This is a genomic window from Pantoea cypripedii (assembly GCF_011395035.1).
Taxonomy (GTDB): domain Bacteria; phylum Pseudomonadota; class Gammaproteobacteria; order Enterobacterales; family Enterobacteriaceae; genus Pantoea; species Pantoea cypripedii_A.
The window spans coordinates 3225476-3281729 of the sequence record NZ_CP024768.1 but is presented as its reverse complement, the minus strand read 5'-3'; the positions used below and the strand labels follow the sequence as shown (position 1 = coordinate 3281729).

Here is a 56254-nt window from a genome sequence, read left to right as displayed (position 1 = left end):
GTTAGCAAAGAGCGCTCTCGATATGGCTTCTTCTGCTACCTGCACGTTGGTAAAGGTGGTGGAATACTGCAAACGTTTATTTGCTTCAAAGCGGGCCAATAGCTCTGCATCGCTTTTGCCAACATGTGTGGAAAGCGTGTGCCCGCCGGGTTTAAAACCCGTCATTGACTCATGCTCACTGAGTTTGATGCGGCCAGCCCTTACTGCTGCTACCCGGCTTGCGCCGATGCCAAGTGCAAATCCTAATGGAACAGCGATATCGACAGTCAGGCCGATTTTCATCGCCGTATCGTCATCTGCTCCAAAGGATTTGGCAATTGCTGTTGCTGCCTCGTAAGTTGCCGTGCGGGTGTCTCTGCCCACAATGAGCTGGTTTGCAGCAGCGTGAATGCTATCGAGACTGTGTGCGCCGACAACTACACATCCTGCTTTTGTTAATCCGGTAGGTTCAGGTGCGATACACAGAGCGGTGGCGCCTGCCAGCTCAAGTGAACCCATGACAAGCCCCAGCCCTCCGAGAAGGCGGTTACTCATCGTTTCCGCCTCTGTCACTGTCTTATCAGAGAGCGCGGCAGCAAGCTGAACAGGGGACATCGCGATCTTTATGCCATCATCCATAATGCAACCTCATGTGTTTAAAAGATAAACAGGTCGATTCTAACCTTTTTTCTGACATGACCAATCATTTCAGAGCCAGAAATGATTTTAGTAAAAAGTGTTCACACTGTTCACTTTTGATTTTAATCATTTTAAATCAGTTGGTTATGCAGTGAGGGGTTAAGGGCTGCGTGTACACTTGTGTTCATATGGAGTGATCACTCCGGGCTGAAACGTAAAAAAACCGGCCTGAGCCGGTTCGTTTGCTGCGGGGGTTACTGACTGCACGCGGGCAGCCAGTCGGCCTCACTGTCCTCATGCAGCGTGAGGTTGGTCTGGACGCCGTTATTCGTCCTGCGTTTCAGCAGGATGCGCTCATACTCCTTCAGCGTCTGCGGCACCGCCTGGCCGAACGCCGTCAGGCTCAGCGGGTGCTGATGGCCGCGCGACTCCATAAACGACAGGTAGGCATGATAGAGGTAGCGTTTCGGATTCAGCGGTCGGATATTGGCGTTACCCATAAACAGGCCGGTCGCGGTACTTATCGGCATCAGGTAGGCACAGAAATCGACCAGCGGGTCAGCCTGGCGTTTAATCTCCAGCGCCTCACCGGATGTCTGCTGCGCCTGTAACAGCGCGCGGGCCTCCTCCGGCTGACTGAAGCGCTGCATCAGGTGGCGCACGATAACGGCCAGCTCGGTGCTGATTTTGTCCAGCAACTGCGGGTCACGCTCCTTTGCCGGTATCACTTCCGGGAACGTCAGGATTACCCGGCGGCGCGACACGCCGCCGCTGCGGTCGCTGAAGCGCATCGGGTTGTTGTTCACCGCCAGAATCACCGCCGGGATGTGTGCCGAGTAGGCGTCACGGTATTTCGGGTCGATTGCCACCGCATCGCCGCCGGTAATCGCCTTGATGCCCGCGCCGTCGCCGCTCCATTTCTCCTGGTCAGGCAGGATAATCAGCGAGAAGCCCACCACGCTGGCGCGCTCGCGTGAGGATTCCAGCGTGTCGATGGTGGCGGATGTGGTGTTGTCTTTTCCGGCCAGCATCGTGGCAATGGAGGCCATCACGCTTTTTCCGCTGCCGCCGGGGCCGGTGACCTCAAGAAACATCTGCCAGTCATAGCGGTTTGCCAGCACCATAAATAACGCCGCGAGGATACGCTCCTGCTTGTCGTGACTGTGTCCGGCGGCCCGCGTCAACCAGCGCCAGAATGCCGGGGCGTGGTCTGCGAGGTTTTCACCCGGACGCGGCGCGGTGTAGTCCACGCTGTTCACCGTGCGCAGCCAGTGCTCACGGCGGTGCGGGCTGAACGTGCCGGTGGCGGTATCAAACACGCCGTTACGGAAGCCAATCAGGCGGCGGGACGGTTCCCCCATCTGCGGCACCATCAGCTTGAGCGTGTCGAGCACGCTGCCGATACCGGCGGCCGAGAACGGCGCGCGCACCTTCTGAAACAGCGCGGCGATTTCCCGGCGCAGCGTCTTTGCCTCCATCACCTGCCATGCGCCGCTCTCATAGCGGCAGATTTCCTCCCCGACCGGCGGCACGGCCAGCGCCTGCCCGTAGTGGGCGACCAGCAGCTCCGCCTTCTGGCTGGCGCTCATGGCCTTCAGGTCGGCCTCGCTGACGGATTCAAACGGGCTGAGCGGCTGCGGCTGCGAGAAGGCGGTGAGCTGCGCCTGGGTGGCGATGTCGCCCTGCGCCTGCCACACGTCGTTCCAGTCACCCGTCACCGGCGGCAGGGCGGTTTTGCCGCCACAGGCTCTGGCCGCTTCCTCTGCCTTTAACTGGCCGGTGCCGTTGTCGTCATGGTCGGCGGCAATCAGCATCATCGCATCAGGATGTGACTCACGCAGCCGCTTCGCCAGCGCGGGCAGGTTGTTGGCGCTCAGCGCCACGTAAACCGCCTGCCCGGTCAGCCGGTGCACGGTCAGGCCGGTGGCGTAACCCTCTGTGAGCCACAGCGTTTTGCCGTCCGGCTCACCAGCCAGCCAGTACGTGCCTTTCACCTGTCCGCCGGGCAGGGTGCGCTTGTCACCTGCGGCGCTGATGAGTTGCACGTTAACGGGCGTGCCGTCTTCACCGGTCAGGGGGATGAGCACATCCCCGGCGGCAAAGCGGATGCCGCCACAGCGCAGCGCATCAGCAAGCGTCAGCGACTGCGTGCCGTGCAGCCCTTTCGATGAAAGGTAGGCGTTGTCCGTGCGGCTGACGGCGGCAGCGATAAGCGCCTGCGCCCGTGCGGCGGCGTCTGCCTGCGCGCGGGTTCTGTCTGCGGCGTCATCAGTCATAACCGGGGCCGATTCCGGCAGCCTGCCGAGCATCCCGGCCACCTTCACGGCGGCCTCTTTAGCAGTGACGTCAAGCGCCTTTTCCACCAGATTCAGGCCGTCACCGGCCCCGCACTGGTTACACAGCCAGGTTCCGCGCCCGCCCTGATTGTCAAAGCGGAAGCGGTCTTTACCGCCACAGACCGGGCAGGCTCCGTGCCGCCCCCCGGCGTGCACGCTGATGCCGAGGGCGGGCAGCAACTGCGGCCACAGTCCGGTGGCCGCCTTTACGGTGTCAGAGACGATATGTTTCATGTGCGCGTCCTCCTCAGTGCAGCGTGGTGCGGCAGGCGGCCGCAAGCTGGCTGCGGAACAGCTCATCCATCATGGTGACGCCGAGCTTCGTCAGGCGCGGCGGCGCGGTGAGCAGGTCAGGCTCGACCATATCGCCCAGCATGGTGCAGGCCATCTCCATGCCCGCATCGGGGCCGTGACGGCGCACATAGAAGCCCTCCAGCTCAAGGGCAATGGTCATCTGCAACTCATCGAGCGTGGCGGACACGGTGATGCCGAGGCTTTTGCAGGCATTCAGATAGCCCTGCGCCAGCGCGCGGCGGTAAACGGCGGTGCGTACCTCAACGGGCAGGCAGGAGTGATTAACGGTCATCATGGCGGGCCTCCGTGGCTAACATGCGGGATTCACAGGTTTCAACGACTTTACCGAGCTGGTCGGTGAGCAGGGCGACGACCGAGGCCAGCGCCGCGCCGTCCGGCACGCAGCCGCGCGCGCTCAGGCAGTTCACCGAGTCGAACATATCGAGCACGGTCACGCCGACCGTGTGCGCGTGCAGCAGGCGCAGGTAGTCAGCGTGGGGAATGGGGTAGGTGTCATGGTTATTCAGGTGTTGAGAAAGGGTGTTCATGCCGCCACCGCCCTGACCGGCAGTCGACCGGCAAAGGACAGGACGTAATCGCGGGCGAGGCTGGCGCGGGCGCTGCGCTCATCGCCTGCCACGGCACGCAGCATACAGGGACGTGCGGCGGCATCGGTGCGGCGCACGGCGGCAAAAATAAAGGTGAATTCAGGGTGAGCGGCAGTAAGGGCCGTTGTCATGAGGACAATCTCCATAGTTAGCTGGTTACAGCTACCACCGGAGTTTCCACGCTCACTGGTGGTAGCCCAGACGGGGGTGGAAATACCGGTAACTATGGGAACCGGCCAGCCCGAAGGCTGCCCCGCCTGAGCCACCATTACTCGGATATCACTGAGGTTTAGGAACCGCAGCGTAAATGAGAGGTGCGCATAGGCACAGACACAAAAAAAGACGCAAGGCGCGTCTGGTGTCGCCATAGTTTTACACGGGTTTCCACGCCCGGCTGCCGATTTTGCGACAGCACAAAAACTGTATAACGACCGCTTGCCAGAGAAAAGCCTTTTTTCACACATCGGGGCGTTTTCCTCAGCAATCGGTCAGGACGTGATCGGATTGCGGCGGATTTGATCGGAATTCCCCGTCCTCTTTCTTTACTTTCTGCTTTTCAGGCTTCGCTTTCTGACTCAGCACGGAGATATGGCCGTGCATCCCGCCGGTAAAAGCCGGGGCCGTGGCGGGTTTGCCGCTGACCGCTGCCGTCAGGCTTTCCGCGACAAAGGCGGCTTCTTCGCGGGTGAGGGGAAAGGTTTTTGTGCCGAAATTCAGCGTAATCATGCTGCACCTCTGGCGCGCTGCGCGATGCGGGCCTGCATCCAGCTGTCAATCTCTGACGCCAGCCAGGCGACGTTTTTACCGCCGAGGGAAATCTGCGACGGGAACTGCTCCCGGCTGATTAAGTCGTAAATGGTCGAGCGTGACAGGCCGCAGGTGCTGATGACTTCCGGCAGGCGCATGAAGCGGTCGCGCGGGAAAACGGCATCGCGGAATACGGGAGCGGCGGGGGCCGGTACGGATGAAACTGCGTGCATGGTGTTACCTCATTATGAGTCCGGCCGGAGCTGTCCGGTTACGGTGGTGTCTACAGGTAACCCCCTATTTTGTCGATATTTTTAAGCGTGGCAATAGCCCTGCTTAGTACAAAAAATACCCATTCATGAGATTTAATGCAGTGTGTTGCACTGAGTTGCATCCTGTTCTCTTTATATTATTTTAAGTAATCATTCTTTGATTATTAATAGATAAAAACAATGAATAAAGGCTCGCCAGAAAAAGGCTGGATTTCTGAGAAGTGAACACTGGTGAATACTCAGTGAAGACTTCAGTTTAAAGTGTTCACTGCTTTACTTGCTGTATTTATTATCTTTTTTATCTCAGTGAATACCAGTGAACAGTTATATAAGAAATATAATCTGTTAAGAGGTCATCCCGCACCGGCTCTGCCTTTGTCTGCTCATCGACAGGCGGAAAGCAATGAAATGCGCTGTCCTGTGGTACACGACAGAATGGCCTCATCCTTTACAGACGATGAGAGACCACCATGACCACCCCGGAACAGAAACCTGCCTCACTGGTGCGCTTTGAGAAAGCCCGCGCTGAACATACGGAAAGAATGAAGCGGTATAACGGCATCTGCGCCGATATCGCCCGCTGTGAGAAAGAGCAGCAGGCGGCCATTGAGGCCGGGAAAGAGGCCGAGAGCAACTGGCGCACGCGCTTCCGTAACCTGCGCGGCAATCTCACTGACGAGCTGCGCGCCGAACATTCTCAGCGCATCGCCAGCCGCGAGCTTGCTGATGAGTTCGGCGGGCTGCTCAAAGAGCTGGCGCTGGATAAGCAGGAGGCGATGCTGAAATGCTGCGGCAGCGCTTCAGAGTACGTGAACTCACATCGCGAGGCGTTTACCGGATTTTCGGATGCTCACTGGCAGTCAGCCCTGCGTAACGTGAGTCCGTCACTGCTGTGGGCCATTAAGCTGCGTCTCCGTCGTGAAGAACTTTCCCCGACGTTTGCCGGTGATGACCGGGACCGGATTAAGGACGTGGCCGGTCTGGTCGGTGAAGCGCTGACCCGGGCAGCGGCGGCTCTGCCGGACAGCGTACTGAAAGAGGCGCCTCTGCTGGAGAATATCGGCCTGCATCGTCCGGCGCTGACAGGGATTGATATGAAGCTGTATAACAACGCCATTTACCGGATGAAGTTTGTAACAACATTGCAGCAGCAACGTGCGGCATTGCAGGAGGGCAGCCAGAAATGATGCACTGTCCCTACTGTAAAAGTGCGGCACACACCAAATCGAGCCGTTACATGTCCGAACAGGTGAAAGAGCGTTATCACCAGTGCACTAACCTGGACTGTTCCTGCACCTTCAAGACAAATGAAAGCATCACAAAGGTCATCACCGCACCGCCACAGCCGGAAAAAGAACCGGCAGCGCCACCGGAACCGGTAAAGGAACGCCAGACGCTGGGCCGTTACGGTTCTGCATTCCGCCAGGTTCATTAACCCCAGCACAGCCGCTGCCCGACCAGCGGCTTTTTTATGTCTGTCATTTGTCTTTCTGAAGCCCTTTTTCTGGCCAGCCGCTTTGTAAAGAGCAGTGCATGCATAGCGTGCATGAATCTGCATGCAAAATCATGCACTGCTTTCCCCCGTTCAGGTCATACCGGGCGCGGCCCGGTCCGCATCATGCGTCTGCATGAAAAGCGATGCATAAAGCGGGCAGGCGTGGCGGGGATAGCATTGCGCGCTGCCGATATTTAATCAACGATTTACCGCTTACGTGATTGTCTTCTGAGAGACTCAACTGCATTAGTAATAGAATCTTCTTTTGCTTCAATGGTTCCCCATTCGTTCCAAAAGGCTCTAGTTGCGCTATCAGGCTTAAGTTTAGGTTCGTTCAATTTTATTCTCGAAGGTAATAGAACTGAGTCACCTAAAACTATTGCTTCGCCTGTATCAAGAATTGGTAGTATTGATGTTAATGAACTCAATGAATCTGGCATGAGACGACTAACTACCTGTTGATCTCTGTAATTACTTAGTCTGAGAGATATAATATTATTGCATTGACTTAATATGGTACGACTAACATCAGATGGCCTTTGACTTACAACTAATAAAGATACCCCATATTTCCTTCCTTCTTTTGCTATTTTCTCGAAGATTGAAAGTGATATTTTTGTTTCGGCATCACTAGTATCAGTAGTCGGTAGGTAGATATGTGCTTCATCACATACAAATGCTATCGGTGTACGTTCGCTGTCTTCTCTCCAGAATTGAACGTTATATAAAAATCTAGTCAATACACCTATAACTATAGGCATGATGTCGGAAGGAACCTCCGAAAAATCAATGATTTTGATGCCGTGAGTGGTTGAGTCAGATTTCAGGATATTGCAAGCATAATTAGCCAGCCAATCATATTGATCATGCTCTGGTTTACTGGAGAAAAGAAAACAATTTCGTTTGTCATCTATTTTTGTTTTTAGTCTGCTTATAAAGCGAGTTAGCTTTCCATTCCAGTCGCCTTTTATTTCTTTAGTGCCAGCGCCTGCTTTCGTTCCCTCATCATCAGAGATTAATCTTTCGACTAAATCCTCAATAGAGTATGGTATCGGAGCGTCTACAGTTAAACAGCCTGATAATTGTTCTATTCCGTGTTTTTCAATGTATTCATTTTTTAACTCTCTGACGTGGTGAATAAATCTTGCTGATTGGTTTGGAGCATTACTGTCACTTCGGTCCAGTAATAAAGACAACATCTCCTCTTTATTCAATAGCCAATGAGGTACAAAAATGCAATTGTGATCATCTAAGTTTGCTGGGCTGGCAATTTTGAAGTAATCAGCAATACTAGGATTAGACGACTGATTGTATGGGTCTGATAATGTTTTATATTCACCATGAAGGTCAAAAAGAACAATGTTGTTGTATTTTAATTTTGCAGCTTGCTCTAATAATGACGCAACAGTCCAGCTTTTACCTGAGCCTGTACTTCCGAGCAGGGCTGCATGTCGTTGGAATAGCTTATCACCATTAGCAACTGCTCTTGAGTTTGTGTTACCATAATTCCCGAGTATGAGTTTTATCTCTTCTGGAGTGTCATTGTCTACAGCAGACATCAATTTCTCAAGGCTCTCTTTTTTTATGAGGAATGATTTCTTTTCTACTTTAGGGAAATATTGAGCACCCCTTTTAAATACTTTTCTTTTATCACCGCGTATCTCCCAAAATGTACCGATGAGTGCTACCTGAAGGATGTCATGATCAATTGAATAAGATTGAAGATCATCATTTTCATTGTCCTCGGTGTCCTCTTCACTATCATCTGCTTCCTCTATAAAGTGAGGGACACCGATCGAGCGTTTAACCTTTTCTATAATGCCAACAAGAAATTCGCTAGGAGTGTTACCTTCAATTGCAACTAAATCAAAAACGGTAAGCTCCTGTATAATTTCTGATGATTCTGAGATGATAATTGCACGATCAGTATCAACATTTGCGATTCGACCAATGAGACAGCTTTCATCAGTATCAATAACTAAATCTACCATTATATAAGCACCTCGTTAACAAATTCATTTAAAGACCATATTTTTTTCTCGAACTTGTATTTCTCACCATTAATGCAAACAATGGAATTTTCTTTTTCAGCAATTATATATGTGATACATGGATTTTCATCGCATGTTTTCTGAGCGTTTGGGGTCAATCCATAAGTAATTAATAGTACCGGTATTTTATCTCGAATTTTTGATTTCAAATGGACTTCTAGTTGCTCGTCATTGAATCCATAACCAATTATTAGTAGGGAATTGGCTCTTTTAATATGATGGTTTGCTTTCTCTCTGTGCCAATCAAAAGGTTGCTGGTATCCTGCTCGGAATTTACTCGTCCCAGGTGTGATAATTAGTCTTTCATGGTTATTGTTAAAGCTAGTTCGAATGACTTTGTTATCTGCTTTGAACCAATCCAAACTACCGTGAGGTTTAAATATTCGCACATGTTTTTTAGTTCTTATGATAGCTTCTGGCTTTCCACTCTTGGATCTGCGTGTTTCAATAGTTCTGAATTTATGTAAATCAAGATCTGGAGAGTTGGAACAATAGTAACTGTTAATAAAGCCTGTTGCTACTTCAAATTCGGCGTACTCACAAGCCAATTCAATAAGTCTGTCATAATTTGGGGTGATAATTACCAGCTCATCTTGGTTGAAGGTCAAATGACTCAGTAATGATGTGAGTGCTAATTTTTTTTCACCATTGATAACAGAGCATATTACACTACTTTCATCTTTTAAAATAAGCTCTGCGGTATTACTAACTATGAGTGGGATGAGTTTACTTTCATCTTTAAGAAAGGCCATTGCATCTTCAAGACCCATGCCATCTCTTAACTTTGTACTTATAATTTCCCATTCCTCAACTAGCTCTCCGCCAATTAATTTTGGGATGGTAAGGTTAAGATGATTCGCTAAGGCTCCCATGCCAGATATTCCTTCACCTAAAGAAAGCCCTGAACCAATGAGAACAGTTGGACTGTTGCTGAAAAATTGCTGTAAATAAAGTTTTATAGCATCAATATCCATCGATGATTCCTTTTGTAGCGCAATCTATTTTTTATAAGTAAAAGTGCCCCACCAATTCATCATTTTCTTGCGTTTCTCAAGATAAGTAGAGCGATTATATGCTCTTCTAACTTCATTTTTATCAGTATGAGCAAGAGCTGACTCGATAACATCAGAATTAAAACCGGCCTCGTTTAATGCGGTGCTTGCTATCGAACGAAGACCATGAGCAACCAACTTACCACCATAACCGATCCTCTTTAAAGCAGCATTTGCAGTCTGACTATTCATTGGTTGTTTTGGATCATTTCTGCTCGGAAAAACATGATTCCTGTGAGCGCTTATAGGCTTCATTATCTCCAGAATATCGAGCGCTTGAGCAGAGAGAGGGACAATATGTTCACGTTTGGATTTCATACGTTCTGCTGGGATCTTCCAGAGTTTTGCGTTGAGATCGATCTCTATCCATTGTGCACCAGAAGCCTCAGAAGGACGTACAAGAGTCAGGAGCTGCCATTCAATCAGACAGCGAGTTGAAACTGACAAATTGGACATAAACAAAGTACGCATGAGTTTCGGCACTTCCTCTGGCCGTAGCGTTGGCATGTTTTGCTTTTTGGGTTTTTCAAAAGCCATACCGACGCTAGAAGCAGGATTTGCATCAATCAAACCAGTATTTACAGCAAATATCATGATCTCGTTAATGCGCTGTACCAATCGGCGAACTGTTTCAAGGGCACCTCGAGCCTTGATGGGTTCCAGCGCTTCAACGAGCGTTCTAGCTTTGAGCGTCTGTACAGGAATATTCCCAATAGCGGGAAAAATATCCTTCTCCAATGAACGCCAGATATCCTTCGCATAATCCTCTGTAACGCTTTTGCTCTTTAGCTGAAACCAATTTCCGGCTACCACTGAGAAAACGCTATCCAACTCGATTTGGCGCTGCTCAGAGGCTTCTTCCTGTTGCCGTTGTGGGTCTATGCCTTGTACGAGAAGAGACAAATACTGGTCACGCATTTGTCGTGCAGCAGCAAGCGTGAGAGCAGGGTAGGAGCCAAGACTCAGGTTTGTACGACTGCTACTGTCCGGCCGTTGATAGCGAAAGCGCCATAGCTTCTTCCCGGACGTTTTGATGAGAATGAAAAGCCCATCTCCGTCATGTAGCGTGAAGTCTTTCTCTTGAGGCTTGGCTTTGAGGATTTCGTTATTGGTGAGAGGGCGTGTCATCCGCGCCATGACTGGTTTCCGTCCATAATTGGTACACGTTTTTGGTACACATTATAACGTGTACCAATTCGTGTACCAATTATCTCTGGATTCAGGCGGATCGTGTCGGAAGGTTACAGACACAAAAAAGCCCGCAGGGCTTGTGCCGTGCGGGCTTTCAGGACTTCTACGGATGGCTCTGGAACCATCTTTGAAGAATTTTGGTGGAGCTGGCGGGAGTTGAACCCGCGTCCGAAATTACTACGCCGTTGGCACTACATGCTTAGTCCAATCTTTACATTCGCCTGTCAGCTGCGGATGGACACGCCACTAACAAACTAGCCTGATTGGATTTAACGCTTCAACCCCAGGCAGGGCATCCACGCGATCTCTTTTGGGTTTGACCTCTCTTGATCCCCGTCCTAAGAGCGGAGGCTAGGGAGAGAGGGGACGCTCAGTTTCTTAGGCTGATTAAGCAGCTACGGCGAACAAGTCGTCGTTAGCTACGCGTGCATTTAAGTTTGCTTTTGCAACTATTTTTTTTGCGGTTTTTTATCGAGGCCTACCGCACCTCGGCATGCACCTAAGGGTTCACAATCCCGTCGAATCCAGAATCAGCCCCAGGAACTTTCTATTATAGCTGAAACAACTGCGAAATCCAGCCCTTAACGGTTGGAATTCTTCATAATTCGCGCTTTATCCAGCTTCCATTCGCGCTCTTTGATGTCATCACGCTTGTCGTGCTCTTTCTTACCGCGTGCCACACCAATCTTCAGTTTGGCCCAGGCATTTTTCCAGTAAATCGACAAGGCGACTACCGTGTAACCTTCGCGGTTGACGCGGCCATAGAGCGAATCAAGTTCACGCTGCTTCAGCAGAAGTTTACGGTTGCGGGTTGGGTCGCACACCACATGCGTAGAGGCCACCGCCAGCGGTTGAAAAGTCGAACCAAACAGATAGGCTTCGCCATCGCGCAGCAGAATATAGCTGTCGCTGATGTTGGCTTTACCGGCGCGGAGAGATTTGACTTCCCATCCTTGCAACGACATTCCCGCTTCGAACTCTTCTTCAATGAAGTATTCATGGCGAGCACGTTTGTTGAGGGCAATAGTGGCTGAACCGGGTTTGTTAGCTTTTTTCTTTGTCATAGTGCGGCGTAGTCTACATCACTCAGTCTGTGGACGCATCCCCTGTCCTGCGGGGCGGTAAAAAACAGGCTATTTTAGCACAGCTGGCAAAGCCGTGAATTTTTGTTTAATGGCTGAAAATGGTATTATTCAACGGTTTTGTGATGAACAGGAACCATTATGGCCCAGATAAGTCGTTCAGCGCTGGTCCCCTACAGCGCTGAGCAGATGTACCAGCTCGTGAATGATGTGGATGCTTATCCTGAATTTCTTCCGGGTTGCACCGGCAGTCGGGTGCTGGAAAACAGCGGTAATCAAATGACAGCTGCTGTCGATGTCTCTAAGGCAGGCATCAGTAAGACTTTTACTACACGCAACACCTTGACCAGTAATCAAAGCATCCATATGCAGCTGGTCGATGGTCCGTTCCGCAAGCTGACGGGTGGCTGGCACTTTACCTCGCTGGGTGATGATGCCTGTAAGGTCGAACTGAGTCTGGATTTTGAGTTCACCAATATGCTGGTCGAAATGGCGTTCGGTCGGGTGTTTAAAGAGTTGGCCAACAACATGGTGCAGGCGTTTACCCGGCGGGCCAAAGAGGTTTATCGTGCCTGATATCACGATTGAGGTTGTTTACGCACTGCCGGATAAACAGTACCTGCGCACCGTAACGCTGGAAGAAGGTGCGACAGTGGAAGAGGCGATTAGGGCCTCGGGGCTATTATCTCTGCGCAAAGATATCGATCTCAAAAGTAATAAAGTCGGTGTGTTCAGTCGCCCGGTAAAGCTGGATGATACGTTGCAGGATGGTGATCGCGTGGAAATCTATCGTCCGCTGATTGCCGATCCTAAAGAGATGAGACGCCAGCGAGCGGAACGCGCCGCTGAGAAGAAATAGCGAAACAACAGAAACAAAAAAGGCGCCCAGGCGCCTTTTTTATTGCATCTTACTTAGCCTTCGCGGCCAGTAAGACGCGGTTTGTTGTCGATGTTAGTCAACACGCCATTGCTGTCGAAAGTCAGCGTCAGCGTCTGCTGTTTCACGCTTTCATGGCCTGGTTCTTCGCGGAATACGTAATACCAGACATTGCTGCCGAAGGGATCGCGCATCATTGGGGTACCAAGGGTATACGCGACCTGCTGCTGCGTCATGCCAGTGTGGATTTTAGCCACATCGTTGGCGACCAGGTAGTTCCCCTGATTGATATCAGGACGGTATACAACGCGCTCAAGGGTGGAACATCCGGCGGTCATCATCAACATTACCACTGCCGCGGCAGTCAGCATTTTACAGCGCATCTCTACATTCCTTTTCTGGGGCCAAACGCCTTTTCATCAGGCTGTTTTTTTGCCATCAAATTCTGAACTCTGCCTGCGGCAGGCTTTATTACTCTGGCGACATAAGTGCCGATGATAATAAACCTTTTCGCTATTGGAAACCTCTACAGAGCAAGCATATGACCATCGGGCCGGAAAAAAGTGCGGTATCAGGCTGCTAAAAGTTCTTTTGCGTTCGCCAGCGTGTTGCGCGTCACCTCGCTACCGCCCAGCAGCCGCGCCAGTTCCTGCAGGCGAGCACGTTTATCAAGCGGTTGCATGTGTGTCTCTGTCATTGCGCCATCTGTTTCTTTGCTGACAAAGAAATGTTGATGACCACAACCGGCAACCTGTGGCAGGTGCGTCACGCACATCACCTGGGTTGATTCCCCCAACTGACGCAGCATCTGGCCGACAACAGCAGCTGTCGGGCCACTGATCCCGACATCCACTTCATCAAAGATCATTGCCGGGGTTTCCATTTTCTGTGCGGTAATGACCTGAATTGCCAGCGCGATACGTGACAATTCTCCCCCTGAGGCGACTTTCCCGAGTGGCTGCAATGGCTGGCCTGGGTTGGTCGTCACACGAAAATCGATGCGGCTGGCTCCTTCGGCAGTCAGTTGCTCCGGGTTGAATTCCAGCACAATGGCGAATTCGCCGTGAGGCATTGCCAGCGTGCGCATGCTTTGGGTGATTAAACGGGTCAAATCCTGTGCCGCAAGCTCACGCTGTTGATGCAGCAGCGCGGCACTGGCCAGTGCTTCCTGATGATGAGTAGCGACGGCATCCTGTAACGTTTCCTGGTCGCTTTCCTGCTGAGAGAGCTGTTCGGCCTCATCCAGCAGTTGCTGATACAACACGGGCAGCGCTTCCGGGGCTATATGGTGCTTACGCGCCAGTACGATTTGACGCGACAGGCGTTGTTCCAGTTCGTGCAGACGATTGGGATCCAGATCGAGACGGTCGCAATAGTGACGCAGTTCATCACTGGCTTCGCTTAACTGGATTGCCGCTTCTTCCAGCAAATTAAAGATGCCGCCGACTTTATCATCCAGCGTAACCAGTTCGCTCAGCATCTGGCGTGCGCTATGCAGCAGGCTTTGCATATTGGTGTCTTCGCTGTCGGCAAGAATCTGCAATGCCTGCTGGCTGGTCGAGAGCAACTGACCACTGTTGGCAAGACGCTTATATTCTTCGTCGATTTGCTCAAACTCACCGGGCTGCGGTGCAAACTCGTTCAGCTCTTTCAACTGGTATTGCAACAGCTCGCGGCGTGCCTCTCGTTCCTGGGAGAGTTGCTGATGTTGAGCCAGTGCACGACAGCTTTGATGCCAGCATTGATAGTGGCTGCGCATCTGGGCCAGCAGAGCATCATGTGCGGCGTAAGCATCCAGCAGATGCTTTTGATGTTCGGGTTTGAGCAGGAGTTGATGGGCGTGCTGGCCGTGAATCTGAATCAGCAACTGACCCAGTTCTCGCAGTTGAGAAAGTGGGACCGAAGTGCCGTTGATAAAACCGCGTGATCGGCCATCGGCACTGATCACGCGGCGCAACAAGCATTCATTGCCGTCATCGAGTTGATTTTCCGCCAGCCAGCGCTGGGCAGAAGGTGACGCTTTGAGCTGAAAACGTGCACAAATATCCGCACGGTTCGCTCCCTGACGCACCATATCTGCTTCGGCACGACCACCGAGGCACAAGCCGAGCGCATCGATGGCGATGGATTTCCCTGCGCCGGTTTCACCCGTGATTGCTGTCATGCCACGGTGAAAATCGATTTCCAGTTCACGAACGATAGCAAAATTACTGATGGTCAGTTGTGCCAGCATACATTCACCTGTATAGAAAAACAGATATGGTTTTTCATACAGTATAAACTGGTTTTTTATCCAGTAAAGTGGTTCAGAACAATTTTTTTGACCAGCCCAGTTTTGAACTTAACGTATTAAAGTAATTGTAATTTTTAGGATGGATCAGATTGAGGTGATTGGCGCTGCGGCGAATCAACACATCTTCACCCTCCTGGATCGGTAACGCAATCTGGCTATCGCAGCTGATCTCCAGATCGCTACGCCGCGAGGAGAAACGCAGGCGAATGGTACTGCTGCTGTTGATCACCAGCGGACGTGCCGACAGGGTATGCGGGAACATCGGTACCAGGGCGATGGCTTCCAGCGAAGGTGTCAGAATCGGGCCTCCGGCGGAGAGTGAATAAGCGGTTGAACCCGTCGGGGTGGAGATAATCAGGCCATCGGAGCGTTGCGAGAAGGCAAATACTTCGTCGATATAGACTTCAAATTCAATCATATGCGCTACTTTGCCTGGATGCAGTACCACTTCATTAATGGCGCTGCCAATGCGCGGTGAGCAATCTTCTTTGCACACCTGCGCTTCCAGTAAAAAGCGGCTTTCGACGAAATAGTCGCCCTGCAGCACATCATCCAGTTGTTGCTGGGCGTTGTCCGGATCGAGATCGGTCAGAAATCCCAGATTTCCGCGGTTGATGCCAATCACTTTGATATCGTAACGGGCCAGCACGCGCGCGGCCCCGAGCATATTGCCGTCGCCACCGACCACGACAGCCAAATCGGCCTGCTGGCCGATTTCCGCCAGTGTGCCGGTTTGCACATTTTTCAGTGCCAGTTCGCGCGCAATTTGCTGCTCAACAATCACCTCATAGCCTTTTGCTGTCAGCCAGCGCCACAGCATTTCATGGGTGGTTAACGCAGTAGGATGACGTGGATGACCAACGATCCCAATGCAGTTAAAGTGTTTGTTCATTTGCGCTCGTGTTCCTCATAAGCCAAAACGGCCAGGCAATGTGATGGGTTCCCTTGAAACCGTCAAACTGATCCCCATAATAAGCGAACCAGCGAGATGAATGTGCAAAACGCGGAGAAATTCATGAGTAGTAAAGAACAGAACACCCCAAACGAGCAAGTCTCAGACGAAATTCAACAGGATCAACAGCACGTGGACGCAGAGACGGCAACTGAGGTGGATCCGCGTGATGAACGCATCGCGCAACTGGAAGCTGAATTAGCTCAGTCGCAGTCCGGTGTGCGTGAAGCACAACTGCGTGCGCAGGCGGAAATCGAAAACATCCGTCGTCGTACTGAAATGGATGTGGAAAAAGCGCACAAATTTGCGCTGGAAAAATTTGCCAACGAGCTGCTGCCAGTCATTGATAGTCTGGAACGCGCGCTGGAAGTGGCGGACAAAGAAAATTCTGAACTGGCATCGATGATTGAAGGCATCGAGCTGACGTTGAAGTCACTGCTGGGTGCGGTGCGTAAATTCGGCGTGGAAGTGGTTGGTGAGACCAATGTGCCTTTCAACCCGGATGTGCATCAGGCGATGTCGATGATGGAATCCGAAGAAGTGGCACCTAACCACGTCATGATGGTGATGCAGCGTGGTTATACGCTCAATGGTCGCTTGTTGCGTCCGGCGATGGTTGCAGTGGCAAAAGCAAAAAGCTAATTTGCTGCTCAATCACAAACGGCCGCGGATGCGGCCGTTTGCGTTTCAGGGCAGCACAGGCATCCAGTCGATAACGGGCTTGCCTGCCTGGCTCAGTAAGGCGTTTGCCTGCGAAAAGTGATGACTGCCAAAAAAACCACGATGGGCGGAAAGCGGTGAAGGGTGCGGAGCTTTCAGAACATGGTGGCGCTGGCGATCGATGATGTTGCCTTTCTTCTGCGCATGAGAACCCCACAGTAGAAAAATCACCCCTTCGCGATGCTGGTTAATGGCGCTGATCACATTGTCAGTGAAGGTTTCCCAGCCAAACCGGGCATGTGAATGTGCCTGGCCTGCTTCTACTGTCAGAACGGTGTTCAGCAACATCACGCCTTGTTTTGCCCAGCTCTCCAGAAAGCCATGCTGCGGGCGCACAAATCCGGGAATATCCTGCTCCAGTTCTTTGTACATATTCAGCAGCGAGGGGGGAATACCCACGCCCGGCAGTACGGAAAAAGCCAGTCCGTGAGCCTGATTGGGGCCGTGATACGGGTCCTGGCCCAATATCACGACCTTGATATCCCCTAACTCGGTCAGACGAAAAGCATTGAACACATCTTTTTGCGGTGGATAGACCGTTTTGCCCGCAGCTCGCTCACTGGCGACCGCCTTCAGGGTCTCAACAAAGTAAGGTTTCTCTTTCTCTTCAGCCAGCACATCGTGCCAGGTCAGCTTCTCGGTCATCATTGACTCCCTGCCAAAAAATTGCGCCTAGCTTAACGCGTCCAGGCGGGGAGCAGAAGGTCAAAATAATTTGATAATTTACAAAAAAATTTAAATGGTAAAACTGTTATAAAACAAGTTTTTAGTTTTTGCTGGCTCCGGGGTGACCGGTCAAAATTGATGCAGGTCAAAACGGCTGTTTTCAGGCGGTGATATACCTGAGCATCAAAGATTTTCGAAAACCGCGCTGTTCAACCGTGGCAGCGCCTGGACCTGGAGGCCATGTATGATTACCGGTATTCAAATTACTAAAACCAACAATCCGCAGCTGCTCAATTCTTTCTGGCTGCTGGACGATGAGAAATCTGAAGCACGTTGCCTGTGTGCAAAAGGTAATTTTGCTGAAGATCAGGTGGTTGCCATCAGCGATCTGGGTGAAATTGCTTACCGTGAAATCCCGGTGGAGCAGAAACCGCAAGTACGTATCGAGGGTGGACAGCATCTGAACGTTAACGTTCTGCGTCGTGAAACGCTGGAAGATGCGGTGAAACACCCGGAAAAATATCCGCAGCTGACCATCCGCGTATCAGGTTATGCAGTGCGTTTTAATGCGCTGACGCCGGAACAGCAGCGTGATGTCATCACCCGTACTTTCACTGAAAGCCTGTAACGTCGGCTTTTTGCATCACTGACGAAAAGACGCACAGCAATCCAGGCTGTGCCGGTGCTCACCGGCGCGGCCTTTTTGTATTTAATCTTTTAGCTTCGAGACACCCGAGTGAAAAGGGGTGTTAAACGAGGATTTTCGGCAGTTAAACATAAAAAAATCGCCTCACAGGAGGCGATTTTTTGGTAAGTGTGTTGATTTATTCCACACTTTGATCCGGTGTGCCGGAACCGCTTGGCTTGCGGCGTTTGCCGATATTTTTAGCATCGCGGTGACGTTTTTTCACACGCGGCTTTTCGGCTTCTTTCTCTTTCTGTTCTTTACGCTTCGCAAGCACCTTTTTCGACGGCTTTCCGGTCACTTTCGCGCTGGGTGCGCGGCTTTCCGGACGCAACTCATCGATGGTACGTGGCTTCAGCGGTTCATTAATGTAACGGCTGATTTTGCCCAGCAGTACGTGGTCATGCGCTTCAACCAGTGACAACGCCGTCCCTTTGCGGCCAGCACGTGCGGTGCGGCCAATGCGGTGCAGATAAGTATCTGCGGTGCGTGGCATATCAAAGTTGAAGACATGGCTGACATCTTCGATGTCGATACCACGGGCGGCGACGTCAGTCGCCACCAGAACATTGACGCGGCCATCGTTCAGACGTTTCAGCGCCTCGTTACGCTTGGCCTGCACCATTTCGCCTTCGAGATAGCTACAGCGAATTCCGGCTTCATGCAGCCAGGTTACCAGCTCATGCAGACGCTCGCGCTTTCGCACAAACACAATCGAGCGGGTGACTTCAGGTTGCTTCAGCAGATGCACCAGCAGTTTGGTCTTGTGCTCAAGGTCGTCAGCACGGTAATACCATTGCTGGATTTTCTTACGCTCGCGCTGGCTGGGGTCAGAATCAACCGACACCGGGTCATTCAGCAGGCGCTCGGCAAAGTCTTTGATGCTGTCGCCTTCCAGTGTGGCGGAGAACAGCAGCGTTTGTTTACGCCAGCGCGTTTCGCCCGCGATGGTTTCGATATCCTGGGCAAAACCCATGTCCAGCATGCGGTCGGCTTCATCGAGAATCAGCGTTTCAACGGCGCGGCAGTCAAAGTTTTCTTCTTTGATGTATTGCAACAGGCGGCCGGTGGTCGCCACCACGATATCCTGGTTTTCGCTGAAGACTTCTGCGTGGTTCATATAGGCAACGCCGCCGGTGATGGTGGCGATATCCAGATGCGTATGTTTTGCCAGTTCACGCGCGTGATCGGCCACCTGCATCGCCAGTTCGCGCGTCGGCGTTAAAATTAAAATGCGCGGCGGGCCTGATTTTTTTCGTGGGAAATCGATCAGGTGCTGCAAAGCCGGCAGCAGATAGGCTGCGGTTTTCCCCGTTCCGGTCGGTGCTGAACCCAGTACGTCACGGCCCTCCAGTGCGGCAGGGATGGCCTCAGCCTGGATGGCTGTCGGGCGCGTGAAGCCTTTTTCCTGCAGGGCATCCAGCAGGCTTTCGTCGAGTTCGAGTTCGGAGAATGTGGTTACGGTCATGGTCTACCTCAGTTTGGGGCGCTGATTATAGACAGAACAAACATAATCTTCATCTGTTTGTGTGCCGATGTTGTTCGGCGAGGAGATGTTTTCCCTGCTGAGCCACGTTACACTGAAGCTCTGCCATTGGGCAGGATTTGTTGAGTGGTTGCAAAGAATGACAGATACGACGCCGCATCCGCGGCCTCAGTTACAAAAGAATGGTTTCACCTTTAAGCAGTTTTTTATTGCCCACGATCGCTGTGCGATGAAAGTGGGCACCGACGGGATTTTGCTGGGTGCGTGGGCACCGGTTGCTGGCGTGCGGCGCGTGCTGGATATCGGTAGCGGTAGCGGACTGATTGCCCTGATGGTTGCCCAGCGTACGCCAGACGAAGTGCATATTGATGCGGTCGAACTGGACGCTGATGCGGCCGGGCAGGCTCAGGAGAATGTGCAGGCGTCGCCCTGGTCATCGAGAGTGACGGTCCATCATGCGGATATCACTGACTGGGCAGAAGCCTGTGAACAACGCTACTCCCTTATCGTCAGTAACCCCCCTTATTTTGCACCAGGCGTGGCCTGTGCGACGCCACAACGTGCCGCCGCACGCGCCACCGATAGCCTGGATCACCAGACTTTACTGCGTTGTGCGGCGCAGTTAATAGAAGAAGAAGGCTTCTTTTGCGTGGTGCTGCCCGAATCACTGGGGCAGGGCATGATTGATCAGGCACAGCAGGATGGCTGGCATCTGCGTTTTCGCTATGACGTTGCCGAGTATGCGCAGCGGCCGCCCCATCGTGTGCTGCTTGGCTTCTCACCCAGTGCAGGGGAACAATTGATGGAGCGGCTGGCGATACGTGATGAGAACACGCAATACTCGGAAGACTGGTGCAGCCTGACGCGTGATTTCTATCTATTCATGTAATGGACGGGTGCCAGCACCGTGGGCAGCGCTTCGGGCAACAGATCGGGATAGTCCGGCGTGTAATGCAGGCCGCGGCTTTCTTTACGTTCCAGCGCACAGCGCACCATCAGCTCCGCAACCTGTACCAGATTGCGCAGTTCCAGCAAATTGTTAGACAGGCGGAAATGCGCGTAATACTCATCAATTTCCTGCTGTAGCAGGTTGATACGGCGCAGTGCCCGCTCCAGCCGCTTGGTGGTGCGCACGATCCCCATGTAATCCCACATAAACAACCGCAGTTCGTGCCAGTTATGCTGAATCACCACGCGCTCATCGGCATCATCGACGCGGCTTTCATCCCAGGCAGGCAGATGCTCGACCTGCTCAATGGCTGGCAGGCGACGGATTAAATCCTCCGCCGCTGACCAGCCATAAACCAGGCACTCCAGCAGGGAGTTTGACGCCATACGATTCGCGCCATGCAGGCCTGTATAGCTGACTTCGCCAATGGCATACAGGCCATCGACATCGGTACGTCCCTGTTGGTCAACCATCACGCCACCGCAGGTGTAATGGGCCGCAGGGACGATCGGAATCGGCTCTTTGGTCAGATCCAGGCCGAAGGTCAGCAGTTTTTCATAAATCATCGGGAAGTGGGCGCGAACAAAGCTGGCCGGCTGATGGCTGATGTCGAGATACATGCAATCCACACCAAGACGCTTCATTTCATGGTCGATAGCGCGTGCCACAATATCACGCGGTGCCAGTTCGGCGCGTTCATCAAAATCAGGCATAAAGCGGGTACCATCCGGGCGCAGTAGCCATGCGCCTTCACCACGCAGCGCTTCAGTCAGCAGGAAGTTTTGTGCCTGAGGATGGAACAGACAGGTGGGGTGGAACTGATTGAACTCCAGATTCGCGACCCGGCAACCCGCGCGCCATGCCATTGCGATGCCGTCACCGGAAGCAACGTCCGGGTTGGTGGTGTATTGATAGACTTTCGCGGCTCCGCCGGTCGCCAGAATCACTGCTCGCGCACGACAGGTTTCTACCTGCTCGCGATTACGGTTCCAGATCCAGGCTCCGACCACACGACGTGGGCCAGGTTGGCCAATTTTATCGGATAAGATCAGGTCTACCGCATTGGTGCGTTCAAGAATACGGATATTGGGATGGCTGAGAGCCTGGCTGACCAGCGTGGTTTCCACAGCACGTCCGGTGGCATCGGCACTATGCAGAATGCGGCGGTGACTGTGGCCGCCTTCACGCGTCAGATGGTAGCGTGCTTCACCATCACCCTGCGGCTCTTTATCGAAGGCGACACCATTATCAATCAGCCATTGTACGCAGTTGCGCGCGTTGCTGGCGATAAAGCTGACTGTAGTGCGGTCGCATAAACCGGCACCCGCAATCAGGGTGTCTTCTACGTGTGATTCAATGCTGTCGGTTTCATCAAATACAGCGGCTATGCCGCCCTGGGCGTAGAACGTAGAGCCTTCATTCACCTGAGCTTTACTCAGCACCGTGACCTGATAATGCGGTGCCAGACGCAGCGCCAGTGACAAGCCAGCAGCGCCACTGCCGACGATAAGTACATCACACTGATAATCGGATAATGAGGTCATAATGTTTAATTTACTAAACAAAAGGTCCCCTGAGCATAAGCCCGGATGCCTGCGGTGTGAAGTATTTTGAACAAGTATCGCAGAGAAATCAGCCGCTGTTGCGTGATAACGACGCGATTTCAGTAGGTTATGTCTGAAAATAGTCTTTACGTGTTTTTTATACCAAACATACTGAAAATTCAGGTAATAAAGGTGAAAATCGTAGCGTCATGGGTTACTCTGCCAGCGATTATCGATGCCGACCAAAGGTCGCCCACGCGGCAAGTCGCTACACTGTAAGACAATCAACAACAAAGGCGTCTTGGTTCCGATACGGAAAATTATCAGGTCGTAATGAACTTCAGGCCAGAATATGACTCTAAGCGCATGCTTGCTCAGAACTAATGAGATGTGCTGGCAGTTCATTTACGCGTATTTAAAGAGTTTGGGGAGACATTACCTCGGATGAGCGAGCAGTTAACGGATCAGGTTCTTGTTGAACGGGTTCAGAAGGGAGATCAAAAGTCCTTTAATTTACTGGTGATACGATACCAGCATAAAGTGGCGAGCCTGGTTTCACGTTATGTCCCATCGGGCGATGTGCCGGATGTGGTACAGGAGTCTTTCATTAAAGCGTATCGCGCACTGGAATCATTCCGTGGCGACAGCGCGTTTTACACATGGCTGTACCGCATTGCGGTGAACACAGCAAAAAACTATCTGGTGGCTCAGGGACGCCGCCCGCCATCCAGTGATGTTGACGCGATCGACGCGGAAAACTTCGAAAGTGCGGGTGCGTTAAAAGAAATTTCGAACCCTGAGAACTTAATGTTGTCTGACGAACTGAAACAGATCGTCTTTCGTACCATTGAGGCGCTTCCTGAGGATTTACGTATGGCCATTACCCTCAGAGAGCTGGACGGATTAAGCTACGAAGAAATTGCCGCCATCATGGATTGCCCGGTCGGTACGGTACGTTCTCGTATCTTCCGTGCGCGAGAGGCTATTGATAATAAAGTTCAACCGCTTATCCAACGTCAGTGATAACGGCTACTGGAAGGGTACCAAAGCATGCAGAAAGAAAAACTTTCCGCTTTAATGGATGGTGAGACTTTAGATAACGAGCTGCTGGCGTCGTTATCCAGGGATGCAAATCTGCAAAAAAGCTGGGAAAGCTACCATCTTATCCGCGACACCCTGCGGGGCGATGTGGGTGAAGTGCTGCATTTTGATATCTCCGCGCGTGTAGCGGCAGCCATCGAAAATGAACCGGTGCGCAAAGTGACGTCGCTGATTCCGGAAGCACAGCCTGAACCGGCGCGCTGGAAGAAAATGCCGTTCTGGCGTAAGTCAGGCTCCTGGACAGCGCAACTGGCGCAGGTCGGCTTAGCTGCCTGTGTATCGCTGGCGGTGATTGTGGGCGTTCAGCACTACAATCAGCCTGCGGGTAGCAGCGCAACTGAATCGTCCGATTCTCCGGTGTTCAATACTCTGCCGATGATGGGCAAAGCTTCCCCGGTAAGCCTGGGGGTTCCTTCTGATGCATTCGATACCAATAGTTCGAATCAGCAGGTGCAGGAACAGCGTCGCCGTATCAACGCTATGCTGCAGGATTATGAGCTGCAACGTCGTCTGCATGCCGACCAGGTTCAGTTTGAAAAGAACGATCCGCAACAGGCACAGGCTAATGTTCCCGGTAATCAGTCGTTAGGAATTCAGCAGCAGTAATGAAGCAGCTTTGGTGTGCCGTTAGCCTGCTGGCAGGCAGCCTGCTTTATACATCTACCGCCCCGGCGCAGACCTCTGCGTCCGGGGCGTTGTTACAGCAGATGGAGCAGGCAAGTCAGTCCCTCAATTACGAATTCGCTTACATCAATGTCTCTCGTCTTGGCATCGAATCCCTGCGCTATCGCCATGCGGTTATCAGTAACCGGATTTTTGCCCAGCTTTTGCAGATGGACGGTCCGCGACGTGAAGTGATTCAGCGTGGTAACGACATCAGCTATTTCGAGCCCGGCCTCGATCCGTTCACGCTGCCCGGCAACCATATCGTCGATGCGCTGCCTCCGTTGATGTTTGCCGACTTTTCACGCCTGAGCAGCGCCTATGACTTCATTCCAGTTGGTCGTTCACGTATTGCCGACCAGTTGTGTGAGGTGGTGCGCATTGTCTCTCGTGATGGCTCACGCTATAGCTATGTAGTGTGGCTGGATGTCGATACCAAACTGCCGTTACGTATCGATCTGCTGGATCGTGATGGTGAAACGCTGGAGCAGTTCCGCGTCATCAGTTTTGCCGTCGATGAAGGCGTGCGTAATCTGATGCAGGGGCTGGAGAAAGCCAATCTTCCGCCAACGTTATCCTTACCCGTTGGCGATAAAGTTCAGCTCAGCTGGCAACCGACATGGTTACCTGCGGGGATGACACTGATTTCTCAAAGCCGTCGGGATATCCCGGCGCTGAACAAAACGGTTGAATCCCGTCTTTACAGCGATGGTTTGTTCAGTTTCGCGATTAACGTAACGCCTGCCGATAAAGATAGCGTTGCGCAGACATTGCGCACTGGGCGTCGTACAGTGCAGACCGAAGTGCGCAATAATAGCGAGATTACCGTGGTGGGTGAGATTCCGCCAACCACAGCAAAACGTATTGCGGACAGCATTGATTCGGGACCAGCAAAATGATGAGAGAATGGGCCACCGTGGTGGCATGGAAAGAAGGCGTCGCGACGTTACATACCGAAGCGAAGACCTCCTGTAACAGTTGCTCGGCACGTAAAGGCTGCGGCAGCCACATGCTGAATAAGCTGGGGCCGAAAAATGCCCATGTAATGCAAATCGAAAGCAAAGAACCGCTACAACCTGGCCAGCGTATTGAGCTGGGTATCCGTGAGAGCAGTTTGCTGGGGTCTGCGTTACTGGTTTACATGACACCACTGTTTGGCCTGTTTCTGGTCGCTGGCTTGTTTCAAATGCTGTTTCATAGCGATCTGGCATCCGCCTGTGGTGCCTTGCTGGGCGGCATAGGGGGCTTTATTGTGGCGAAAGGGGTCTCGACGTTAGTCGGCGAACGTGAGGCTTTTCAGCCGGTGATCCTGAATGTTGCGTTGCCGCCAGATGCCATGCGGGTTGAAACTGAAATCTGATTCTTGCCGGGCCGCGTCAATCGCGGCCTTTTTATGCGCGCTTAGCCGCTTAATTCTGTTGCGATTCCCCGCTGTTCCATTCTTTAACGCAAGGCGTTAACAGTGTAATATGCGTCGTCATTAATGAGGCTGACAGGGTTCCAGGTAAAATACCGTTTCCTGAATGTGTCTGTGCTCAAGTATTCAACTGCTGTTCTACGTGAAGATATTCATATAAATGAAGCACATAAGAAATTTCTCCATCATCGCTCATATCGACCACGGCAAATCGACGCTCTCCGACCGTTTGATCCAAATTTGTGGTGGCCTGAGCGATCGTGAGATGGCAGCGCAGGTTCTGGATTCAATGGATTTGGAACGTGAGCGCGGCATTACCATCAAAGCGCAGAGTGTTACGCTCGATTACAAAGCGCTGAACGGTGAAACTTACCAGCTCAATTTTATCGATACCCCCGGACACGTTGACTTCTCCTATGAAGTATCACGTTCTCTGGCGGCCTGTGAAGGGGCGTTGCTGGTGGTCGATGCAGGTCAGGGCGTTGAAGCACAAACGCTGGCGAACTGCTACACCGCAATGGAAATGGATCTGGAAGTGGTACCGGTACTGAACAAGATCGACCTGCCTGCGGCCGACCCGGAGCGTGTGGCGGAAGAGATTGAAGATATCGTCGGTATCGATGCGACGGATGCCGTGCGCTGTTCAGCGAAAACCGGCGTTGGTGTGCCGGAAGTGCTGGAACGTCTGGTGCGTGACATTCCGCCGCCGCAGGGCGATCCGGATGCTCCGCTGCAGGCGTTGATCATCGACTCATGGTTCGATAACTACCTTGGCGTGGTGTCGCTGATTCGTATCAAGAACGGTACGCTGCGTAAAGGCGACAAAGTAAAAGTGATCAGCACCGGCCAGGTGTATAACGCTGAGCGCCTGGGGATTTTCACGCCGAAGCAAGTCGATCGCACCGAACTGAAATGCGGTGAGGTAGGCTGGCTGGTCTGCGCCATTAAAGACATTCTCGGTGCGCCAGTGGGTGATACCCTGACGCTGCAACGCAACCCTGCGGATAAAGCGCTGCCGGGCTTCAAAAAAGTGAAGCCGCAGGTATACGCCGGTCTGTTCCCGGTCAGCTCTGACGATTACGAAGCCTTCCGCGATGCGCTGGGCAAACTCAGCCTGAACGATGCATCGCTGTTTTACGAGCCGGAAAGCTCCACCGCGCTGGGCTTCGGCTTCCGCTGTGGCTTCCTTGGCCTGCTGCATATGGAGATCATCCAGGAACGTCTGGAGCGTGAATACGATCTCGATCTGATCACCACCGCACCGACCGTGGTGTACGAAGTGGAAACCACAGATGGCGAAGTGGTGTATGTCGACAGCCCGTCGAAGCTACCGCCGCTGAATAATATTGAAGAACTGCGCGAACCGATCGCCGAGTGTCATATGCTGCTGCCACAGGAATATCTGGGCAACGTCATTACGCTGTGCATCGAGAAGCGTGGTGTTCAGACAAATATGGTTTACCACGGCAACCAGGTTGCGCTGACTTACGAAATCCCGATGGCAGAAGTGGTCCTCGACTTCTTTGACCGTCTGAAATCAACGTCACGCGGCTATGCTTCACTGGATTATAACTTCAAACGTTTCCAGGCCTCTGACATGGTGCGTGTCGACGTGCTGATCAACTCAGAACGTGTCGATGCGCTGGCGCTGATTACTCACCGTGATAACTCGCAATATCGTGGCCGTGATCTGGTGGAGAAGATGAAAGAACTGATCCCACGACAGCAGTTCGATATCGCGATTCAGGCAGCAATTGGCAACCACATTATCGCTCGCTCAACAGTCAAGCAGCTGCGTAAAAACGTTCTGGCGAAATGCTATGGCGGTGACGTCAGCCGTAAGAAAAAACTGTTGCAGAAGCAGAAGGACGGTAAGAAGCGAATGAAGCAGGTCGGTAACGTTGAGCTGCCGCAGGAAGCATTCCTTGCCATTCTGCATGTCGGTAAAGACAGCAAATAAGGAACCTCAATGGCTAATATGTTCGCCCTGATTCTGGCGATCGCCACCCTGGTAACCGGTGTTATCTGGTGTATTGATCGTTTTAAATGGGCACCGGCGCGTCGTGTTAAGCAGGCTGCTGCACAGGCGCAAGCCGGCAACACGCTGGATGGAAAAACGCTGGCGAAAGTCTCCGCGCAGCCTGGCTGGGTGGAAACGGCAGCATCGGTTTTTCCGGTGCTGGCGGTGGTGTTTATTGTGCGCTCTTTCGTGTATGAGCCGTTCCAGATCCCATCTGGTTCGATGATGCCAACCCTGCTGATTGGTGACTTCATTCTCGTTGAGAAGTTTGCCTATGGGCTGAAAGATCCGATCACGCAAACCACGCTGATCCCAACCGGTCATCCGCAACGTGGTGATGTCGCGGTATTTAAATACCCGAAAGATCCGAGCATGGATTACATCAAACGCGTTATCGGTTTACCGGGCGACAAAGTGGTCTACGATCCTTATAGCAAAACGTTGACGGTTAATCCGGGCTGTGCGGGGAGCAAATGCGACACCGCGTTGCCGATTACCTACACCAATATCGAACCGAGTAGCTTTATTCAGACTTTCAGCGGCTTCGATGGTAATGAAACCGGTAACGGCTTCTTCCAGGTACCGCCGGGCGAAACCATGCGTGGTGGCCTGCGTCTCGGTACACGTAAAGAGACGCTGGGCAACGTGACGCATGACATCCTGCTGGTTAACGAAGCGCAGAGTCAGGCGAGCATGTACTATCAGCAGCCTGGCGAGCCACAGTCCACCTGGATTGTGCCGCAGGGGCAATACTTCATGATGGGCGATAACCGTGATAACAGCGCCGACAGCCGCTACTGGGGCTTTGTACCCGAGCGTAATCTGGTCGGTAAAGCGGTCGCTATCTGGATGAGCTTTGAGAAACAGGAAGGACAGTGGCCAACCGGCGTGCGACTGAGTCGTATCGGCGGTATTCACTGATAACAGGCCCGCATAGCGGGCAAAACGGTTGGCTCCCTGCGGGGAGCCAGTGCACACGAAACGGAACGTGCTGGAACCTCAGCCCCGTTTCGTATGCAGAGTGACAGACGCACAGAAGAACTGGAATCGCATGAACCCCATCCTCATTAACAAGCTACAGCGCAAACTGGGCTACACTTTTACTCATCCGGAACTACTGCAACAGGCGCTGACTCACCGCAGTGCCAGCAGTAAACATAACGAGCGTCTTGAATTTCTTGGCGATTCAATTCTCAGCTATGTGATTGCTAACGCACTTTATCAACGCTTTCCGCGTGTTGATGAGGGCGATATGAGCCGCATGCGCGCTACGCTGGTACGTGGTAACACGCTGGCTGAAATGGCACGGGAGTTTGATCTCGGCGAGTGTTTACGTCTCGGTCCGGGTGAATTGAAAAGCGGCGGTTTTCGTCGCGAATCGATTCTGGCTGATACCGTGGAAGCACTGATTGGTGGCATTTTCCTCGACAGCACGATTCAAACCGTCGAAAAATTGATTCTCGACTGGTATCAAACGCGACTGGAGCAAATCAGTCCGGGCGATAAGCAAAAAGATCCGAAAACACGCCTGCAGGAATATCTGCAGGGACGCCATCTGCCCTTACCGTCTTACCTGGTGGTGCAGGTGCGTGGTGAAGCCCACGATCAGGAATTTACCATTCACTGTCAGGTGAGTGGCATGGCAGAGCCGGTGGTGGGCGTAGGCTCCAGCCGCCGTAAAGCGGAACAGGCCGCTGCCGAACAAGCGCTGATTAAACTCGGCCTCGAATAGTCACATCGCAGCACCCTGACCGGTGCTGATTAAGTCAGGACTCGAATGAGCGAACACGAAACTTATTGCGGCTTTGTCGCGATTGTTGGCCGACCGAACGTCGGCAAATCCACCTTGCTGAACCAGTTGCTGGGGCAGAAGGTGTCGATCACCTCGCGCAAGCCGCAAACCACGCGTCACCGTATCATGGGCATTCATACTGAAGGGCCATATCAGGCCATCTATGTGGATACCCCCGGGCTGCATATGGAAGAAAAGCGGGCGATTAACCGCCTGATGAACCGTGCTGCCAGCAGTTCTATCGGTGATGTTGAATTGGTCATTTTCGTGGTTGATGGCACGCGCTGGACGCCGGATGACGAAATGGTGCTGAACAAGCTGCGTGATGGCAAAGTGCCGGTGGTGCTGGCGGTTAACAAAGTCGATAACATCCAGGATAAAAGCATCCTGCTGCCACACCTGCAATTCCTCAGCCAGCAGATGAACTTCGCTGAAATCGTGCCGATCTCAGCTGAATTTGGCAAGAACGTGGATACCATTGCGGCGATCGTGCGTAAGCGTCTGCCGCAGGCGGAACATCACTTCCCCGAAGAGTACATCACTGACCGCTCCCAGCGCTTTATGGCTTCCGAAATCATCCGTGAAAAACTGATGCGTTTCCTCGGTGCCGAACTGCCTTATTCCGTTACCGTTGAGATTGAGAAGTTCGAGACTAACGAACGTGGCGGCTATGATATCAGCGGCCTGATTCTGGTTGAGCGCGATGGTCAGAAGAAAATGGTGATTGGCAACAAAGGGGCCAAAATCAAAACCATTGGTATTGAAGCGCGTAAAGATATGGAAGAGATGTTTGAGGCCAAAGTGCACCTCGAACTCTGGGTGAAGGTCAAATCTGGCTGGGCAGACGACGAACGTGCGCTGCGCAGTCTGGGTTATGTAGACGACCTCTAATCGATGGAAGGCTGGCAACGCGCCTTTGTGCTGCATAGTCGCCCCTATAGCGAAACCAGCCTGCTGCTCGATCTCTTTAGCGAAAGCGAAGGGCGCGTGCGCGTCCTTGCCAAAGGCGCGCGGTCGCGCCGTTCGCAACTCAAAGGTGCTTTGCAACCTTTCACACCGCTGCTGGTGCGCTGGGGCGGGCGTGGCGAAGTCAAAACGCTGCGCAGTGCCGAAGCGGTATCGCTGGCGCTGCCGCTCAGCGGTATCACGCTCTACTGTGGCCTGTACGTGAATGAACTCTTGTCGCGCGTGCTGGAGCAGGAAATTCCTTTCTCTGAGTTATTCTTCGATTACCTGAATTGTATCCAGTCACTGGCGGCTGCCAGCGGCACGCCGGAACCGTCGTTGCGTCGCTTTGAGCTGGCGCTGCTGGGTCACCTGGGATACGGGGTCGATTTCCTGCACTGCGCAGGCAGTGGCGAAGAAGTGGATGACGGCATGACCTACAGCTATCGCGAAGAGAAAGGTTTCATTGCCAGCCTGGTAGTGAACCAGCGCAGCTTTACCGGTCGCCAGTTGCGGGCGCTATGGGCGCGGGACTTTCCTGATGCAGATAGCCTGCGTGCTGCCAAGCGTTTTACCCGCATGGCGCTGAAGCCTTACCTGGGCGGCAAACCGCTCAAAAGTCAGGAACTCTTTCGTCAGTTTGTGCCGAAAAAGAAGCCGGATGCGGCGAGCGAATGATGCCAGTCCAGGTGTCGCGCGGTACACTCTCAACACACTAAACACATTTAAGGATTGTCATGGCTGAGTTGCTGTTAGGGGTCAACATTGACCACATCGCCACCGTACGTAACGCGCGTGGCACCAATTATCCCGATCCGGTGCAGGCGGCATTTATCTCCGAACAGGCAGGGGCGGATGGTATCACCGTGCACCTGCGTGAAGACCGTCGTCATATTACTGACCGTGATGTGCGTATTCTGCGAGACACCATTCAGACACGTATGAACCTGGAAATGGCGGTGACTGATGAGATGGTTGGCATTGCCTGCGATATCAAACCGCATTTCTGCTGCCTGGTGCCGGAAAAGCGTCAGGAAGTGACCACCGAAGGCGGTCTCGACGTGGCGGGCCAGCAGGACAAAATCAATGCTGCGGTAAGGCAACTGAGCGAGGCGGGCATTCTGGTCTCGTTATTTATTGATGCCGACCACCGTCAGATTGAGGCGGCAGTCGCCAGCGGTGCGCCTTACATTGAAATCCACACCGGTTCCTATGCGGAAGCGCCTGAAGGGCTGGCACGTGATGCCGAGCTGGAACGCATTCGTATCGCCGCCACCTTTGCCGCCAGCCTCGGCCTGAAGGTGAATGCGGGCCACGGACTGACCTACCACAACGTACTGCCGATTGCGGCTTTACCGGAAATGCATGAACTGAATATCGGCCATGCAATTATTGGTCGCGCAGTGATGAGTGGTCTGGCTGACGCGGTGAAAGAGATGAAACAGCTGATGCGGGAAGCGCGCCGTTAATGGCCATACTCGGGCTGGGCACCGATATCGTTGAGATTGAGCGCATCGCGGGTGTTATTGAGCGCTCCGGGGATCGTTTGGCGCAGCGGGTGCTGAGCGAAGCCGAGTGGCAGCAATACCAGACGCACCAGCAGCCGGTGCGTTTTCTGGCTAAGCGTTTTGCGGTGAAAGAAGCGGCGGCAAAAGCCTTTGGCACCGGTATTCGCGGCGGTCTGGCATTTAATCAGTTTGAAGTTTACAACGACGCGCTGGGTAAACCAGGCTTACGTTTCTTCCAGCATGCGGCGGACATTGCCCGGCAGCTTGGCGTACAGCATGTTCATGTCACACTGGCCGATGAACGTCACTACGCCTGTGCCACGGTGATCATTGAAAGCTAGTGATGCAGCACCACAAATTTCTCCCACAGCGCCTCGCGACTTTCGGGGTGCTGTGGGTCAGGAATGATGGTGTTATCGATGGGGCATACACTCAGGCAGGTTGGCACATCATAATGGCCGACACATTCGGTGCAACGAGCGCTGTCAATCTGGTAGATGGCGTCACCGAGGCTGATCGCCTGGTTCGGGCACTCCGGTTCGCACATGTCGCAGTTGATACAGCGCTGGGTAATCAGTAAAGCCATGGTCGCAAGCTATCTGGTGAAAAGGATTCAGTCAAGGCGCGCACCTTAGCATACTCCGGCCTGCACCCCAATCTGAGCGGTTGGTTTTTCTCCGCATCATTTGCGCTAGCGCAAGATAGCATCCTGCGACCTTTCCCGTTACACCAGCTTTCTCACCAGCGCTTCACTGTGGCGAATGTGGCTGGAGGCGCGCTCAGGGTCATTCTGCACCAGCGCCATAAACAGCAGGTCCGTCAGGGCCAACTGAGCACTGGTAGAGGAGATCGCGGCACTGCGGGTGCTTTGTTCCTCGGCGACAGTGTAGAGACAATGCGTGGCGCACTGCTGCAACGTATTGGGGGTGAACCCGGTAAACGCCAGCACGTCGGCTCCGGTCTGCGCAGCCTCCTGGGCGGCAAGATTGATTTCGCGTCGTTCACCGGTATAGGAAATGGCCAGCAGCACATCGCCCGCTGTCATGGCCTGTACGCTGGCAAGCAACGCGTGCATATCCTGCTCGGCGACGGCGTTGATGCCGATCTTCATCAGTTTCCACGAAAAATCTTTTGCCACCAGGCCCGATGCGCCAATGCCGACCAGCAGGATACGGTTGGCATTTTTCAGCAACTGTAACGTTTCCAGCAGCATCTCTTCGCTATTGATATCCAGCGTGGCGCGGATGGCCGAAATCTTCTCAGCCAGCAGTTTTTCACCCACGACTTTTAGCGGGTCATCGCTAAGAATATGGTTATGAACGGTAATGGCATCACGGTCGGCCAATGATTCGCTCAGTGCTAACTTCAAGGCCGGGAACCCTCTATAGCCCAGTTTCTGGGCGAACTTGACCACGCTGGACTGACTGACACCTGATTCTTCCGCCAGTTTTTGCGAGCTCAAATGCCGTGCCCGGTCCGGTTGTGACAACAAAAAATCCGCCAGACGTCGCTCGTTGAGCGCCAGACGCGGATAAAGCTGACGAATCCGCAGCAATGAACTCATTTCCGATCCTTAATTCAGAACGTAATGCCTGTTTAGCCTGATAAATGTGGCAAGGAATGTCACATAGCAGCCTGCCGACAATAAGAATAAACTATTCAGCGGGCATTGTAGTCATTGGAATTAAAAATGACCGCGTTCACCTGGCTACACTCAAGAGCATGCATGATAAAGCAGAATGGAAGGAGAGAGGTTTGACAAAGGGTACGCAACGACGCGTGGTGTTTTTTGATCTCGACGGCACGCTACACCAGCAGGACATGTTCGGCACCTTTATGCGTTATCTGCTGAAACACCAGCCGCTGAATTTACTGCTGGTGGTGCCATTGTTGCCGGTGATTGGCGCGGGATTACTGTTTAAAGGGCGCGCCGCGCGCTGGCCGATGAGTTTGTTGCTGTGGGCCATCACCTTCGGTCACAGTGAAAAACGCCTGTTGCAGCGCGAAGCCGAATTTGCTCGCTGGTTCCGCCAGCGCGTCACCGCTTTCCCGGTGGTACAGCAGCGACTGACGGATTATCTCAGTAGCGATGATGCCGATGTCTGGTTAATCACCGGCTCGCCGCAATCGCTGGTGGAGCAGGTGTATTTCGATTCGGCCTTTCTGCCGCGCGTACAACTCATTGCCAGCCAGATGAAGCCTGGACGGGGTGGGCGTCTTCTGGCCATGCGGTGTCTGGGGCATGAAAAAGTGGCGCAGCTGGAGGAGAAAATCGGCACGCCGCTGCAATTGTACAGTGGCTACAGTGACAGCAAGCAGGATAACCCGCTGCTCTTCTTCTGCCAGCATCGCTGGCGCGTCACCCCACGTGGTGAGCTGCAGCAGCTGGAATAACCTCGCTATTTCGCTATAATGCGCCGCCCTTAATTGCCCGCAGGAGTTACCCGGTGAACCCACAGACTGATGAATACTGGATGCGTCACGCTTTACGCCTCGCACGTTTGGCGTGGGATCAGGGGGAAGTGCCGGTCGGTGCGGTACTGGTGCAGGGGGACAGGGTGATTGGCGAAGGCTGGAACCGGCCAATTGGTCAGCATGATCCCACCGCTCATGCTGAAATCATGGCGCTGCGTCAGGGGGGGAAAGTGCTGGAAAATTATCGCCTGCTGGACACCACGTTATACGTCACGCTCGAACCCTGTGTGATGTGTGCCGGAGCGATGGTGCATAGCCGGATTACCCGACTGGTGTATGGCGCGAAAGATGAAAAGACCGGTGCCGTTGGTTCGCTGCTGGATGTGATTGGTCATCCCGGCATGAACCACCAAATCCAGCTGACATCCGGTGTGCTGGCGGAAGAATGCGCCGCGATGCTGAGTGATTTTTTCCGTATGCGACGTGAGCAGAAAAAAGCGCTGCGTCAGGCACAGCGCGACGCGGGTTAATTCATCGCAATTTTCGGTTCGACAGCGGGGTAACCGGCTCCCAGTTCCGCTTCCATGGCTGACTGCTGCGCCAGCCGTTTGTCCTGCTCCTGTAAATATCCCACCAAACTAATCTGATACTTACGGATATTTTCCACGTAGTTATACGCCTCATGGCCACGCGCAAAGCCATAAGTGGTTTGCGCGTAGTAGCGTTTTTGACTGAGCATCGGTAAACGCAGCTTCACATCGGCCCAGCTATCGGGATTGCCACCTTGTTTGGCTGTCAGCTTACGTGCGTCCAGCATGTGGGCATAGCCCATGTTATAGGCGGCCAGTGCAAACCAGATACGTTCATCTTCCGGGATGGTCTCTGGCACTTTTTCCACCATGCGTTGCAGGTATTCGCTGCCACCGCGAATACTTTGTTCAGGATCGAGACGATCGGCAACGTCAAGGCTATCGGCAGTGTTACGCGTCAGCATCATCATACCGCGCACGCCAGTGGGTGAAGTTGCCTGCGGATTCCAGTGCGACTCCTGATAAGAGATCGCCGCCAGCAGACGCCAGTCGATGCTGGCGGCATACTTCTCGAATAACGGCTTGATATCCGGCAGGGTATTGTCGATGGCGCGCAGGAAGGTACGGGTATCGACGTAATCAAATGTGCCGACATGGCCGAGATACTTCTCCTCCAGCCGCGCCATGGTGCCTTCTTCACTCATCTGGCTATAGAAGTCGAGCATCGCCGCATTCAGGCTGTCATCTTCTTCATTGCGCGGCAGATACCAGGTGACGGGTTCTTCATCGGTGATATCAAAGGCCACCGCCAGCTGCGGGTGGATGCGTTGCAGCAGGCCAATGGTGACAGAATCCCCCACGGTGTAGTCCAGCTTGCCGTCCGCCACCGCTTCCAGCAGTGCTTTTTGCCCCTGGTCGGTCGCGATAGACCAGTCGAGATCAGGATAGTTTCCGGTTTTTGCGGAACGTAAAGTTGACAGGTACGCAGAACCGGACTGCACAATCAGGCGGCCTTTCAGATCACCGAGGTTTTTGGGCCGCGGCTTATCAATGCGATACACCAGCTGTTGCGATACCGAGTAATAACTCGGCCCGGTCTGATAACGGGCAATGCGATCGTTGTTGTAGATCAGGCCCGCCGCCAGCAAATCTGCCTTACCATCATCAAGATCGTCAAACAGGTCACCGAGGTTCGGACGCACCGTTACCTGGAGTTTGACGCCAAGATAATCGGCGAAGCGCTTTGCCAGCTCGTAATCCATACCGGCTGGTGCATTGTTGATGGTGTAGTACGTCAGCGGGGAGTTTACGGTACTGATGCGCAGTACTCCCCGTGATTTGATCTGCGATATCGCGTCTTTGCCACCCCCATACCAGGGGATCGACGGCCACAGTGCCAGCGCAAGTAGCACGGTGATCAGACCGATAAGCAGATAGTTTAATTTCAGGCGTTTCAAATAGTTGTCTCTCGCTGGCTCTAAGGCCTCTGTCTTTAAAAGGCAGTATTGATCTTGTATGAACTCCCAGAGCGAAGGGCATTTTGCGCAACAAAGCGAGCCGGAGCAACTTATATAGCAAGATTTGCGCAAAATTCAGGCAAATCCTGATGCCTATAAATTCTGCGCAAACGGTTTCGTAACCGGTGCTGTTTCTCTATAATACGCCCCGTTTTCCCTGTTGCGCCCAATGAAGCGTCGCCCGGCGCTTCGAAGACGAGAGATCTTTAATGATGGAAATTCTGCGTGGTTCGCCCGCCCTGTCGGCATTTCGTGTAAACAAACTGCTGACCCGCTTTCAGGACGCTCATCTGCCGGTGAGTGATATTTACGCCGAGTACGTCCATTTTGCCGATGTCAGCGCGCCATTGAGTGCGGACGAAAAAGCCCGCCTGCAACGCTTGCTGAAATACGGTCCGTCTCTCGCCGAACATGCGCCACAAGGGCGTCTGTTGCTGGTGACGCCGCGTCCAGGTACCATTTCACCCTGGTCTTCCAAAGCGACCGACATCGCCCACAACTGCGACCTGCCGCAGGTGCGTCGTCTGGAACGTGGTATGGCGTTCTATGTCCAGGCACCGCAACTGACCGAAGCGCAGTGGCAAACCCTTGCCAGCCTGCTGCATGACCGCATGATGGAAACGGTATTCGCCGATCTTAATGATGCGCAGCAACTTTTTTCTCATCATGAGCCGCAGCCGCTGAAAAGCGTTGATGTGCTGGGCGGGGGCCGTCAGGCGCTGGAACAGGCTAACACCACGCTGGGTCTGGCATTGGCCGATGACGAAATCGACTACCTGCTGAACGCCTTCACTGGGCTTGGTCGCAACCCGAACGACATTGAACTCTATATGTTCGCCCAGGCGAACTCTGAGCATTGCCGTCACAAAATTTTCAACGCCGACTGGATTATCGACGGTGAAAAACAGCCGAAGTCGCTGTTTAAAATGATCAAAAACACCTTCGAACAAACGCCCGACCATGTGCTGTCTGCCTATAAAGACAACGCGGCGGTGATGGAAGGTTCTGAAGTTGGCCGTTACTACGCCGATGCCGAAAAAGGCGAATATGATTTCCATCAGGAAGCTGCGCATATCCTGATGAAAGTCGAAACCCATAACCACCCAACGGCAATTTCTCCGTGGCCAGGTGCTGCGACCGGTTCCGGTGGTGAAATCCGTGACGAAGGCGCAACCGGACGGGGTGCCAAACCTAAAGCGGGTCTGGTGGGCTTCTCGGTTTCCAACCTGCGTATTCCAGGCTTTGAACAGCCATGGGAAGAAGACTTCGGTAAGCCGGACCGTATCGTAACGGCGCTGGACATCATGACCGAAGGCCCGCTGGGTGGCGCGGCGTTCAATAACGAATTTGGTCGTCCGGCACTGAACGGCTACTTCCGTACTTATGAAGAACGCGTAAACAGTCACAACGGTGAAGAACTGCGTGGCTATCACAAACCGATCATGCTGGCGGGCGGCATCGGTAACATCCGTGCCGATCACGTGCAGAAAGGCGAAATTGTGGTGGGTGCCAAGCTGATCGTGCTGGGTGGCCCGGCAATGAACATCGGCCTCGGTGGCGGTGCAGCCTCATCCATGGCTTCGGGCCAGTCTGATGCTGACCTCGATTTTGCCTCAGTACAGCGTGACAACCCGGAAATGGAACGTCGTTGCCAGGAAGTGATCGATCGCTGCTGGCAGCTGGGCGAAGCTAACCCGATTCTGTTTATTCATGACGTGGGCGCGGGCGGCCTGTCTAACGCGATGCCGGAGCTGGTCAGCGACGGTGGCCGTGGTGGTCGCTTCAATCTGCGTGACGTGCTGAGCGATGAGCCAGGCATGAGCCCGCTGGAAGTGTGGTGTAACGAATCGCAGGAACGTTATGTGCTGGCGGTTGCGCCGGACAAACTGGCGCTGTTCGATGAACTGTGTCAGCGTGAGCGCGCACCTTATGCGGTGATTGGTGAAGCCACCGAAGAACAGCATCTGAGCCTGGCGGATAGCCATTTCGACAACAAACCGATCGACATGCCGCTGGATGTGCTGCTGGGCAAAACGCCGAAGATGACGCGTGATGTGGTCAGTCAGCAGGCGAAAGGTGAGATGTTGCAGCGCGACGGCATCACCCTTGCTGACGCGGTAAACCGTGTACTGCATCTGCCGACGGTGGCAGAGAAAACCTTCCTCGTCACCATCGGTGACCGTACCGTAACCGGCATGGTGGCACGTGACCAGATGGTCGGACCGTGGCAGATTCCGGTTGCCAACTGTGCAGTGACGACCGCCAGCCTCGATAGCTACTACGGCGAAGCCTTCTCACTGGGCGAACGCGCGCCAGTAGCATTGCTCGACTTCGCCGCGTCAGGCCGCCTGGCGGTGGGTGAAGCCCTGACCAACCTGGCAGCAACGGCCATTGGCCCACTGACACGCGTGAAGCTGTCCGCGAACTGGATGGCGGCAGCCGGTCACCCGGGTGAAGATGCCGGTCTGTATGAAGCCGTGAAAGCGGTTGGCGAAGAACTTTGCCCGGCACTGGGTATTACCATCCCGGTGGGTAAAGACTCCATGTCGATGAAAACCCGCTGGCAGCAGGGGAATGAGCAGCGCGAAATGACATCACCGTTATCGCTGGTCATCACCGCCTTTGCCCGCGTGGAAGACGTGCGCCGTACCGTGACGCCAGAATTGCAGGCTGACAAAGACAACCTGCTGCTGCTGGTGGATCTGGGCAATGGCGCAAATACGCTTGGTGCAACGGCGCTGTCCCAGGTCTATCGCCAACTGGGTGACAAACCGGCGGACGTGCGTGACGCGGGTCAGCTGGCTGGTTTCTTTAACGCTATCCAGGCGCTGGTGGCTGAGCAGAAACTGCTGGCCTACCATGACCGTTCCGATGGCGGCCTGCTGGTCACGCTGGCTGAGATGGCGTTTACCGGACATTGCGGTATCGAAGCCGACATCGCGGCGCTGGGTAGTGATGCACTGGCGGCGCTGTTTACCGAAGAGCTGGGCGCAGTGATGCAAATCAACGCTGCTGACCGTGATGCGGTGCTGAAGACTTTCGCTGATCATGGCCTGATGACCAATGTCCATGTGATTGGTCAGGCGCAGCCAGGCGATCGCTTTGTGATTCGTTCTGGCGAGCATGCGGTGTACAGCGAAAGCCGTACCACGCTGCGTACCTGGTGGGCAGAAACCACCTGGCAGATGCAGCGTCTGCGTGATAACCCGGCCTGTGCCGATCAGGAACATGAAGCGAAGAAAAATGACAACGATCCTGGCCTGAATGTCCACCTGACCTTCAAACCGGAGGAAGACGTGGCTGCGCCGATGATCGCGACCGGTGCGCGTCCGCGCGTGGCGGTGCTGCGTGAGCAGGGCGTCAACTCCCACGTTGAAATGGCGGCAGCCTTCCATCGTGCAGGTTTCACCGCGGTCGATGTGCATATGAGCGACCTGCTGGCGGGCCGTCGCGGTCTGGAAGAGTTCCATGCGCTGGTTGCCTGTGGTGGCTTCTCCTACGGAGACGTATTGGGCGCGGGTGAAGGCTGGGCAAAATCCATCCTGTTCAACAGCCGCGTGCGTGATGAGTTCGAAAACTTCTTCCACCGTCCGCAGACGCTGGCGTTGGGCGTATGTAACGGCTGCCAGATGATGTCCAACCTGCGTGAGCTGGTACCGGGCAGCGAACTGTGGCCGCGCTTTGTGCGTAACCAGTCAGAACGTTTTGAAGCGCGCTTCAGCCTGGTGGAAGTGGCCGCCAGCCCGTCGCTGCTGCTGGACGGCATGGCCGGTTCGCATATGCCGATCGCTGTGTCACACGGCGAAGGCTTTGTTGAAGTGCGTGATGGTGCGCATCTGGCGGCGCTGGAAAGCAAAGGTCTGGTGGCACTGCGCTTCGTGGACAACTTCGGTAAGGTGACCGAGACTTACCCGGCCAACCCGAACGGTTCCCCGAACGGTATCACCGCTGTCACCAACGAAAGCGGTCGCGTGACCATTATGATGCCGCACCCGGAGCGCGTGTTCCGTACCGTGAGCAACTCCTGGCACCCGGCAGAGTGGGGCGAAGACAGCCCATGGATGCGTATTTTCCGCAACGCGCGTAAGCAGTTGGGTTAAACGTACCCGGAGCGATTTATCGCGCATCAGGGGTGTCCATCAGGACACCCCTTTTTTATGGTGTCGGAAAACAGCGACACCGCTACGGTTAGCCTGTCGCCAAAAGGTGACATTTAACGCATTGATATTATTAGGTGTAATTTTTCCTTCAAAAACGCGTTGCTAATCAGCGACAGTTTTTTCGGACCGGACGGTAAATTTTTTGCGCTGGTTATCATTCTGAGAAAGCATTTGTCTGATTATTAACGCTATTTTATTTTTGGCACGATGTTTGCTATACTCATTACGTTGCTCATTCTCCTGCTTATGATTGCCCCGCATTGCGGTTGAGCTCATAAAAACTGAATGACGCACCAAACGGTGCCTGCCGTCCACCCAACCGATAATCGCTTGCTTTGCAACGTTATCAAGCATCGGACGTAACGTTGAGTTAGGCACCACCTTATTCCCGCGTGAGGCATTCGGCGTCACGCTCAACGGCAGGCCATCGCGCCTGCCGTTTTCTTATCTGTGCTTTCTTCCGCTTTCAGACTCCGCTAGCATTCCTGCAGTAGAAATTTAAGGAAATCCGGTTGTGAAGAGATGGCGTTTATTTCCCCGTTCGCTGCGTCAGCTGGTGCTGATGGCGTTCCTGCTGGTCCTGCTGCCACTGCTGGTGCTGGCGTGGCAGGCATGGGAAAGCCTGTCGGCGCTGAGTAATCAGGCGGCGGACACCAATCGCAACACCTTTACCGATGTCCGTCGCAGCGAAGCGATGGCGCGTACCGCCATCGAGCTGGAACGTAGCTATCGTCAATATTGCGTGTTAGGTGATGACAGCCTGGCACGGCTCTATCAGACGCAACGCGCGCACTACGGTCAGATGCTCAGCACCCACGCTGCCAGCCTGCCGGATTTGCCCTCGTTCAAACTGTTAGCCGCAACGCTGCCGCAGCTGGAAACGCTGCAATGTGCCAGCGGCAATCCCTCCGCACCGGCATCGACTGCCCTTGAGCACTTTTCCGATACCAATGCGCAAATGGTGCAGGAAACCCGCGAAGTGGTGTTTTCGCGGGGGTTGCAATTGCAGCGTGAAATTGCCGATCGTGGCCAGTTTTTTGGCTGGCAGGCGCTGATATTGTTCCTGATCAGTCTGGCGCTGGTGCTGTTGTTTACCGGCATGATTATCGGGCCGGTGAAGCGGGTGGAGCGGATGATCAACCGGCTGGGTGAAGGCAAGGCGCTGGGGGACAGTATCAGCTTCCGTGGTCCGCGTGAGATTCGCTCGCTCGGCAAACGTATTGTCTGGCTGAGTGAACGCCTGAGCTGGCTGGAAGCGCAACGCCACGAGTTTTTACGCCATCTTTCCCATGAGCTGAAAACGCCACTTGCCAGCCTGCGCGAAGGCACCGAATTGTTAGCCGATCAGGTGGCGGGTCCACTGAATAGCGAGCAGCAGGAAGTGGTGGCGATTCTGGATACCAGCAGCCGTCATTTGCAGCGTTTGATCGAGCAGTTGCTGGATTACAACCGCAAACTGGCTGATGGCCCGATGGCGCTGGATGTTGTGACGCTGGATACTATCGTCGATACGGTGGTGAAATCGCATTCGCTGCCAGCCCATGCGCGCCAGATGAGCACCCATGTGGATTTACAGGTCAACCACTGTCTGGCTGAAGCCACCTTGCTGCAACGGGTGATCGATAACCTTTATTCGAACGCCGTGAACTACGGTAGCGAATCCGGTAACATCTGGCTGCACAGTCAGCAGAAGGGCAATGAGGTGTGGATTGAGGTGGCAAACACCGGCACACCGATTCCGGCTGAAGAGCAGGCGATGATCTTTGAGCCTTTTTATCAGGGCAGCCAACAACGCAAGGGGCCGGTGAAAGGCAGTGGACTGGGTTTAAGCATCGCCAAAGATTGCCTGCGCAGGATGCAAGGCGATTTGCAGTTGGTGACACACAAGGACGCGGATGTCTGTTTTCGTATCATTTTGACTACCACCGCCGGGAATGCCTGATCAATGAATTTATCCCTCAAAAAAATATTTGCCGGTAGCCTGCTGGTATTCAGCCTTGCGGGCTGCCATGCACCTTCTACAGACAGCGCCCTCAGAGACGACAACATTCAGCCGGAGCCACAGGTACGTCTGCCGGACTATCTGGCGACGGATTGCGGCAATGTCTGGCAAATTGAGTACCCGGCTGCCATGAGCAACCCATTGTATTGGCAGCGAGCGATTGATTGTGCCGAGCGTCTGTCACCGGCTGAAGCCCGGGCGGAAGCACGCCGCTGGCCGGTGCAGGGCTGGTCACGTGCCTTTAAGCAGGGCATATTGCTGGCTAACGGTAACGTGACGCCGCAGGAGCGCCGCGACTATGTTGAGGCGCTGGATGGCTACAGCACGACGTTTCCGGCGGCAGTCCGCCCGCTGATTCAGTTGTGGCGGAGTAATCAGGCCGCTCAGCTTGAACTGAGCGAAGCACGTGGCCGTTACGCGCGGCTACAGCAAAGTACCGATTCCGAGCTGGATAGCCTGCGCCAGCAGCAACGCACGCTACGTACCTCGCTGGCGGATATGCAGCATAAGCTGGAGCGCCTGACGGATATCGAGCGTCAGCTGTCCTCGCGCAAAGCGCCCGACAGCAGCGATACGTCGCGCAGTGCCAGCGGTACGGCGAATGAGGAGCAGCCATAATGAAACAGGCCGCACGATTATTGCTGGTGGATGATGATCCGAGCTTGCTGAAGCTGCTGGGCATGCGTCTCAGCAGTGAAGGCTATCAGGTCGCGACAGCGGCCAGCGGGCCGGAAGCCTTACGTCATCTGCAAAAAGAGAAGGTTGATCTGGTGGTCAGCGACCTGCGGATGGATGAGATGGACGGTCTGGCGTTGTTTGGCGAAATTCAGAAACGCCACGCGGGCCTGCCGGTGATCATTCTGACTGCGCATGGTTCGATCCCGGAAGCCGTCTCTGCCACCCAGCAGGGCGTATTCAGCTTTCTTACCAAACCGGTAGATCGCGATGCGTTATACAAAGCGATTGATGAGGCTCTGGCGCTACGTGCGCCCGAAACCGATGATGGCTGGCGCGAATCTATCGTTACGCGCAACCCGCTGATGTTACGGCTGCTGGAACAGGCGCATATGGTGGCGCAATCCGACGTCAGTGTGTTGATTAACGGCCAGAGTGGCACCGGTAAAGAGGTGCTGGCGCAGGCGATTCATGCCGCCAGCCCACGCGCCAGTAAACCTTTTATCGCCATCAACTGTGGCGCGTTACCGGAGCAGTTGCTGGAGTCTGAGCTTTTCGGTCACGCCAAAGGGGCGTTTACCGGTGCGGTGAGTGCTCGCGAGGGGTTGTTTCAGGCGGCGGAGGGCGGCACGCTATTCCTCGATGAGATTGGCGATATGCCACAGGCGCTGCAGGTGAAGCTGCTGCGCGTGCTACAGGAACGCAAGGTTCGCCCGCTCGGCAGTAATCATGATGTCAGCATCAATGTGCGCATCATTTCTGCCACCCACCGCGATTTGCCCAAAGCGATGGAAAAGAAAAGCTTTCGCGAAGATCTTTACTATCGCCTCAACGTGGTGAACCTGAAGATCCCGGCGCTGCATGAACGTGCCGAAGATATTCCCCTGCTGGCGAACCATTTGCTGCGTCAGTCTGCCGATCGTCATAAACCCTTTGTGCGCAGTTTTTCGGTAGATGCCATGAAAAGGTTGGTGGGAGCCAGCTGGCCGGGTAATGTGCGTCAACTGGTGAACGTCATTGAGCAGTGCGTGGCGCTGAGTACTTCACCGGTGATTGGTGATGCGCTGGTTGAACAGGCACTGGCGGGTGAGAACACCGCGCTGCCGACCTTTGTCGAAGCCCGCAATCAGTTTGAGCTGAACTATCTGCGTAAGCTGCTGCAAATGACCAAAGGAAATGTGACCAATGCTGCGCGTCTGGCTGGACGTAACCGCACCGAGTTTTATAAGCTGCTGTCGCGCCATGAACTGGACGCCAGTGATTTTAAAGAGTAGCTTTCTGCCGCTGCGATTCGGCCTGTTGCCCCAGCATTCGGACAGAAAGCAGGAGAAAGTCCTGTTTTGACGCCACAGACGGCTCTGAGCCAGCGGCTGCGGCAGGAACATTTATACTATCTGTTACCCGTCCGGCCACGGAGGGAGTGAAAAAAGGATCTGTGATGAAAAAGATCGATGCAATTATCAAACCATTTAAACTCGATGATGTACGCGAAGCGTTAGCGGAAGTCGGCATCACCGGGATGACGGTCAGCGAAGTGAAAGGATTTGGTCGCCAGAAGGGGCACACTGAACTGTATCGTGGTGCCGAGTATATGGTCGATTTTCTGCCGAAAGTAAAAATCGAAATGGTGGTGGGCGACGATATCGTTGATACCTGCGTTGAGACCATCATGAAAACTGCACAAACCGGCAAAATCGGCGACGGTAAAATCTTTGTCTTTGACGTGGCACGTGTGGTGCGTATCCGTACCGGTGAAGAAGACGAAGAGGCGATCTAATCGCCACGGCAAACTGATGTAGCGGCGCGATTTATCGCGCTATTTTTTTCAGCAATGCCACCATCCAAAAGCGCGCAATAAATTGCGCCGCTACAACCTGGTACGATATTGGGTTGCGGCGCATTTATTTTCTCATGCCGGGTAGGGGGCCTGAACTTACAGCACCTTATGCGGGCCAAACACTTCGTAATGAATACGGTCAGCTGCAACACCCGCATCCAGCAACTGGCGCGCGACAAACTGCATAAACGTCAGCGGGCCGCAGAGCCAGAACTGACGATCGGGCTGGCTGAGTTCAGCCGAGACGCCTGCTAAATCCATCAATCCCTGCGCATCATAATGACCAGCGTCTGCGGCGGCAGGCTGGCGATACCAGACGTGGCTGCTAAAGTTGGGCAGACGGCTACCCAGCGCCTTAACTTCCCCGGCGAAGGCATGCTGCTTACCGTCTTCTGTCGCATGCAGCCAGGTTACCGCTGCCGGATGCTGTTGTTCTGCCAGGCTGGCGAGCATCGCCAGCATCGGCGTCTGGCCGACACCCGCTGAGATCAGGGTGACAGGGGTAGCAGGCTCAGCCTGGAGGAAGAAATCACCCGCCGGTGCCGCGCACTGCACCACATCCCCGACCTGCGCCTGATCATGCAGCCAGTTAGATACCGCGCCCTGATCTTCACGTTTCACCGCAATACGATAGAACTGACCATTTGGCTGGTGGGTGAGTGAATATTGACGATGTTGCAGATTGCCCTGGCTATCCGGACGCAGGGTGATGGCCAGATACTGGCCGGGCAGGAAATCCGCCACCGCTCCACCATCCACTGGTTCCAGTTCAAAGCTTTTAATCACGCTGCTCTGCGGCTGAATGGCACGAATGCGGAAATCACGCGCACCACGCCAGCCGCCGGTTTTCGCTGCGGATGCGCGATAAATCGCCTCTTCGCGCTGGATAAACACCTCAGCCAGCACGCCATACGCCTTGCCCCATGCCTGTAACACATCGTCGCCCGGATTCAGCAGCTCCTGAATGGTCGCCAGCAGATTTTCACCGACGATGGCGTACTGCTCGGGCTGAATATTCAGGCTGGTATGTTTCTGGGCGATTTTTTCCACCGCGGGTAGCAGCACTTCGAGGTTTTCCAGATTGCTGCCGTAGGCGCAGATGGCGTTGAACAGCGCTTCACGCTGGTTGCCGCTGCGCTGATTGTTCATGTTGAACACATCTTTCAGTTCCGGGTGCTGCGTCAGCATACGCTGATAAAAGTGACCGGTGAGTTGGGGGCCTAATTCGGCAATGGCGGGCAGGGTGGATTTGATGATAGCGATGTCTTGCGCGTCAAGCATGGGTGAATCCTCATAGCATTTTAAAAGTTGTATTTTAAATACATCTTATGCGCGCAAGCAGTGGTTGTAAATCCCCCTGAATGCTCAGGGATAATTCAGGTTTACTGGAATCTCTCACACAAACCTGAAATTTTTTCCGCTTCATTCTGAGAAAATATCGTGACTCTCTGGCTTGCAAAAATGCGTAAAAAACCCGTTCCAGCGCCTTGCCAATCGTTTGCGTAAAAAGAGGGGATTGCTGCTACCGTCACCTGACAAAACGGTTTACACTGTGGGCCTTCGCCCCTTCGCGGGGCTTAAATTGCCGTTAAAAAGTTAGCTGAGTCAGGAGATGCGGATGTTAAAGCGTGATATGAACATTGCCGATTATGATGCCGAGTTGTGGCAGGCGATGGAGCAAGAGAAAGTGCGTCAGGAAGAGCACATTGAACTGATTGCTTCTGAAAACTACACCAGCCCGCGCGTTATGCAGGCGCAAGGTTCACAGCTCACCAATAAATACGCGGAAGGGTATCCGGGCAAACGCTACTACGGCGGATGTGAATACGTTGATATCGTTGAGCAGCTGGCGATTGACCGCGCGAAAGCGCTGTTCGGCGCTGATTATGCTAACGTGCAGCCGCACTCTGGTTCTCAGGCAAACTTCGCTGTCTACACCGCACTGCTGCAACCGGGCGATACCATTCTGGGTATGAACCTGGCACACGGTGGTCACCTGACTCACGGTTCACCGGTTAACCTGTCCGGTAAACTGTATAACGTGGTGCCTTATGGCATCGATGAAACTGGCAAAATTGATTACAACGAGCTGGCAGAACTGGCGAAAACCCATAAGCCGAAAATGATCGTCGGTGGTTTCTCTGCCTACTCTGGCGTGGTTGACTGGGCAAAAATGCGTGAAATCGCGGACAGCGTTGGCGCTTACCTGTTCGTTGACATGGCACATGTGGCTGGCCTGATCGCCGCTGACGTCTATCCAAACCCGGTTCCGCATGCGCATATCGTGACTTCAACCACCCACAAAACCCTGGCGGGTCCGCGCGGCGGCCTGATCCTGGCGAAAAACGGTGATGAAGAGCTGTACAAAAAACTGAACTCCGCAGTATTCCCTGGCGGCCAGGGCGGCCCGCTGATGCACGTGATCGCCGGTAAAGCTGTCGCGTTCAAAGAAGCGATGGAACCTGAGTTCAAAACTTACCAGCAGCAGGTGGCTAAAAACGCGAAAGCGATGGTGGAAGTGCTGATTGAGCGCGGTTACAACATCGTATCCGGCGGCACCTATAACCACCTGTTCCTGATTGATCTGGTGAGCAAAAACCTGACCGGTAAAGAAGCGGATGCCGCGCTGGGCCGTGCTAACATCACCGTCAACAAAAACAGCGTACCGAACGATCCGAAAAGCCCGTTCGTGACTTCCGGTGTACGTATCGGTACGCCAGCAGTGACCCGTCGTGGCTTCAAAGAAGCAGAAGTGCGTGAACTGGCAGGCTGGATTGCTGATGTGCTGGACAACGTCAACGACGAAGCGACCATCGAACGTACCAAGCAGAAAGTGCTGGATATCTGTGCACGTCTGCCGGTTTATGCCTGATTTGGTTTTAACATCTGATGCTGGCGTTTTTGCGCCAGCATTTTAAGTAAATCGAAAGTGCATATAAGAACTTTTATAAAGTCTGCTCATCTCAGAATGATTTTTTGAGTTTCTAATTATTGATGTTTCAATTATCGTATGAGGGTGAAATAAGATCTAATTCCGCACACAATCGAATGGCATGTTTGGCGTTTTTTACCCCCATTTTCTTCACAACATTTGCCATATGAAATTTTACTGTGCTAACAGAGAGGCCTAATATTCTGGCAACTTCGGGATAGGTATTTCCGATACTACTCCAGTAAAGTATTTCCATTTCACGAGATGTAAGTTCTTTGATGCTTTTTTCATTGCTATTCTGTTCGTTTTTATATATTTGAAGCAACATTTCATGAATCTGAACCAGAATCCAATGCAATTTTTCTTTTGAATTTTCGAATAATTCATCGAGTTCCGGTCTGTAGAGCCTATCGGAGGCGAATGATAAAACAGCCATGCAGCCATAAGGATCATGTAAAACAAAAGAGTAGCCATAGAGAATGTTATATTCTTTCGCTAATTCAAAGACTCTACTGGGTGTAGGTTCAAAGGCAATTCTGATGTTTTCATCCCATTTAAATGATGAGAAATTGTTCAGTGATTTTATAACAATGGGATCGATATTCTGATATTTTTTCTCGAAATATACTTTAAAGAAATCTGAAACATTACTAATGGCAATCATGTTCTCGGGATTTTTTTTGTCCATCACAACATAAGCATATTCCAGTGGGCCAAAAGCAACCAAGAGTTTTTCAAGAACCTCTTTGATAGAAGCGTTCTTTTCTTCATCAGAAAAAAAACCTTTTTTAATCATCGCCTAACCTTACATGATTATCTATAGAAAAAACTGGGGAGATTATAACAGCAGAATTAATTGAAAATGTGTGTGCATAGCGTGGACTTTTCTGATCTTTGATAAGATAATTCTCATTTAATCAAAGCGGTAAATTGAATTTTTCATTTCGAATTCTGCTTCAGAATTTAGTATATCTCATTTTGTAAAATGCGTACGGCCAAGACTGTTCCTGAATTCTTGTAATATAAGACGTGAGTCACAATAAACATAATTTGGGATGTTTCGCTTTTCCGTTCATCCTATAGAGAAAAGAGGATTCATGTTACGCAAATTAGAAACCCTCTCTGCCCGGCACAAAGTTGCAGAATATCAGCCAGTCACCTGTTTTCTATCATACCCGCCATGAAAAGGCATCAGACTGGATCAGCCCCCACCACACCAGATTCAAAAGGCACCAGGTGGCACGCTACGCGCTGGCCACCGGATTTCACGGCCAATACCGGCCGCTCAGTACGGCAGCGATCAGTAACAAAAGGGCAGCGGGTATGAAAGCGACAGCCGGCAGGGGGCGAAAGCGGGCTGGGGAGTTCGCCGGTCAGACTGACGTTTTTACCGCGATCGTTGGGATCCATACTCGGTGCCGCGCGTAATAAGGCCTGGGTATAGGGATGCAATGGCTTGATAAACAGCGTTTCGGTATCCGCCACTTCCACCACTTCGCCGAGATACATCACCGCCACACGATGTGAAATGTGCCTGACCAGCCGCAGATCATGGGCAACGAACAGCACCGTCAGATTGAGTTTTTGCTGCAAATCCAGCAGCAGGTTCACCACCTGCGCTTGCACCGACACATCCAGCGCCGAAACCAGTTCATCGGCGATTAACACCTGCGGCTCCACGGCCAGCGCCCGGCTGATGCCAATACGCTGGCGCTGTCCGCCGGAAAACTCGTGCGGCAGTTTATCGATGGCGTCGGCAGGCAGGCGCACCAGTTCCATCAGCTCACGGATGCGGGCGGGAATATCTTTTTTCGCACACATCCCGTGCACCGACAGGGCTTCGGTCAGCACCTGGCCGACGGTCATACGCGGGTTCAGTGAACTGTAGGGATCCTGAAAAATCATCTGTACCTGGCGATTAAAGCTGCGTCGGGCTTTGCCGCGCAACGTCGCGATGTCTTTACCATTGAAGTAGATTTTTCCTTCATTGGTTTGCAACAGGCCGACCATGGTGCGTGCCAGGGTGGATTTACCGCAGCCGGACTCGCCAACCACGCCAAGCGTCTCACCCTGCATCAGCTCCAGCCTGACGCCGTTCAGCGCCTGCACAAACTTACGGGGTTTACCCTGAATTTTTTCGAGAATGGTCTGCGCCACCGGGAAGTGGACGATGGCCTCTTCGACGCTGACGATCGGCAGGCTGCTGTGTGACAGGGTTTCAACCATCTCAGATGCCCTCCATGACGTTAAGGTTAGCGTGATGATGACAGGCAACCTGATGTTCGGGATTCAGCGCTTCAGGGGGCGGAACCTCCCTGAGACAGATGTCAGTTTTATAACGACAGCGCGGGCTAAAACTGCACCCCTGCGGCAGGTTGAGCAGCGACGGCGGTGTGCCCTCAATCGACAGCAGCGGTTTTCGCTCGCCACCGCTTTGCGGGACTGAAGCGATCAACCCCTGGGTGTAGGGGTGACGGGGCTGGCTGAAAATTTCCCGCACCGGTGCAGTTTCCACGATGCGGCCGGCATACATCACCGCCACGCGATCGCACAGCTGGGCAACCACGCCGAGATCGTGGGTGACAAAAATAATCCCCATCGCCAGCTGGTCACGCAGGTTGAACAGCAGCTTGAGGATCTGTTCCTGAATGGTGACATCCAGCGCGGTAGTGGGTTCGTCGGCCAGCAGCAGACGGGGATTACCCGCCAGCGCGATGGCAATCATCACGCGCTGGCGCATCCCACCGGAAAACTGGTGCGGATAATCGTCGAGACGCAGTTCTGGCGCGGGGATCCCCACTTGATTCAGCAACTCAATCGCCCGCTGGCGGCGTTGTTTGCGCTTTAAATCGGTGTGGGCAGCCAGGCTTTCCTCAATCTGCCGCCAGACGGTCAACACCGGATTGAGGGCAATCATCGGCTCCTGAAAAATCATCGCAATTTCACCACCGCGAATGCTGCGCAGTTCGGCCGGCTGCATGCGGGTAATCTCGCGGCCCTGCCATTTGACGGAGCCAGAAACCTCGGCGCTGGCGGGCATCAGGCGCAGCAGAGAACGCAGCGTCACACTTTTTCCCGAACCGGATTCACCGACCAGCCCAAGAATCTCTCCCGGATTGAGGCTGAAGCTCACGTCCTGAATCGCCCGCAGGCTACCGCGCGAGGTATGAATTTGGGTGTTGAGCTGCTGCACCTCAAGCAAAGGGGAAATCGGGCTGGACATAATTCGCTCTCATTGTTGCTAACGGCTGCCAGGACGCAGCCAGTCTGCCAGCAGGTCGCCAAACAGGCTGAATCCCAGTCCGGTTAATACGATGGCAATGCCGGGAAAAATCGTTATCCACCATGCGGTATCCATGAAATTTTTACCGGAGGCGATCAACACGCCCCATTCGGCGGCGGGCGGTTGTGCACCGAGGCCGAGATAACCGAGGCTGGAACCCAGCAGGATCGCCAGCGCCATATCGGTCATCCAGTACACCAGCGTAGTAGTAATGACGTTCGGCAGCACGTGACGGAAGATAATGCGCGGCGTGCTGTAGCCCATGACTTTACCGGCTGCCACGTACTCCAGTCGTTTCTGAATACTCACTTCACCGGCAATTAATTTGGCGTAGAACACCCAATAAATGATGCCGACGGCGATATACATGCTATTCAGGCCCGGGCCGAGAATGGCGACGATAGCGATGACCAGCACCAGCAGCGGAAACGTCACTACCGCATCAACGATCCTTTGAAACAGCATCTCGGCCACGCCGCCAAAATAACCGACCAGCAGCCCAACCAGCGTGCCGAACACCATCGGGAAAAGTGTGGTAAAGAAGGCGATTTGCAAATCGACCTGGTAGGCATACACCACGCGCGAAAAGATATCGCGGCCAAAGTTATCGGTGCCAAAAAAGTGTTGCAGGCTCGGCCCCTTGAGGATGGCGCGATAGTCAAACTTCAGCGGGTCGGCAGTGGCAACCAGGTGCGGAAAAAACGCCATCAGCAGGCTGAGCACCAGAATGACGCAGCCCAACAGCGACGACCAGGGCAGGTATTTGCGCCACTTCCGGGTGAGGGAACGCTGGACAATCAATTCACTCATCGTGCCCTCCTTGGGTCAATCATCACCTGTACGATGTCGGTGATAAGGAAAATCAGCGATACCAGCACTGACAGCACGATCACCAGCCCCTGAATCATCGGATAGTCACGGCTGAAAATGCTATCGACCATCAGGCGCGCGATGCCGGGAACGGCGAACACCGTTTCAGTGATCACCGCGCTGCCGATGGTGGTGCCGATATTGAGGGCAAACAGGCTCAGCATCGGGATCAGTGAGTTGCGTAGCACATGGCGCAGCAACACCACCCGATTGCTCAGCCCTTTAGCGCGCGCGAAGGTAATGTATTCCGCATCCAGCACGGCGATGATCGAGTTGCGCAGGCTGCCAATCAGCACCGAGGTGATGCTCACTGCCAGCGTCATCGCCGGAAGAAACAGATGATAGATGCGCTGTCCCCAGGTATCGCCATAACCGCCGACCGGGAACCAGTGCAGCTGTGCGGCGAAAACGGTCAGCAGCACCAGGCCGATATAGAAAGAGGGCATCGACAGCGTGACCTGTGATGCGCCGCGAATGGTGATGTCAGTCGCGCTGTTGCGTTTAAGCGCGGAAATAAAGGCCAGCGGGATCGCCATCAGCAGCGAAAACAGCGCGGCCATGCCGGTTAACAGCAGGGTGACCGGCAAACGTTCGGCGATCACCGCCGTCACCGGGGCATGCATCGCATAGGAGTTGCCCAGATTGCCGCTGGCCACCTGCCGCACAAACCCGGCAAACTGCACGGGCAAAGACTGATCCAGCCCCAGCTGTTGATTGATACGATTGACATCAGTGTCGGTGGCGCGGTCGCCGATCATCGCGCTGGCGGGATCGCCGGGCAGTAGACGCACGATGGTGAACGTCACCACCAGAATCACCAGCAGCGTCGGGATGATCAGCAGGATGCGTTTTAAAATATAACTCAGCTCGGTCAACACGTGCTCCCAAATCCAGCGTAGTGGCGCTGTAGTGACTACAGCGCCAGATGGCTGGATTTCACTCTGTGTAATGAATGACGAATTACTTCTTCAGCCAGGTTTCGGTGAAGATGTTATTACCCAGAGGGATCTGGACGAATCCTTCGACATTTTTCTTCAGCGCGACCGGATAAGAACTTTCATATAACGGGATAGTCGGACCGGTGCTGTTGTAGATGTCCTGGATTTGTTTGTACTGGTCTGCGCGTTTCGCCGGATTGGTTTCCTGCTGTGAGGCTTCGAACAACTTATCCAGCTCGTCGCTTTTCCAGCCTGAGTGCAGCGCCTGAATGTTCTTCGAATAGGCGTAGTACGAGGTGATTTCATTCGGATCGGCGATGTCATCGGTCCACGGCCCAATGCGGGTGCTGAAATTCCCCTTGCGGAAGTTGGCGTTCAGCGTGGCGTTATCCATTTGATTAATGGTTAACTTCACGCCAATCTGCGCCCACATCTGTTGCAGACCGGTGGCGATGCTCAGGCTGTCTTCATTGCCCGCCAGAATATTCATGCTGGTGCTGAAGCCGTTGGCATAACCGGCTTCTTTCATCAGCGTCTGGGCTTTTTCCACATCCACTGGCCAGAGTGGTTTAGTGCCGGAGTTCAGCGGGGTCGAGGTCGACATAAACGAGGTCATCGGTTTACCCAGTCCGAAAGTGACCAGCTGGATGATGCCGTCTTTATCCGTTGCGTAGTTCAGTGCGGCGCGCACCTTCGGGTTTGCCAATGGGTTCGGCTTGCCGTCGATCTCTGGCCGCGCGTTGACGCTGGCGACTTCGACGCGGGTTGACGGGAACAGCGCCATATTCAGTGCCGGGTTGCCCTGCAACTCTTTAACACGTGAGTAAGGGATGAACTCAGCACCGTCCAGTTCGCCGGACTGTAACTTCAGGATGCGGGTCGCATCGTCGGGAATGATTTCAAACTTAATACCGTCGAGGTAGGGCAGGGCTTTGCCATCTGCGCCTTTTTCCCAGTAGTACGGGTTACGCACCAGCGTCATGGTGGAGTTATGTTGCCATGACTTCAGCATAAAGGGACCGGATCCAATCGGATGCTCGGCAAATGCCGCCGCTTTGTCGTGATCAGTGGCACCCGGTTCCGCTTCGAACTGCTTCTCCGGCATGATCGCGGTATTGAACACGGTCAGGGCAGTGAGGATGGCAGGATCGGTATGTGAAAGGTGGATCACCACGGTGTGAGGATCGCTGATAGTGACGTTATCGATTGCGCTGACCAGAAATTGCCATACGCCGTTGCCTGGTTTGGCGGCGCGTTCCAGTGACCATTTGACATCTTCGGCAGTGATGGGTGAGCCGTCAGAGAATTTAGTATCAGGACGCAGAGTGAGCGTGACGCTTTTACCGTCTGCCGCCAGCTTCCAGGCCGTAGCCAGACCCGGTCTGATGCCCTTGCCATCGTTGGTGGGCAGCAGCAGGGTGTCATACAGGTTGGAGAGGATCCAGATATCGTTATTGCTTTCATTCAGGACCGGTTCGAGGAAATTACTGTCGGCGTAGCGGCCATAGGTCAGGGTTCCGCCGCGCTGTACTACCTCTGCTGCCTGTGCAGCCAGGGCGTTGAAGGCACTGGCTGCCAGTAAGGCGATTAACGTTAATTTAGGCATAACTTTCATTACCTTGCCTCTCTGTTTAGTCAGAAAAAAATGCTTGTCAGGATCCTGTTTGCCCCCCGGAAAACAGGGGAGGCGGAGCCTGCAAAAAATGGCGGTGATGATTGTGTTCTAGTTAACTGGTACGATAATTGAAGCATTGCTCACAAACTGTCAATGATTAGCGCAAAAAAAATGCAAAAAAATTCAATGTGGTTATAACAAAAAGTTATTTTATGATTATTTTTTGCGTTAACGACTTGCACTGACGCAAAAAACAGCATAATTGTATTAACAGACCAGTACACTTCCAGGGCAGGTAATGGAATTCCACCTCGACCGAGAATCTTCGATCCCACTGGGGGCGCAGTTACGCGGCATCATTGAATACGCCATCACGTTTGGCGCGTTAAGACCCGGCGAGCAGTTGCCTTCGGTGAGAGAAATGGCCGATTTACTCGGCGTCGCGCCAATGACAGTGGCGCAGGTCTATCGCGAGTTAAGGGCGGCGGAGCTGGTGTACAGCAAGCCAGGTGCCGGAACCTTTATCGCTGATGCATCGATGTTGCTGGGATCGTCGGAACATGACGTCAGTGAGCTGCATCAGCATCTTGATGCGTTTATCAATTGCGGTATGTTGCTCGGCTTAAGTGCCGCCGATCTTGGCGCGCTGGTCAGCAGCCGTTATGGCGAAAGGCAGCGTCAGCTAAAGAAAAAAACGGTTTTTTTCATTGGCAATTTTATTGATGCGGCACGGGATTACGCCGACTGCATCGCGGAAACGGTAGGCGACATCGCGCAGGTAGAAGCGACGACCCTTACCGACCTGAAACAGGATGAGGTTCTGCGCCAGCGCGTTGCCAGCGCCGATCTGTTGCTGACCTTTGCCCATCGTCGGCGTGAAGTCAGCCAGCTGTTTCCGGGGCTGCCGTTGGTGAACATCAGCTTTATTCCGTCCGAAGCGACGCGTCGCGCGCTGGCTTCGCTCGAACCGCTGACCCGCACGCTAGTGGTATCGATTTTTCCAGAATTTACCGCGCTGATGACGCATGGCGTGGCGCGCTTTGCTCCACACGTTACTCAGGTCACGGTGGTTCACAGCGATGATCCCCGACTTGGCGAATTATTAAAAGAGACCGACGCCCTGGTGTACGCCACCGGCGTTCAGGAACTCACCGCCCAGCTGGGAGAGAAACAATCTTCTTTTGAATACAGGCACGTACCTGATGCAGGGGAAATCCAGCGGGTTGTTGTCCCGTTGCTGCAGCAGGAGATTTTACACGCGTCCAACACCGGGGACCGTAATGAAGATCAGTGAAATGAACTGGCAGCAATTAGCACACTATCTGACCACCGACGATAGGGTGATTGTGCCGCTCGGCAGTACCGAGCAGCACGCGCTACTGAGCCTGTCAGTGGATTCGATTCTGGCAGAAAAAGTGGCAACAGAGGCCGCAGAGTCTTATGGCATTCCTGTCTTTCCCGTGATGCCTTTTGGTATGACACCCGCGTTTAGCGATTATCCCGGCACCATCAGCCTCAGCATGCAAACCTATATCTGCCTGCTGAATGACATCCTGAATAACCTGAAGCGTCAGGGATTTCGGCGCATTCTGTTTATCAATGGTCATGGCGGTAATGCACCGGCACAAAACATTTTCAGCGAATGGATGGTGAACAACCCTGGGGTGACGGTGCAATTACACAACTGGTGGAATGCGCCGAAAACCTGGGCAAAAGTGATGTCCATCGACCCGATAGCGTCGCATGCATCGTGGATGGAAAATTTTCCGTGGACGCGTTTGCCCGGGGTGGCACAGCCTGAACAGCAGAAACCGCTGGTTGATCTGGTGACGCTACGCAAAATGGACCCGACGCGTGCCAAAGCCTATCTCGGCGATGGCAACTACGGTGGCTATTATCAGCGTGCCGATGAGGAAATGCTCGCGATCTGGCAAACCGCGCTGGCGGAAATTCGCGAGATTATTGACGCGCTTTAGTGTGCTGAGGCGCAACTTTCCCGGAGGAAAAACCGATGTCAGTGGTCACTCAGCCGCAAACCCCAGCCCCGCTGGTGATTTGGGGAGCGGGAGCGATTGGCGGCGCAATAGGTGCTGCATTTATCGACGCCGGACAGCCG

The 56254-nt window shown here is 53.6% G+C and carries 57 protein-coding genes and 1 other RNA gene (2 of these 58 cut by a window edge); 29 read left to right on the top strand and 29 right to left on the bottom strand.

Annotation, left to right across the window (positions count from 1 at the left end):
• From CUN67_RS15330 to CUN67_RS15300, 7 genes are all read right to left on the bottom strand, one after another.
• Positions 1-618, bottom strand: partial view of an RNase A-like domain-containing protein gene (locus tag CUN67_RS15330; RefSeq protein ID WP_208716171.1) — the 5' portion only. Its footprint begins 204 nt before the window's first position; 618 of the gene's 822 nt are visible here — the first part of the coding sequence; the start codon lies at positions 616-618; the stop codon falls past the left edge of the window.
• 254 nt (positions 619-872) lie between these two features.
• Complete coding sequence (locus CUN67_RS15325; protein WP_208716169.1) at positions 873-3188, bottom strand: primase-helicase zinc-binding domain-containing protein; 2316 nt, start codon at positions 3186-3188, stop codon at positions 873-875.
• 13 nt (positions 3189-3201) lie between these two features.
• Positions 3202-3543: a DUF5375 family protein gene (locus tag CUN67_RS15320; RefSeq protein WP_208716168.1), complete on the bottom strand. Its 342-nt coding sequence runs from the start codon at positions 3541-3543 to the stop codon at positions 3202-3204.
• Positions 3530-3796, bottom strand: coding sequence for a hypothetical protein (locus tag CUN67_RS15315; RefSeq protein WP_019106103.1), 267 nt, complete (start codon positions 3794-3796; stop codon positions 3530-3532). Before CUN67_RS15315 ends, CUN67_RS15320 begins: the two co-directional genes overlap by 14 nt.
• The gene (locus CUN67_RS15310; protein WP_208716166.1) at positions 3793-4320 is read right to left on the bottom strand and encodes a host cell division inhibitor Icd-like protein; all 528 of its coding nucleotides are present in this window, start codon (positions 4318-4320) and stop codon (positions 3793-3795) included. Before CUN67_RS15310 ends, CUN67_RS15315 begins: the two co-directional genes overlap by 4 nt.
• A 13-nt stretch (positions 4321-4333) precedes the next feature.
• Positions 4334-4582: a hypothetical protein gene (locus CUN67_RS15305; RefSeq protein ID WP_208716165.1), complete on the bottom strand. Its 249-nt coding sequence runs from the start codon at positions 4580-4582 to the stop codon at positions 4334-4336.
• Positions 4579-4836, bottom strand: a complete 258-nt coding sequence (locus tag CUN67_RS15300; RefSeq protein WP_208716163.1) for a helix-turn-helix transcriptional regulator — start codon at positions 4834-4836, stop codon at positions 4579-4581. Before CUN67_RS15300 ends, CUN67_RS15305 begins: the two co-directional genes overlap by 4 nt.
• Before the next feature lie 509 nt (positions 4837-5345).
• Here CUN67_RS15300 and CUN67_RS15295 point away from each other — a divergent pair.
• On the top strand, positions 5346-6062 hold the full coding sequence (locus CUN67_RS15295) for a hypothetical protein (protein WP_208716156.1): 717 nt from the start codon (positions 5346-5348) through the stop codon (positions 6060-6062).
• A complete protein-coding gene (locus CUN67_RS15290; RefSeq protein WP_208716154.1) occupies positions 6059-6310 on the top strand; it encodes an ogr/Delta-like zinc finger family protein in 252 nt (83 codons plus the stop codon). Before CUN67_RS15295 ends, CUN67_RS15290 begins: the two co-directional genes overlap by 4 nt.
• 266 nt (positions 6311-6576) lie before the next feature.
• On the opposite strand, the gene CUN67_RS15285 is transcribed toward CUN67_RS15290, so the two are convergent.
• From CUN67_RS15285 to smpB, 5 genes are all read right to left on the bottom strand, one after another.
• Positions 6577-8361, bottom strand: a complete 1785-nt coding sequence (locus CUN67_RS15285) for an ATP-binding protein (RefSeq protein ID WP_208716152.1) — start codon at positions 8359-8361, stop codon at positions 6577-6579.
• Positions 8361-9395: an SIR2 family protein gene (locus CUN67_RS15280; RefSeq protein ID WP_208716150.1), complete on the bottom strand. Its 1035-nt coding sequence runs from the start codon at positions 9393-9395 to the stop codon at positions 8361-8363. Before CUN67_RS15280 ends, CUN67_RS15285 begins: the two co-directional genes overlap by 1 nt.
• 24 nt (positions 9396-9419) lie before the next feature.
• Entirely contained in the window at positions 9420-10610 is a 1191-nt protein-coding gene (locus CUN67_RS15275) for an integrase domain-containing protein (protein ID WP_208716148.1), read from the bottom strand.
• Positions 10611-10802: 192 nt separating this feature from the next.
• Positions 10803-11202, bottom strand: a transfer-messenger RNA (tmRNA) gene (gene ssrA / locus CUN67_RS15270).
• 43 nt (positions 11203-11245) lie between these two features.
• A complete protein-coding gene (smpB, locus tag CUN67_RS15265; protein WP_208716146.1) occupies positions 11246-11728 on the bottom strand; it encodes an SsrA-binding protein SmpB in 483 nt (160 codons plus the stop codon).
• Positions 11729-11887: 159 nt separating this feature from the next.
• Between smpB and CUN67_RS15260 the strand changes: the two genes are divergently transcribed.
• Entirely contained in the window at positions 11888-12322 is a 435-nt protein-coding gene (locus CUN67_RS15260; RefSeq protein ID WP_208716139.1) for a type II toxin-antitoxin system RatA family toxin, read from the top strand.
• Positions 12315-12605 carry an RnfH family protein gene (locus CUN67_RS15255; RefSeq protein WP_208716137.1) on the top strand — a complete coding sequence of 97 codons (291 nt, stop codon included), beginning with the start codon at positions 12315-12317 and terminating at the stop codon, positions 12603-12605. Before CUN67_RS15260 ends, CUN67_RS15255 begins: the two co-directional genes overlap by 8 nt.
• A gap of 53 nt (positions 12606-12658) precedes the next feature.
• Here CUN67_RS15255 and bamE read toward each other — a convergent pair whose 3' ends face one another.
• The 3 genes from bamE to nadK form a co-directional block, all read right to left on the bottom strand.
• Entirely contained in the window at positions 12659-13006 is a 348-nt protein-coding gene (bamE, locus tag CUN67_RS15250) for an outer membrane protein assembly factor BamE (RefSeq protein WP_208716135.1), read from the bottom strand.
• A gap of 188 nt (positions 13007-13194) precedes the next feature.
• On the bottom strand, positions 13195-14856 hold the full coding sequence (gene recN, locus CUN67_RS15245) for a DNA repair protein RecN (RefSeq protein WP_208716133.1): 1662 nt from the start codon (positions 14854-14856) through the stop codon (positions 13195-13197).
• Between the two features lie 73 nt (positions 14857-14929).
• The gene (gene nadK, locus CUN67_RS15240; RefSeq protein ID WP_208716131.1) at positions 14930-15808 is read right to left on the bottom strand and encodes an NAD(+) kinase; all 879 of its coding nucleotides are present in this window, start codon (positions 15806-15808) and stop codon (positions 14930-14932) included.
• A 123-nt stretch (positions 15809-15931) separates the two neighbouring features.
• Between nadK and grpE the strand changes: the two genes are divergently transcribed.
• Positions 15932-16510, top strand: coding sequence for a nucleotide exchange factor GrpE (gene grpE, locus CUN67_RS15235; RefSeq protein ID WP_208716129.1), 579 nt, complete (start codon positions 15932-15934; stop codon positions 16508-16510).
• Positions 16511-16555: 45 nt separating this feature from the next.
• Here grpE and ung read toward each other — a convergent pair whose 3' ends face one another.
• Positions 16556-17233, bottom strand: coding sequence for a uracil-DNA glycosylase (ung, locus tag CUN67_RS15230; protein WP_208717233.1), 678 nt, complete (start codon positions 17231-17233; stop codon positions 16556-16558).
• 265 nt (positions 17234-17498) lie between these two features.
• Between ung and grcA the strand changes: the two genes are divergently transcribed.
• Positions 17499-17882 carry an autonomous glycyl radical cofactor GrcA gene (grcA, locus tag CUN67_RS15225; RefSeq protein WP_208716127.1) on the top strand — a complete coding sequence of 128 codons (384 nt, stop codon included), beginning with the start codon at positions 17499-17501 and terminating at the stop codon, positions 17880-17882.
• Positions 17883-18078: 196 nt separating this feature from the next.
• On the opposite strand, the gene srmB is transcribed toward grcA, so the two are convergent.
• Positions 18079-19407, bottom strand: coding sequence for an ATP-dependent RNA helicase SrmB (srmB, locus tag CUN67_RS15220; RefSeq protein WP_208716125.1), 1329 nt, complete (start codon positions 19405-19407; stop codon positions 18079-18081).
• 157 nt (positions 19408-19564) lie between these two features.
• On the opposite strand from srmB, the gene trmN reads away from it, so the two are divergent.
• A complete protein-coding gene (gene trmN, locus CUN67_RS15215) occupies positions 19565-20314 on the top strand; it encodes a tRNA(1)(Val) (adenine(37)-N(6))-methyltransferase TrmN (protein WP_208716123.1) in 750 nt (249 codons plus the stop codon).
• Here the strand turns inward: trmN and nadB are convergent.
• Entirely contained in the window at positions 20299-21918 is a 1620-nt protein-coding gene (gene nadB, locus CUN67_RS15210) for an L-aspartate oxidase (RefSeq protein ID WP_208717232.1), read from the bottom strand. The genes trmN and nadB overlap by 16 nt on opposite strands.
• 444 nt (positions 21919-22362) lie before the next feature.
• Between nadB and rpoE the strand changes: the two genes are divergently transcribed.
• The 11 genes from rpoE to acpS all read left to right on the top strand — a co-directional run bounded on the left by rpoE (position 22363) and on the right by acpS (position 31705).
• Positions 22363-22941 (top strand): RNA polymerase sigma factor RpoE, encoded by a 579-nt coding sequence (gene rpoE / locus CUN67_RS15205; RefSeq protein ID WP_010617748.1) that lies wholly within the window; start codon positions 22363-22365, stop codon positions 22939-22941.
• Positions 22942-22968: 27 nt separating this feature from the next.
• Entirely contained in the window at positions 22969-23625 is a 657-nt protein-coding gene (gene rseA, locus CUN67_RS15200; protein WP_208716121.1) for an anti-sigma-E factor RseA, read from the top strand.
• Positions 23625-24581 (top strand): sigma-E factor regulatory protein RseB, encoded by a 957-nt coding sequence (gene rseB / locus CUN67_RS15195; protein ID WP_208716119.1) that lies wholly within the window; start codon positions 23625-23627, stop codon positions 24579-24581. The genes rseA and rseB overlap by 1 nt, the downstream gene beginning before the upstream one ends.
• A complete protein-coding gene (rseC, locus tag CUN67_RS15190; RefSeq protein WP_208716117.1) occupies positions 24578-25042 on the top strand; it encodes a SoxR-reducing system protein RseC in 465 nt (154 codons plus the stop codon). The genes rseB and rseC overlap by 4 nt, the downstream gene beginning before the upstream one ends.
• Positions 25043-25259: 217 nt before the next feature.
• Complete coding sequence (gene lepA / locus CUN67_RS15185; RefSeq protein WP_084876353.1) at positions 25260-27059, top strand: translation elongation factor 4; 1800 nt, start codon at positions 25260-25262, stop codon at positions 27057-27059.
• Positions 27060-27068: 9 nt separating this feature from the next.
• Positions 27069-28040, top strand: coding sequence for a signal peptidase I (gene lepB / locus CUN67_RS15180; RefSeq protein ID WP_208716116.1), 972 nt, complete (start codon positions 27069-27071; stop codon positions 28038-28040).
• Between the two features lie 130 nt (positions 28041-28170).
• On the top strand, positions 28171-28851 hold the full coding sequence (gene rnc, locus CUN67_RS15175; protein WP_208716115.1) for a ribonuclease III: 681 nt from the start codon (positions 28171-28173) through the stop codon (positions 28849-28851).
• Between the two features lie 45 nt (positions 28852-28896).
• Complete coding sequence (gene era, locus CUN67_RS15170; protein ID WP_084876350.1) at positions 28897-29802, top strand: GTPase Era; 906 nt, start codon at positions 28897-28899, stop codon at positions 29800-29802.
• A 3-nt stretch (positions 29803-29805) separates the two neighbouring features.
• Complete coding sequence (gene recO / locus CUN67_RS15165; protein ID WP_208716114.1) at positions 29806-30534, top strand: DNA repair protein RecO; 729 nt, start codon at positions 29806-29808, stop codon at positions 30532-30534.
• Between the two features lie 59 nt (positions 30535-30593).
• Positions 30594-31325, top strand: coding sequence for a pyridoxine 5'-phosphate synthase (gene pdxJ / locus CUN67_RS15160; protein WP_208716113.1), 732 nt, complete (start codon positions 30594-30596; stop codon positions 31323-31325).
• Complete coding sequence (gene acpS / locus CUN67_RS15155; protein ID WP_208716112.1) at positions 31325-31705, top strand: holo-ACP synthase; 381 nt, start codon at positions 31325-31327, stop codon at positions 31703-31705. Before pdxJ ends, acpS begins: the two co-directional genes overlap by 1 nt.
• On the opposite strand, the gene CUN67_RS15150 is transcribed toward acpS, so the two are convergent.
• Both CUN67_RS15150 and CUN67_RS15145 read right to left on the bottom strand, forming a co-directional pair.
• Entirely contained in the window at positions 31702-31950 is a 249-nt protein-coding gene (locus CUN67_RS15150; RefSeq protein ID WP_084876346.1) for a YfhL family 4Fe-4S dicluster ferredoxin, read from the bottom strand. The two genes, acpS and CUN67_RS15150, sit on opposite strands and share 4 nt — an antisense overlap.
• Before the next feature lie 138 nt (positions 31951-32088).
• The gene (locus CUN67_RS15145; RefSeq protein ID WP_208716111.1) at positions 32089-32928 is read right to left on the bottom strand and encodes a MurR/RpiR family transcriptional regulator; all 840 of its coding nucleotides are present in this window, start codon (positions 32926-32928) and stop codon (positions 32089-32091) included.
• 191 nt (positions 32929-33119) lie between these two features.
• On the opposite strand from CUN67_RS15145, the gene yfhb reads away from it, so the two are divergent.
• On the top strand, positions 33120-33758 hold the full coding sequence (gene yfhb, locus CUN67_RS15140; protein WP_208716110.1) for a phosphatidylglycerophosphatase C: 639 nt from the start codon (positions 33120-33122) through the stop codon (positions 33756-33758).
• Positions 33759-33811: 53 nt separating this feature from the next.
• Positions 33812-34309 (top strand): tRNA adenosine(34) deaminase TadA, encoded by a 498-nt coding sequence (gene tadA / locus CUN67_RS15135; RefSeq protein WP_208716109.1) that lies wholly within the window; start codon positions 33812-33814, stop codon positions 34307-34309.
• Here tadA and mltF read toward each other — a convergent pair.
• Positions 34306-35766, bottom strand: coding sequence for a membrane-bound lytic murein transglycosylase MltF (mltF, locus tag CUN67_RS15130; protein ID WP_208716108.1), 1461 nt, complete (start codon positions 35764-35766; stop codon positions 34306-34308). The genes tadA and mltF overlap by 4 nt on opposite strands.
• A 269-nt stretch (positions 35767-36035) precedes the next feature.
• On the opposite strand from mltF, the gene purL reads away from it, so the two are divergent.
• Entirely contained in the window at positions 36036-39926 is a 3891-nt protein-coding gene (gene purL, locus CUN67_RS15125) for a phosphoribosylformylglycinamidine synthase (protein ID WP_208716107.1), read from the top strand.
• Positions 39927-40088: 162 nt separating this feature from the next.
• Here the strand turns inward: purL and CUN67_RS15120 are convergent, their stop codons facing one another.
• Positions 40089-40364 carry a hypothetical protein gene (locus CUN67_RS15120; RefSeq protein ID WP_208716106.1) on the bottom strand — a complete coding sequence of 92 codons (276 nt, stop codon included), beginning with the start codon at positions 40362-40364 and terminating at the stop codon, positions 40089-40091.
• A gap of 136 nt (positions 40365-40500) precedes the next feature.
• Here CUN67_RS15120 and CUN67_RS15115 point away from each other — a divergent pair, with 136 nt between their 5' ends.
• The 4 genes from CUN67_RS15115 to glnB all read left to right on the top strand — a co-directional run bounded on the left by CUN67_RS15115 (position 40501) and on the right by glnB (position 44440).
• Entirely contained in the window at positions 40501-41928 is a 1428-nt protein-coding gene (locus tag CUN67_RS15115; protein WP_208716105.1) for a sensor histidine kinase, read from the top strand.
• A 3-nt stretch (positions 41929-41931) separates the two neighbouring features.
• The gene (qseG, locus tag CUN67_RS15110) at positions 41932-42606 is read left to right on the top strand and encodes a two-component system QseEF-associated lipoprotein QseG (RefSeq protein WP_208716104.1); all 675 of its coding nucleotides are present in this window, start codon (positions 41932-41934) and stop codon (positions 42604-42606) included.
• Positions 42606-43937, top strand: a complete 1332-nt coding sequence (glrR, locus tag CUN67_RS15105) for a two-component system response regulator GlrR (protein ID WP_208716103.1) — start codon at positions 42606-42608, stop codon at positions 43935-43937. Before qseG ends, glrR begins: the two co-directional genes overlap by 1 nt.
• A 164-nt stretch (positions 43938-44101) precedes the next feature.
• Positions 44102-44440: a nitrogen regulatory protein P-II gene (gene glnB, locus CUN67_RS15100; protein WP_007886217.1), complete on the top strand. Its 339-nt coding sequence runs from the start codon at positions 44102-44104 to the stop codon at positions 44438-44440.
• Between the two features lie 156 nt (positions 44441-44596).
• Here glnB and hmpA read toward each other — a convergent pair whose 3' ends face one another.
• A complete protein-coding gene (hmpA, locus tag CUN67_RS15095) occupies positions 44597-45781 on the bottom strand; it encodes an NO-inducible flavohemoprotein (protein WP_208716102.1) in 1185 nt (394 codons plus the stop codon).
• Positions 45782-46118: 337 nt separating this feature from the next.
• Here hmpA and glyA point away from each other — a divergent pair, with 337 nt between their 5' ends.
• Entirely contained in the window at positions 46119-47372 is a 1254-nt protein-coding gene (gene glyA, locus CUN67_RS15090; protein WP_208716101.1) for a serine hydroxymethyltransferase, read from the top strand.
• A 127-nt stretch (positions 47373-47499) separates the two neighbouring features.
• Here glyA and CUN67_RS15085 read toward each other — a convergent pair whose 3' ends face one another.
• The 6 genes from CUN67_RS15085 to CUN67_RS15060 form a co-directional block, all read right to left on the bottom strand.
• Positions 47500-48228, bottom strand: coding sequence for a helix-turn-helix transcriptional regulator (locus tag CUN67_RS15085; protein ID WP_208716100.1), 729 nt, complete (start codon positions 48226-48228; stop codon positions 47500-47502).
• 395 nt (positions 48229-48623) lie between these two features.
• Positions 48624-49658, bottom strand: a complete 1035-nt coding sequence (locus CUN67_RS15080) for an ABC transporter ATP-binding protein (RefSeq protein WP_208716099.1) — start codon at positions 49656-49658, stop codon at positions 48624-48626.
• A 1-nt stretch (position 49659) separates the two neighbouring features.
• Positions 49660-50655, bottom strand: coding sequence for an ABC transporter ATP-binding protein (locus CUN67_RS15075; RefSeq protein ID WP_208716098.1), 996 nt, complete (start codon positions 50653-50655; stop codon positions 49660-49662).
• Positions 50656-50673: 18 nt separating this feature from the next.
• Positions 50674-51525 carry an ABC transporter permease gene (locus CUN67_RS15070; protein WP_208716097.1) on the bottom strand — a complete coding sequence of 284 codons (852 nt, stop codon included), beginning with the start codon at positions 51523-51525 and terminating at the stop codon, positions 50674-50676.
• A complete protein-coding gene (locus CUN67_RS15065; protein WP_254711355.1) occupies positions 51522-52463 on the bottom strand; it encodes an ABC transporter permease in 942 nt (313 codons plus the stop codon). Before CUN67_RS15065 ends, CUN67_RS15070 begins: the two co-directional genes overlap by 4 nt.
• An 82-nt stretch (positions 52464-52545) precedes the next feature.
• The gene (locus tag CUN67_RS15060) at positions 52546-54129 is read right to left on the bottom strand and encodes an ABC transporter substrate-binding protein (protein WP_254711354.1); all 1584 of its coding nucleotides are present in this window, start codon (positions 54127-54129) and stop codon (positions 52546-52548) included.
• A gap of 307 nt (positions 54130-54436) precedes the next feature.
• On the opposite strand from CUN67_RS15060, the gene CUN67_RS15055 reads away from it, so the two are divergent.
• The 3 genes in view from CUN67_RS15055 to CUN67_RS15045 are tightly spaced (at most 35 nt apart) and all read left to right on the top strand, a layout consistent with a single transcriptional unit that may run on beyond the window.
• On the top strand, positions 54437-55432 hold the full coding sequence (locus CUN67_RS15055; protein WP_208716094.1) for a GntR family transcriptional regulator: 996 nt from the start codon (positions 54437-54439) through the stop codon (positions 55430-55432).
• Positions 55419-56114: a creatininase family protein gene (locus tag CUN67_RS15050; protein ID WP_208716093.1), complete on the top strand. Its 696-nt coding sequence runs from the start codon at positions 55419-55421 to the stop codon at positions 56112-56114. The genes CUN67_RS15055 and CUN67_RS15050 overlap by 14 nt, the downstream gene beginning before the upstream one ends.
• A 35-nt stretch (positions 56115-56149) precedes the next feature.
• Positions 56150-56254: the start of a ketopantoate reductase family protein gene (locus CUN67_RS15045; RefSeq protein ID WP_208716092.1), read on the top strand. Its footprint extends 948 nt past the window's final position; only the first 105 of its 1053 coding nucleotides appear in the window; it begins with the start codon at positions 56150-56152; its stop codon lies off the right edge, out of view.

Bases quoted from the DNA above. Each gene is read 5' to 3' on its own strand.
- CUN67_RS15325 (WP_208716169.1), bottom strand. From the start codon at position 3,188: ATGAAACATATCGTCTCTGACACCGTAAAGGCGGCCACCGGACTGTGG.
- CUN67_RS15320 (WP_208716168.1), bottom strand. From the start codon at position 3,543: ATGATGACCGTTAATCACTCCTGCCTGCCCGTTGAGGTACGCACCGCC.
- CUN67_RS15315 (WP_019106103.1), bottom strand. From the start codon at position 3,796: ATGAACACCCTTTCTCAACACCTGAATAACCATGACACCTACCCCATT.
- CUN67_RS15310 (WP_208716166.1), bottom strand. From the start codon at position 4,320: ATGTGTGAAAAAAGGCTTTTCTCTGGCAAGCGGTCGTTATACAGTTTT.
- CUN67_RS15305 (WP_208716165.1), bottom strand. From the start codon at position 4,582: ATGATTACGCTGAATTTCGGCACAAAAACCTTTCCCCTCACCCGCGAA.
- CUN67_RS15300 (WP_208716163.1), bottom strand. From the start codon at position 4,836: ATGCACGCAGTTTCATCCGTACCGGCCCCCGCCGCTCCCGTATTCCGC.
- CUN67_RS15295 (WP_208716156.1), top strand. From the start codon at position 5,346: ATGACCACCCCGGAACAGAAACCTGCCTCACTGGTGCGCTTTGAGAAA.
- CUN67_RS15290 (WP_208716154.1), top strand. From the start codon at position 6,059: ATGATGCACTGTCCCTACTGTAAAAGTGCGGCACACACCAAATCGAGC.
- CUN67_RS15285 (WP_208716152.1), bottom strand. From the start codon at position 8,361: ATGGTAGATTTAGTTATTGATACTGATGAAAGCTGTCTCATTGGTCGA.
- CUN67_RS15280 (WP_208716150.1), bottom strand. From the start codon at position 9,395: ATGGATATTGATGCTATAAAACTTTATTTACAGCAATTTTTCAGCAAC.
- CUN67_RS15275 (WP_208716148.1), bottom strand. From the start codon at position 10,610: ATGGCGCGGATGACACGCCCTCTCACCAATAACGAAATCCTCAAAGCC.
- smpB (WP_208716146.1), bottom strand. From the start codon at position 11,728: ATGACAAAGAAAAAAGCTAACAAACCCGGTTCAGCCACTATTGCCCTC.
- CUN67_RS15260 (WP_208716139.1), top strand. From the start codon at position 11,888: ATGGCCCAGATAAGTCGTTCAGCGCTGGTCCCCTACAGCGCTGAGCAG.
- bamE (WP_208716135.1), bottom strand. From the start codon at position 13,006: ATGCGCTGTAAAATGCTGACTGCCGCGGCAGTGGTAATGTTGATGATG.
- recN (WP_208716133.1), bottom strand. From the start codon at position 14,856: ATGCTGGCACAACTGACCATCAGTAATTTTGCTATCGTTCGTGAACTG.
- nadK (WP_208716131.1), bottom strand. From the start codon at position 15,808: ATGAACAAACACTTTAACTGCATTGGGATCGTTGGTCATCCACGTCAT.
- grpE (WP_208716129.1), top strand. From the start codon at position 15,932: ATGAGTAGTAAAGAACAGAACACCCCAAACGAGCAAGTCTCAGACGAA.
- ung (WP_208717233.1), bottom strand. From the start codon at position 17,233: ATGACCGAGAAGCTGACCTGGCACGATGTGCTGGCTGAAGAGAAAGAG.
- grcA (WP_208716127.1), top strand. From the start codon at position 17,499: ATGATTACCGGTATTCAAATTACTAAAACCAACAATCCGCAGCTGCTC.
- srmB (WP_208716125.1), bottom strand. From the start codon at position 19,407: ATGACCGTAACCACATTCTCCGAACTCGAACTCGACGAAAGCCTGCTG.
- trmN (WP_208716123.1), top strand. From the start codon at position 19,565: ATGACAGATACGACGCCGCATCCGCGGCCTCAGTTACAAAAGAATGGT.
- nadB (WP_208717232.1), bottom strand. From the start codon at position 21,918: ATGACCTCATTATCCGATTATCAGTGTGATGTACTTATCGTCGGCAGT.
- rpoE (WP_010617748.1), top strand. From the start codon at position 22,363: ATGAGCGAGCAGTTAACGGATCAGGTTCTTGTTGAACGGGTTCAGAAG.
- rseA (WP_208716121.1), top strand. From the start codon at position 22,969: ATGCAGAAAGAAAAACTTTCCGCTTTAATGGATGGTGAGACTTTAGAT.
- rseB (WP_208716119.1), top strand. From the start codon at position 23,625: ATGAAGCAGCTTTGGTGTGCCGTTAGCCTGCTGGCAGGCAGCCTGCTT.
- rseC (WP_208716117.1), top strand. From the start codon at position 24,578: ATGATGAGAGAATGGGCCACCGTGGTGGCATGGAAAGAAGGCGTCGCG.
- lepA (WP_084876353.1), top strand. From the start codon at position 25,260: ATGAAGCACATAAGAAATTTCTCCATCATCGCTCATATCGACCACGGC.
- lepB (WP_208716116.1), top strand. From the start codon at position 27,069: ATGGCTAATATGTTCGCCCTGATTCTGGCGATCGCCACCCTGGTAACC.
- rnc (WP_208716115.1), top strand. From the start codon at position 28,171: ATGAACCCCATCCTCATTAACAAGCTACAGCGCAAACTGGGCTACACT.
- era (WP_084876350.1), top strand. From the start codon at position 28,897: ATGAGCGAACACGAAACTTATTGCGGCTTTGTCGCGATTGTTGGCCGA.
- recO (WP_208716114.1), top strand. From the start codon at position 29,806: ATGGAAGGCTGGCAACGCGCCTTTGTGCTGCATAGTCGCCCCTATAGC.
- pdxJ (WP_208716113.1), top strand. From the start codon at position 30,594: ATGGCTGAGTTGCTGTTAGGGGTCAACATTGACCACATCGCCACCGTA.
- acpS (WP_208716112.1), top strand. From the start codon at position 31,325: ATGGCCATACTCGGGCTGGGCACCGATATCGTTGAGATTGAGCGCATC.
- CUN67_RS15150 (WP_084876346.1), bottom strand. From the start codon at position 31,950: ATGGCTTTACTGATTACCCAGCGCTGTATCAACTGCGACATGTGCGAA.
- CUN67_RS15145 (WP_208716111.1), bottom strand. From the start codon at position 32,928: ATGAGTTCATTGCTGCGGATTCGTCAGCTTTATCCGCGTCTGGCGCTC.
- purL (WP_208716107.1), top strand. From the start codon at position 36,036: ATGATGGAAATTCTGCGTGGTTCGCCCGCCCTGTCGGCATTTCGTGTA.
- qseG (WP_208716104.1), top strand. From the start codon at position 41,932: ATGAATTTATCCCTCAAAAAAATATTTGCCGGTAGCCTGCTGGTATTC.
- glrR (WP_208716103.1), top strand. From the start codon at position 42,606: ATGAAACAGGCCGCACGATTATTGCTGGTGGATGATGATCCGAGCTTG.
- glnB (WP_007886217.1), top strand. From the start codon at position 44,102: ATGAAAAAGATCGATGCAATTATCAAACCATTTAAACTCGATGATGTA.
- hmpA (WP_208716102.1), bottom strand. From the start codon at position 45,781: ATGCTTGACGCGCAAGACATCGCTATCATCAAATCCACCCTGCCCGCC.
- glyA (WP_208716101.1), top strand. From the start codon at position 46,119: ATGTTAAAGCGTGATATGAACATTGCCGATTATGATGCCGAGTTGTGG.
- CUN67_RS15085 (WP_208716100.1), bottom strand. From the start codon at position 48,228: ATGATTAAAAAAGGTTTTTTTTCTGATGAAGAAAAGAACGCTTCTATC.
- CUN67_RS15080 (WP_208716099.1), bottom strand. From the start codon at position 49,658: ATGGTTGAAACCCTGTCACACAGCAGCCTGCCGATCGTCAGCGTCGAA.
- CUN67_RS15075 (WP_208716098.1), bottom strand. From the start codon at position 50,655: ATGTCCAGCCCGATTTCCCCTTTGCTTGAGGTGCAGCAGCTCAACACC.
- CUN67_RS15070 (WP_208716097.1), bottom strand. From the start codon at position 51,525: ATGAGTGAATTGATTGTCCAGCGTTCCCTCACCCGGAAGTGGCGCAAA.
- CUN67_RS15060 (WP_254711354.1), bottom strand. From the start codon at position 54,129: ATGCCTAAATTAACGTTAATCGCCTTACTGGCAGCCAGTGCCTTCAAC.
- CUN67_RS15055 (WP_208716094.1), top strand. From the start codon at position 54,437: ATGGAATTCCACCTCGACCGAGAATCTTCGATCCCACTGGGGGCGCAG.
- CUN67_RS15050 (WP_208716093.1), top strand. From the start codon at position 55,419: ATGAAGATCAGTGAAATGAACTGGCAGCAATTAGCACACTATCTGACC.